At 64.8% G+C, this 57,671-nt stretch carries 37 protein-coding genes, 1 pseudogene and 2 CRISPR repeat arrays (2 of these 40 cut by a window edge); of the genes and pseudogenes, 11 read left to right on the top strand and 27 right to left on the bottom strand.

The window, feature by feature from the left end; all coding sequences use genetic code 11:
- The 7 genes from IEV64_RS16135 to IEV64_RS16105 form a co-directional block, all read right to left on the bottom strand.
- Positions 1-589: the 5' portion of a polysaccharide deacetylase family protein gene (locus IEV64_RS16135; protein WP_229722714.1), read on the bottom strand. It extends 416 nt beyond the left edge of the window; the window shows 589 of its 1,005 coding nt (coding positions 1-589); its start codon is at positions 587-589; its stop codon lies beyond the left edge, outside the window.
- The gene (wecB, locus tag IEV64_RS16130; RefSeq protein WP_188424445.1) at positions 582-1,667 is read right to left on the bottom strand and encodes a non-hydrolyzing UDP-N-acetylglucosamine 2-epimerase; all 1,086 of its coding nucleotides are present in this window, start codon (positions 1,665-1,667) and stop codon (positions 582-584) included. The genes IEV64_RS16135 and wecB overlap by 8 nt, the downstream gene beginning before the upstream one ends.
- Positions 1,664-3,100 carry a nucleotide sugar dehydrogenase gene (locus IEV64_RS16125; protein WP_188424443.1) on the bottom strand — a complete coding sequence of 479 codons (1,437 nt, stop codon included), beginning with the start codon at positions 3,098-3,100 and terminating at the stop codon, positions 1,664-1,666. The genes wecB and IEV64_RS16125 overlap by 4 nt, the downstream gene beginning before the upstream one ends.
- Positions 3,097-4,164, bottom strand: a complete 1,068-nt coding sequence (locus IEV64_RS16120; protein ID WP_188424442.1) for a Gfo/Idh/MocA family protein — start codon at positions 4,162-4,164, stop codon at positions 3,097-3,099. The genes IEV64_RS16125 and IEV64_RS16120 overlap by 4 nt, the downstream gene beginning before the upstream one ends.
- Positions 4,161-5,264, bottom strand: coding sequence for a DegT/DnrJ/EryC1/StrS family aminotransferase (locus IEV64_RS16115; protein ID WP_007276207.1), 1,104 nt, complete (start codon positions 5,262-5,264; stop codon positions 4,161-4,163). The genes IEV64_RS16120 and IEV64_RS16115 overlap by 4 nt, the downstream gene beginning before the upstream one ends.
- A complete protein-coding gene (locus IEV64_RS16110) occupies positions 5,261-5,836 on the bottom strand; it encodes an acyltransferase (RefSeq protein WP_007276206.1) in 576 nt (191 codons plus the stop codon). The genes IEV64_RS16115 and IEV64_RS16110 overlap by 4 nt, the downstream gene beginning before the upstream one ends.
- Before the next feature lie 182 nt (positions 5,837-6,018).
- Entirely contained in the window at positions 6,019-6,606 is a 588-nt protein-coding gene (locus IEV64_RS16105; RefSeq protein WP_004967751.1) for a metal-dependent hydrolase, read from the bottom strand.
- Between the two features lie 574 nt (positions 6,607-7,180).
- Here IEV64_RS16105 and IEV64_RS16100 point away from each other — a divergent pair.
- Entirely contained in the window at positions 7,181-8,260 is a 1,080-nt protein-coding gene (locus tag IEV64_RS16100; protein ID WP_188424441.1) for a DUF354 domain-containing protein, read from the top strand.
- A 181-nt stretch (positions 8,261-8,441) separates the two neighbouring features.
- Positions 8,442-9,500 (top strand): glycosyltransferase family 4 protein, encoded by a 1,059-nt coding sequence (locus IEV64_RS16095; RefSeq protein ID WP_007276204.1) that lies wholly within the window; start codon positions 8,442-8,444, stop codon positions 9,498-9,500.
- Positions 9,501-9,602: 102 nt separating this feature from the next.
- A CRISPR array of direct repeats spans positions 9,603-14,553; the repeat unit is 30 nt; unit sequence GCTTCAACCCAACAAGGGTTCGTCTGAAAC.
- A 100-nt stretch (positions 14,554-14,653) separates the two neighbouring features.
- Here the strand turns inward: IEV64_RS16095 and cas2 are convergent.
- From cas2 to IEV64_RS16050, 9 genes are all read right to left on the bottom strand, one after another.
- Complete coding sequence (gene cas2, locus IEV64_RS16090; RefSeq protein WP_188424440.1) at positions 14,654-14,914, bottom strand: CRISPR-associated endonuclease Cas2; 261 nt, start codon at positions 14,912-14,914, stop codon at positions 14,654-14,656.
- Position 14,915: 1 nt separating this feature from the next.
- Complete coding sequence (gene cas1b / locus IEV64_RS16085; RefSeq protein WP_188424439.1) at positions 14,916-15,908, bottom strand: type I-B CRISPR-associated endonuclease Cas1b; 993 nt, start codon at positions 15,906-15,908, stop codon at positions 14,916-14,918.
- A 2-nt stretch (positions 15,909-15,910) separates the two neighbouring features.
- The gene (gene cas4, locus IEV64_RS16080; protein WP_089781129.1) at positions 15,911-16,459 is read right to left on the bottom strand and encodes a CRISPR-associated protein Cas4; all 549 of its coding nucleotides are present in this window, start codon (positions 16,457-16,459) and stop codon (positions 15,911-15,913) included.
- On the bottom strand, positions 16,456-19,101 hold the full coding sequence (locus IEV64_RS16075; protein ID WP_188424438.1) for a CRISPR-associated endonuclease Cas3'': 2,646 nt from the start codon (positions 19,099-19,101) through the stop codon (positions 16,456-16,458). Before IEV64_RS16075 ends, cas4 begins: the two co-directional genes overlap by 4 nt.
- Positions 19,101-19,898: a type I-B CRISPR-associated protein Cas5b gene (cas5b, locus tag IEV64_RS16070; RefSeq protein WP_188424437.1), complete on the bottom strand. Its 798-nt coding sequence runs from the start codon at positions 19,896-19,898 to the stop codon at positions 19,101-19,103. Before cas5b ends, IEV64_RS16075 begins: the two co-directional genes overlap by 1 nt.
- A 1-nt stretch (position 19,899) precedes the next feature.
- Positions 19,900-20,979: a type I-B CRISPR-associated protein Cas7/Csh2 gene (cas7b, locus tag IEV64_RS16065; protein ID WP_188424435.1), complete on the bottom strand. Its 1,080-nt coding sequence runs from the start codon at positions 20,977-20,979 to the stop codon at positions 19,900-19,902.
- A 1-nt stretch (position 20,980) separates the two neighbouring features.
- On the bottom strand, positions 20,981-23,143 hold the full coding sequence (gene cas8b / locus IEV64_RS16060) for a type I-B CRISPR-associated protein Cas8b/Csh1 (protein WP_188424433.1): 2,163 nt from the start codon (positions 23,141-23,143) through the stop codon (positions 20,981-20,983).
- Positions 23,130-23,936: a CRISPR-associated endoribonuclease Cas6 gene (gene cas6, locus IEV64_RS16055; RefSeq protein ID WP_188424431.1), complete on the bottom strand. Its 807-nt coding sequence runs from the start codon at positions 23,934-23,936 to the stop codon at positions 23,130-23,132. Before cas6 ends, cas8b begins: the two co-directional genes overlap by 14 nt.
- Positions 23,937-24,095: 159 nt before the next feature.
- Positions 24,096-29,460: direct repeats of the CRISPR family, unit length 30 nt; unit sequence GCTTCAATCCCACAAGGGTTCGTCTGAAAC.
- A gap of 159 nt (positions 29,461-29,619) precedes the next feature.
- Positions 29,620-31,461, bottom strand: a complete 1,842-nt coding sequence (locus tag IEV64_RS16050) for an asparagine synthase-related protein (protein ID WP_188424429.1) — start codon at positions 31,459-31,461, stop codon at positions 29,620-29,622.
- A 302-nt stretch (positions 31,462-31,763) separates the two neighbouring features.
- Here IEV64_RS16050 and IEV64_RS16045 point away from each other — a divergent pair, with 302 nt between their 5' ends.
- From IEV64_RS16045 to IEV64_RS16035, 3 genes are all read left to right on the top strand, one after another.
- On the top strand, positions 31,764-33,566 hold the full coding sequence (locus tag IEV64_RS16045) for a hypothetical protein (RefSeq protein WP_188424427.1): 1,803 nt from the start codon (positions 31,764-31,766) through the stop codon (positions 33,564-33,566).
- 321 nt (positions 33,567-33,887) lie between these two features.
- A complete protein-coding gene (locus tag IEV64_RS16040) occupies positions 33,888-35,408 on the top strand; it encodes a lipopolysaccharide biosynthesis protein (RefSeq protein WP_188424425.1) in 1,521 nt (506 codons plus the stop codon).
- A gap of 455 nt (positions 35,409-35,863) precedes the next feature.
- Positions 35,864-38,263 carry a hypothetical protein gene (locus IEV64_RS16035; protein ID WP_188424423.1) on the top strand — a complete coding sequence of 800 codons (2,400 nt, stop codon included), beginning with the start codon at positions 35,864-35,866 and terminating at the stop codon, positions 38,261-38,263.
- A 193-nt stretch (positions 38,264-38,456) separates the two neighbouring features.
- Here the strand turns inward: IEV64_RS16035 and IEV64_RS16030 are convergent, their stop codons facing one another.
- The 3 genes from IEV64_RS16030 to IEV64_RS16020 all read right to left on the bottom strand — a co-directional run bounded on the left by IEV64_RS16030 (position 38,457) and on the right by IEV64_RS16020 (position 42,331).
- Positions 38,457-39,503, bottom strand: coding sequence for a DUF1616 domain-containing protein (locus IEV64_RS16030; protein WP_229722712.1), 1,047 nt, complete (start codon positions 39,501-39,503; stop codon positions 38,457-38,459).
- A 73-nt stretch (positions 39,504-39,576) separates the two neighbouring features.
- Positions 39,577-40,713 (bottom strand): glycosyltransferase family 2 protein, encoded by a 1,137-nt coding sequence (locus tag IEV64_RS16025; protein ID WP_188424421.1) that lies wholly within the window; start codon positions 40,711-40,713, stop codon positions 39,577-39,579.
- 355 nt (positions 40,714-41,068) lie between these two features.
- On the bottom strand, positions 41,069-42,331 hold the full coding sequence (locus tag IEV64_RS16020) for a polysaccharide deacetylase family protein (protein WP_188424610.1): 1,263 nt from the start codon (positions 42,329-42,331) through the stop codon (positions 41,069-41,071).
- A 395-nt stretch (positions 42,332-42,726) separates the two neighbouring features.
- Here IEV64_RS16020 and IEV64_RS16015 point away from each other — a divergent pair, with 395 nt between their 5' ends.
- The gene (locus IEV64_RS16015) at positions 42,727-44,160 is read left to right on the top strand and encodes a twin-arginine translocation signal domain-containing protein (RefSeq protein WP_007276441.1); all 1,434 of its coding nucleotides are present in this window, start codon (positions 42,727-42,729) and stop codon (positions 44,158-44,160) included.
- A 146-nt stretch (positions 44,161-44,306) separates the two neighbouring features.
- Positions 44,307-44,480: a hypothetical protein gene (locus IEV64_RS16010; protein WP_188424620.1), complete on the top strand. Its 174-nt coding sequence runs from the start codon at positions 44,307-44,309 to the stop codon at positions 44,478-44,480.
- A 28-nt stretch (positions 44,481-44,508) separates the two neighbouring features.
- Here the strand turns inward: IEV64_RS16010 and IEV64_RS20135 are convergent.
- The 3 genes and pseudogenes from IEV64_RS20135 to IEV64_RS16000 form a co-directional block, all read right to left on the bottom strand.
- A pseudogene (locus IEV64_RS20135) lies at positions 44,509-44,715 on the bottom strand (hypothetical protein); the annotation flags it as partial.
- A 201-nt stretch (positions 44,716-44,916) separates the two neighbouring features.
- Positions 44,917-46,215 (bottom strand): carboxylate--amine ligase, encoded by a 1,299-nt coding sequence (locus tag IEV64_RS16005; protein WP_188424420.1) that lies wholly within the window; start codon positions 46,213-46,215, stop codon positions 44,917-44,919.
- Positions 46,216-46,597: 382 nt separating this feature from the next.
- Complete coding sequence (locus IEV64_RS16000; protein WP_004978002.1) at positions 46,598-46,837, bottom strand: DUF7120 family protein; 240 nt, start codon at positions 46,835-46,837, stop codon at positions 46,598-46,600.
- 196 nt (positions 46,838-47,033) lie between these two features.
- Here IEV64_RS16000 and IEV64_RS15995 point away from each other — a divergent pair, with 196 nt between their 5' ends.
- Together IEV64_RS15995 and IEV64_RS15990 are read left to right on the top strand one after the other, a co-directional pair.
- The gene (locus IEV64_RS15995) at positions 47,034-47,648 is read left to right on the top strand and encodes a hypothetical protein (protein ID WP_007276438.1); all 615 of its coding nucleotides are present in this window, start codon (positions 47,034-47,036) and stop codon (positions 47,646-47,648) included.
- 58 nt (positions 47,649-47,706) lie between these two features.
- Complete coding sequence (locus IEV64_RS15990; RefSeq protein WP_188424418.1) at positions 47,707-48,429, top strand: hypothetical protein; 723 nt, start codon at positions 47,707-47,709, stop codon at positions 48,427-48,429.
- Positions 48,430-48,477: 48 nt separating this feature from the next.
- Here the strand turns inward: IEV64_RS15990 and IEV64_RS15985 are convergent, their stop codons facing one another.
- From IEV64_RS15985 to IEV64_RS15975, 3 genes are all read right to left on the bottom strand, one after another.
- A complete protein-coding gene (locus IEV64_RS15985; protein WP_188424416.1) occupies positions 48,478-50,259 on the bottom strand; it encodes an archaea-specific SMC-related protein in 1,782 nt (593 codons plus the stop codon).
- Positions 50,256-51,044: a rod-determining factor RdfA gene (rdfA, locus tag IEV64_RS15980; protein ID WP_188424414.1), complete on the bottom strand. Its 789-nt coding sequence runs from the start codon at positions 51,042-51,044 to the stop codon at positions 50,256-50,258. The genes IEV64_RS15985 and rdfA overlap by 4 nt, the downstream gene beginning before the upstream one ends.
- A 64-nt stretch (positions 51,045-51,108) precedes the next feature.
- Positions 51,109-51,951 carry a V-type ATP synthase subunit D gene (locus tag IEV64_RS15975; RefSeq protein WP_188424412.1) on the bottom strand — a complete coding sequence of 281 codons (843 nt, stop codon included), beginning with the start codon at positions 51,949-51,951 and terminating at the stop codon, positions 51,109-51,111.
- Between the two features lie 107 nt (positions 51,952-52,058).
- Here IEV64_RS15975 and IEV64_RS15970 point away from each other — a divergent pair, with 107 nt between their 5' ends.
- Together IEV64_RS15970 and IEV64_RS15965 are read left to right on the top strand one after the other, a co-directional pair.
- The gene (locus IEV64_RS15970; RefSeq protein ID WP_188424410.1) at positions 52,059-53,042 is read left to right on the top strand and encodes an ABC transporter ATP-binding protein; all 984 of its coding nucleotides are present in this window, start codon (positions 52,059-52,061) and stop codon (positions 53,040-53,042) included.
- Complete coding sequence (locus tag IEV64_RS15965; protein ID WP_188424408.1) at positions 53,039-53,908, top strand: ABC transporter permease; 870 nt, start codon at positions 53,039-53,041, stop codon at positions 53,906-53,908. The genes IEV64_RS15970 and IEV64_RS15965 overlap by 4 nt, the downstream gene beginning before the upstream one ends.
- A 6-nt stretch (positions 53,909-53,914) precedes the next feature.
- On the opposite strand, the gene IEV64_RS15960 is transcribed toward IEV64_RS15965, so the two are convergent.
- Both IEV64_RS15960 and secY read right to left on the bottom strand, forming a co-directional pair.
- Positions 53,915-56,350, bottom strand: coding sequence for an amino acid permease (locus IEV64_RS15960; RefSeq protein WP_007276431.1), 2,436 nt, complete (start codon positions 56,348-56,350; stop codon positions 53,915-53,917).
- Between the two features lie 123 nt (positions 56,351-56,473).
- Positions 56,474-57,671, bottom strand: the 3' portion of a protein-coding gene (secY, locus tag IEV64_RS15955) for a preprotein translocase subunit SecY (protein WP_188424406.1). 269 nt of this gene lie beyond the right edge of the window; only the last 1,198 of its 1,467 coding nucleotides appear in the window; its start codon lies beyond the right edge, outside the window; it ends in the stop codon at positions 56,474-56,476.

Below are 57,671 nucleotides of genomic sequence, written 5' to 3'. Positions count from 1 at the left end.
CGTCGTATTTTAAGCCGAGTTCGCGGTGGTAGCGCCACGTGTTCGGCCCGAGTTTGAGGTGGTGCTGGCGGCCGCCGACGACCTCGTGGCCGAGCACCGCTTCGAGTTCGCGCTTTTCGGTCCGGAGGCGGTCGAAGTCGTCGCACGACCGGAACGAGCCGTGGATGCCGACCTCCCAGCCGCCCCCGTCGAGGTCGCGGACGGCGTCGGCTATCGACGCCGAATCGAGGTCGTACCGGCCGAGGTGTTCGACCCAGTTCTTCGGTTCGAGCCAGTCCGAAAGCGACCCCGTTTCGAGGAGGCTCGGCTCGTTGAGGAAGTAGAACGACGAGCGGACGCCGAGGTCGCGTTCCAGCGCCATGATGTCCTCGAACTGCCAGTAGGGGTTCTCCCGCCGGAGGAGCGTCCGGAGGTGGTAGCCCGGATTCGACTTCGCCGCGTAGTACAGCCCCTGATACGTCTTGTACGGGCGGTCCACGTCGTGGGTCAGACAGACCGCGAAGCCGGGGCCGGATTCGCTCGGTTCCGCGCGGGTCACGCGGGGGTCACCTCGCGCGCCCGAATCGCCCTTCTCCTTCCGCTCACGCATACTCGTACTCCGAGAGCGCGGCGACGATTCGCTCGGCGGCGCTCCCGTCGCCGTACAGCGAGGGCTTCTCCGGGAGCGGGTCGTCGTCGGCCAGCGCCGCTCGAATCGCGGTCGCGTCCGCGCCGACGAGGGTGTTCCAGCCGGCGTCGACGGTCTCGGTCCACTCGGTCTCGTCGCGGAGCGTGAGACACCGGGTGTCGAGGTAGAACGCCTCCTTCTGGACGCCGCCGGAGTCGGTGGCGACGCGCTCCGCGCCGTCGAGCAGGCGGACGAAATCGAGGTAGCCGACCGGCTCCACGAGGACGACGTTCTCGGCGTCGGCGAGCCGCGACCAGAGGCCGCTTGCTTCGAGCGCCCCCTCGGTCCGCGGGTGGACCGGGAAGACGACCGGAAGCTCCGACGACGCCAGCCCCTCCACGATGCCTTCGAGGCGGCCGCGGTCGTCGGTGTTGGCGGCGCGGTGGACCGTCGCGAGGACGTACTCGCCGTCTCGGAGGTCGAGTCCGTCGAGTATCGTCGACCGCTCGCGGGCGGCCTCGCGGACCCGGAGGACGGCGTCGTACTGCACGTCGCCGGTCACGGAGACGCCGTCGCGGATGCCCTCGGCCGCCAGCGTCTCGGCGGCAGACTCGGAGGGCGCGAAAAGCAGGTCCGAGCAGTGGTCGGTGAGCACGCGGTTGACCTCTTCGGGCATCTCCCAGTTGTGGCTCCGCAGGCCGGCCTCGACGTGCGCCAGCGCGGGCTCGCGCTTCGCGGCCACGAGCGCCGCCGCGAGCGTGGAGTTCGTGTCGCCGTAGACGAGCACCACGTCGGGGGCCTCGTCGGCGACGACGGCGTCCAGCCGGGTCATCATCTCGGCGGTCTGGGCGGCGTGGCCGCCCGAGCCGACGCCGAGGTTGTAGTCCGGTTCCGGGATGTCGAGTTCGTCGAAGAACACGCCCGACATCGACTCGTCGTAGTGCTGGCCGGTGTGGACGAGCACCTCGTCGTGGTCGCGTCTGAGCGCGTCGGAGACGGGGAACGCCTTGATGAACTGCGGGCGCGCGCCGACGACCGAGAGCACCTTGAGGCGGCTCATCGGTTCGGCCCTCCGTGCGGCGCGTCGGCCGCCACCTCGGGGCCGGCGTCGGCGTCGGCGTCGGCCGACGACTCGCCCCGCGGTCCGCCGCCGATTTCGTACACGCGGTGGCCGATGTCGCCGAGGGTGCCGCGGCCGTCGACGACGACGAGGTCGTCGAAGGCGGCCCAGTCGATGTCGTCGAACTCCTCGTGCGGCGTGACGACCACGGCCGCGTCGATAGCGCGGGCCGGCAGGTCGGCGAGCGAGACGGGGGTCGCACCGAACGAGGCGACCACCTCGTCGGAGAGCATCGGGTCGACCGCGAGGACGGTCGCGCCGAGTTCGTTCAGCCGGTCGATGACGCCCGCGGCGGGCGTCGCGCGCGTCTCGGCGACGCCGGGGCGGTAGGTGACGCCGAGGACGGCGACGGTCGCGCCCCGAATCTCTCGGCCCGCCGCGGCCAACTCGTCGCGGAGCTTGTCGGCGGTGAACGCCGGCATGCTGTCGTTGACCTCGCGGGCGGTCAGGAGCAGGGGCGTCTCGGCCTCGACTCGGCTCGTGATGAAGTACGGGTACCACGGGATGCAGTGGCCGCCGACGCCCGGGCCGGGCGCGTGGATGTCGCAGTACGGCTGGGTGTTGGCCGCGTCGATGGCCTCGGCCACGTCGATGCCGAGGTCGTCGCGGAGCCGCGCGAGTTCGTTGGCGAGCGCGATGTTCACGTCGCGGTAGACGCCCTCGAACAGCTTCACGGCCTCCGCGGTCGTCGCGTCGCGCACGGGAATCACCTCGTTCGAGGTTAGCTCGCCGTAGACGAGCGCCGCGACGCGGGTGCTCTCGGCGTCGACGCCGCCGACGATTTTCGGGTGCGACTCGGTGATGTCGCGGAGCGCCCGGCCCGACGAGGTCCGTTCGGGGCAGAACGCCACGCCGAACTCGCCGGCCGAGAGGCCGCTTCGGTCCGCGAGGTACGGGACCACGAGGTCTTTGCTCGTCCCCGGCGGGACGGTGCACTCGACGACGACGAGGTCGCCGGGAGCGAGTCCCTGCGCGATGCTGTCGAGGACGGCCTCGAACGCCGCGAGGTCGGGCTCGCGGTCGTCGGTCAGCGGGGTCGGGACGATGATGACGTGAATCGCCGCGGATTCGGCCGCGGCGACGCCGTCGGTGGTCGCCCGGAGCGCGCCGCGTTCGGCTTGCTCGGCGACTAGTTCGGGCAGTCCCGGTTCCTTCGCCACGTGGCACTCGCCGTCGTTGACGCCGCGGACCACGTCCTCGCTGATGTCGACGCCGGTGACGTTGCCCGTCGCGCGGGCGTAGACGGCCGCCAGCGGGAGGCCCATCTTGCCGAGGCCGTACACCGCGACGGGCACCTCGCCGGCGCGCAGGGCCCGCGTCTGTTCGTCGGGCGAGCGGTCGGAGCCGTACAGCCCGGGTCGCTCGCGGCTCATTGCCGGCCCTCCGAGGAGTCCGTGGTCTCTGCGGTCTCCGCGGTCTCCGCGTTCTCAGCGGTCTCGACGCTCCGAACCGTCGATTCGGCGTCGGCCTCGATGCGCCGGGCGAGGTCGATGGCGCGCAGGCCGTCGGCCGGCGAGACGAGGACCGGGCCGCCGTCGGTGGCGGCGTCGACGAACGCCTGTAGCTCGCGCTTCAGCGGCTCGCCGGTGGAAATCATCGGCTGTTCCATGACCACCTCGTGGCGGTAGCGGACGCCCCCGTTGTCCCGGAGGTAGTCCGGCCGCGACTGGCGGAAAATCTGGACCGACTGGTTCAGGTAGTCGACCCGGATGAGTCGGTCGCGCGCGGTGATATCGAGCGTCCGCGTCTTCTGCTGGGTGAGCCGACTCGCCGTGAGCGAGGCGATGACGCCGTTCTCGAAGGTCAACTGCGCCGTCGCGTACTGCTCGTCGGGCGTGGCGGTCGCGGCCACGCGGTCGACCTCCGCGCCCACCAGCGACAGCACCACGTCGATGTCGTGAATCATGAGGTCCATGACGACGCCGTCGCCCATCTCGCGGTTCAGCGGCGGGCCGAGCCGGTTCGCGGTGATGGCGATGGGGTCGACGCCGTCGAGGAGGTCGGGCAGGGCGCGGACGGCCGGGTTGAACCGCTCGATGTGGCCCACTTGGAGCACAACGCCGCGCTCTGCGGCGAGCGCGGCCAACTCCGCGCCCGCGTCGAGGTCGTCGACGAAGGGCTTCTCGACGAGCGCGTGGACGCCGGCGTCGATGCACTGCCGGGCGACCGACGCGTGGTAGGGCGTCGGCACCGCGACCGTCACCACGTCCACGCGGTCGAGCAGGTCCTCGATGCCGTACGCGTCGGTGCCGAAGTCGGCGGCGACCTCTGCGGCGCGGTCTACGTCCGCGTCGGCGACGCCGACCAGTTCGACGCCGCGAAGCTCCGCGTAGACCCGCGCGTGGTTCGTTCCCATCGACCCGACGCCGATGACGCCTGCGCGGACCGGGCGCTCTCGGCCGCCGTCGGCACGGAGTCCGGCGGGTTCTCGGCTCACCTCGCCACCTCCGCGTAGTTGGCGACCGCAGTCCCGACGCGCTCCACGTCGGCCTCGCTGAGTCCGGGATGGACCGGGAGCGACAGCACCCGTTCCGCGGCTTCCTCAGCGACGGGGGCCGACACCGCGAGGTGTTCGTACGCGGGTTGCTCGTGGACGGGCTTCGGGTAGTAGACGCCCGTGGCGATGCCCTTCGCGTCGAGATACGACTTGAGGGCGTCGCGCTCGATACCGTCGCATGCGACGGTGTACTGGTGGAAGACGTGAGTTCGGTCCGGCGGCGTGTAGGGCGTCGTGACCGGCGAGTCTTCGAGGTACTCGGTGAGCGCGGCGGCGTTGGCCTGTCTCGCGCGAGTGAACTCGGGGAGGCGTTCGAGCTGGACCCGGCCGATGGCCGCGGCGATGCTCGTCATGCGGAAGTTGTGGCCGACCTCGGCGTGCTCGTAGCCGGAGACGCGGCCGTGGTCCACGAACCGGGCGGCGCGCTCGGCGACGTCCGCGCGGGTGGTCGTAATCATGCCGCCCTCGCTCGTGGTCATGTTCTTCGTCGGGTAGAACGAGAAGCACGCGGCGTCGCCGAGGGAGCCGACGCGCCGCCCCTCGACGTCCGCGCCGTGGGCCTGCGCGGCGTCCTCGACGAGCAGGAAGTCGTACTCCTCGGCGAGTTCCGCGAGTCGGGTCATGTCCGCCGGGAGGCCGTAGAGATGGACCGCGATGACCGCGTCCACCCGTTCGCCGGCTCTGAGTCGCGCTTCGAGCGCGTCGGGGTCGATGTTGTACGTCCGCGGGTCGATGTCGACGAAGTCCACCTCCGCGCCCGCGAAGGCGACGGCGTTGGCCGTCGCGATGAACGTGAAGGGCGTCGTCAGGACGCGGTCGCCGGGGCCGACGCCGAGCGCGTGGAGCGCGGCGTGGAGTGCCGTCGTCCCGTTCGAGGTGGCGACGCCGTGGTCGGCCCCGCAGTAGTCGGCGAACTCCCGTTCGAAGCCCCGAACCTCGGGGCCGTCGGCTATCATGCCGCTTTCGAGGACGGCGGCAACTCGGTCCCGTTCGGCCGCGCCGAGCTGGGGCGCGGCGATGGGGATGTGGTCTGAACTCATCGTCGTATCCTGTTTTCTCCCCGCAGTTGTTCCGGAAGGTCGCGGTGGACGGCGGGGACGCCCACGGCGAGGGTCCGCGGCGGCACGTCGTTCACGACGAGCGCGCCCGCGGCGACGAACGCGCCCTCGCCGACGGTCACGCCGGGGAGGAGCGTCGCGTTCGCGCCGATTGAGGCGTGGTTCTCGATTATCGGCCCGACCAGTTCCGCGTCGGTGCGGACCGGATAGGGGTCGTTCGTCATCACCACGCCCGGCCCGACGAACACGTCGTCGCCGATGCGGGTGTTGGTGGGGATGTAGACGTTCGTCTGGATGCTCACGCGCGACCCGATGGTCGTGGTGCCGTCGACGACCGTCTCGGTCCCGAGGAGCACCTGGTCGCCGATGGTCGTGTGCTCGCGGACGAGGACGTTGTGGCCGGTGACGAAGTCGTCGCCGATGGTCACGTCGTCGTAGACGATGGTGCCGGCGCGGATTCGCGCCCGGTCGCCGATGACCGGGTCGTCGCCGTCGCCGTAGCCGATGGTGACGCCGTCGTCGACGTGGGACTCGACGCCCACCTCGGCGCTCATCTGCTTCCACCTCGCGTCGGTCGCGCTCCGTCGGCCGTCCGTGTCGACTCGGCGGTCGGCCGGGTCGACTGGAAAATTTGGAATCTCATATCATGTCGGCGGGGAGTCTGCCTGCCTTAGCGAAATTCAGTCTCGGTGAGGGCTTTGTTATGGAGTGATTGCCGCCCGGATTCCGGTCGCAGTCACTTCGTAACGCCGCGGCGGATTCCGGTCACGGACCGCTTGAGAAGCCCCACGCCGGGCGCGCCGTCGCCGAGCCAGAGCCAGACGGCGCTCCCGAGCAACGCGAGTTCGAACGCGACCAGAATCCACGCCTCGGGCCGGCGGAGGAACACGACGAAGCGCCGCAGGTAGAACCACGTCTGGGCGAAGAAGCCGCCCATCGACGACTCGCTCCCGTGGGACAGCGGCCAGAGGAACGCCCGAATCACGTCGTAGTTCCCGAAGAAAAAGCCGTTGTACAGCAGGTCCGCGGGGATGTGCGAGAGGTAGCCGAGGGCGAACGCGACCCCGACCGTCGTCGCCCCGTAGCGCCGCGCGACGGCCACGACGACTATCGAGAACGGAACCGAGACGAGAATCGAGTGCGCCATCGAGATACCGCTCGGGAGGACGCCGAACGACCACGCCAGCGGCTTGTCGACGAGGTCGGGGAACTGCGTTCCGACGAGCACCGCCAGCGCGGCCCAGCCATCGAGTTTCCGGCCGGTCACCCGCGCCCACAGCGAGACGAGGATGTAGCCGACGGCGGCGTGTTCCCACGGGAACATCAGCGGTCGCTCCCGGTCGGTCGGCTCGTCGTTGCGGTCAGTCGAGCCATCGTTGCGGTCGGTCGAGCCGCCGTCGCGTGTCGGTGGCTCGTCGCTCCGGTCGAGTGACCCCGCGTCGTCGCGTCCGTGTCGGCGGGCCGTCGTCGCGGGGTGAGTGTGGGGATAGGCGTCTGGGACATCTGGTTTGTGGGGCGCGTCGCGGTCGGTCGTGGAGGGTGAGACGTCCTCCCGCGTCGGGTGCGGATGTTCTGTCCGCGTCGGGTGCGGAGGTAGGCGAAACGGCGCGCGAGCGCCCGGTCAGGGAACCCGAGTGCTCGAAACGGCGCGCGAGCGCCCGGTCAGGGAACCCGAGTGCTCGAAACGGCGCGCGAGCGCCCGGTCAGGGAACCCGAGTGCTCGAAACGGCGCGCGAGCGCCCGGTCAGGGAACCCGAGTGCTCGTCCGGGTTTTGTTATGGCGACCGTAACGGCTCCGGGGCGATTTTCGCGGCCGGGAACGGGCGTCGATTCGACCGAACGAGTCGGGTAGACGCCGTATAACTACTCTCGCGGGGCGCGTGGAATCGCCAGAGAGTATGCGATACCTGTTCTTCACCAACACGCCCGCGCACGTGCACCTCTACAAGTACGCCGTCAGAGAGCTTCAGGCGATGGGCCACGACGTGCTCGTCCTCGGCCGCGACTACGGCTGTACCAAAGACCTCCTCGAATACTACGACCTCCCGCACGAGATTTACGGCTCCTGCGGGACGACCAAGTACTCGCTTTTCAAGTCGCTCCCGTTCCACTACGTCAACATCTTCCGGGCCGTGCGGCGGTTCAAGCCCGACCTCATCTTCGGGATGGGCGGCTACGCGGCCCACGCGGGGGCCGTCTCGCGGACGCCCGTGGTCCTTCTCCTCGACTCCGAGCCGACCTCGCTGGACCACGTCGTCTCCCGACCGTTCGCCAAGGCGATTCTGACGCCCCACACCTTCGGGAAGGACCTCGCGGACAACCACTACCAGTTCCGCGGGTTCAAAGAGACGGCGTATCTCCACCCCGACGTGTACGAGCCCTCGGTCGATATCCGGGCCGAACTCGGTCTCGACCCCGACGAGCAGTTCGTCGTCGTCCGATTCAACGCGTTCGGCTCGCACCACGACGTGGGCCACGGCGGCTTTACCCCCGAGCGCCGCCGCGAACTCATCGAGATGCTGGGCGAGCGCGCGACCGTCTTCGTCCTCGACGAGAGCGAGGAGCGCCGCGACGGCGACCTCGACACCCGGCCGTTCGACTTCCACCCCGCGCTCGTCCACGACGTGCTCGCCGAGGCGAGCCTGCTCGTCGCCGACACCCAGACCATGGTGACCGAGGCGGCGCTCCTCGGGACGCCCGCCATCCGGTCGAACTCCTTCGTCGGCGACGACGACATGGGCAACTTTGTCGAACTCGAACGGCAGGGGCTCATCTCCAACCTCAAGTCGTTCGACGACGTGATGGCCCGCGCCGAGGAACTCCTCGCCGACGACGGCGCGAAGGCCCGCTGGGCCGACAAGCGCGACGCGTTCCTCGCGGACAAAGTCAACCTCACCGACGTCATCGTCCAGGTGGCGCTGAACTACGGCTCCGTCGAGACGGTCGACTCACTGACGCGACACACCGTGGCGGCATAGTCGATGCCGCTCGGCACTCCCCTCTCCCCCGAAGACGGTCAATCGACCCATAACTAACCGTCAAACCCTCCAATTTCGCGTATCGGCCGGCGCGCGCTCGCGCCCGCCTCGACGCGTCCCGCGACTCGGAAGCCGCGATTCCCCGGCCCGCGATTCCCGACCACGACCCGAAAACCAACCCATGAAGCCCAAGCAAACACTCCTCATCGTCGGCCCGAAAGGCACCGGCGGCATCGACCGATACATCACCGAACAGCGTCGCTACCTCGAAGACCGGATGGACGTGCGCGTCTACACGCGCTACACCGCGCCGAAGGGCGAGGGACTCGAACTCGCCGCGCGGATGCTCCTCTCGTCGCTCGTCGCAATCGCCCTGTTTCCCTTCCAGCGACGCCCGGACATCGTCCACGTCCACTCGTCGCACACCTACTCGTTCTACCGCGCGGCGTTCTTCGCCCTGTTCTCGAAGTACGTCTGGGGCGTCCCCGTCGTCTTCCACATCCACGGCTCGTCGTTCGACGACTTCCTCGCCACCGACTCGCGGGTCGTCCGCCGACTCCAGTCGCTCGTCTTCGACGCCGTCGACGACGTGGTCGTCCTCTCGGAGTACTGGCGCGGCCTCGTCTCCCGCCTCGCCGGCGAGGAGAAGGTCCACGTCATGGCCAACGCCGTCGAACCCGCGGAGTACGACCCGACGTACCCGACCGACCCCGTCCACCTCGTCTTCGTCTCGAACCTCATCGAGCGCAAGGGCATCCGCGAGTTCCTCGACGCCGTCGAGAGACTCGAATCGACGCCGGGGCTCGACTTCGAAGTGAGCATCGGCGGCCGCGGCCCCCACGCCGACCGCGCCGAGGCGGTCGCCGCCGCCCACGACAACGTCTCGTACCTCGGCTTCCTCTCCGAGGAAGACAAGCGCGACCTCCTCAGCCGCGGCACCGTGTTCGTCCTCCCGACCTACGCCGAGGGGCTTCCCATCGCCATGCTCGAAGGCATGGCCGGCGGAAACGCCATCGTGACCACCCCCGTCGGCAGTATCCCCGAGGTCATCACCGACGACCGCGGGATTCTCGTCACGCCCGGCGACGCCGAGGAACTGGCGCGGGCGCTCGCGCGACTCGTCTCCGACCCCGAGGAAGCCGTCCGCATGGGTCGGACGAACCGGGCGGCCATCGAAGAGCGCTACTCGTGGCAGTCGAACGCGGACGAGCTGGTGGCGATGTACGCCGAGGCGGCGTAGCGTCGGGGTCTGTTTCTTTCGCGTGGTTTTTTCGCCGCTGACCGTCGACCGCCCCGATTGTTTGAGTCGCGCTCGGTTCAAGCGGACGGTAGCTCAGCTGACGCTTCAATCCCACAAGGGTCCGTCTGAAACGACGTAGTCGTCCGACAGGTCCGGCTCCTCGAACGCGCTTCAAACCCACAAGGGTTCGTCTGAAACACGTGTGGTAGACTTTTCCGGATCGGTTGGTTGGATAGCTTCAACCCAACAAGGGTTCGTCTGAAACCATGGGCGCAGGACCTCCGCAACGACATCGACGAAATGCTTCAACCCAACAAGGGTTCGTCTGAAACAACCGACGAGCAGGGCATCCCGTACCGGATGCTCGGGCTTCAACCCAACAAGGGTTCGTCTGAAACGCCCGTGGCGGCCGCCGGTAGCTATTTTCAAAGCGGCTTCAACCCAACAAGGGTTCGTCTGAAACACTTCCGTCGACACCGAATACGTCGTCGATTGGCCGCTTCAACCCAACAAGGGTTCGTCTGAAACTTTTGGGCTTCCGCGACGTTCGACACCTTGGCTTCGTGCTTCAACCCAACAAGGGTTCGTCTGAAACTCGACACCGGCACCGCCCCGGACGTCCGACCGACCACGCTTCAACCCAACAAGGGTTCGTCTGAAACGCCTTCCTCATCATCGGCCTCGGTGTGTTCATGGAGCTTCAACCCAACAAGGGTTCGTCTGAAACTTTCCTCCCGGACCATAAGACGGTAAAATCGTGGGGCTTCAACCCAACAAGGGTTCGTCTGAAACTCGAGAAAAACGAGACCCATGCCGTCGCCGTCCGGCTTCAACCCAACAAGGGTTCGTCTGAAACGGTCCCGGAGGCTACCGTCCTCGGACTCCCGCTGGACGCTTCAACCCAACAAGGGTTCGTCTGAAACCGGGGGGCAGAGGTGGGCGTAGTAGCAGGATACTGGCTTCAACCCAACAAGGGTTCGTCTGAAACGCGGGCGGCGTCGAGGAGCAGGTAGCGATAGCGGCCGCTTCAACCCAACAAGGGTTCGTCTGAAACACTGCGTTTCGGTCTCGTTTCTTTGCATTGCCATAAGCTTCAACCCAACAAGGGTTCGTCTGAAACTGTGGTTGGACCGCTACGCCAACCAATGGTGGGCGGAGCTTCAACCCAACAAGGGTTCGTCTGAAACCACTGCGGCCGTACTTCAGCGACTACGACCACCTGCTTCAACCCAACAAGGGTTCGTCTGAAACTATGCGCGACGACCCGAAGACGGTCGTACGGTGCCGCGCTTCAACCCAACAAGGGTTCGTCTGAAACAACGAACTCCGTCGGAGGGCTGAGTCACGAGGTGAGCTTCAACCCAACAAGGGTTCGTCTGAAACACGGCGCTGGTGTCGACCCCGACGACGTTGTACAGGCTTCAACCCAACAAGGGTTCGTCTGAAACCCGAGATGTCTCGTGGCGGGCCATCATCATCCGATAGCTTCAACCCAACAAGGGTTCGTCTGAAACGTCAAAGCGTGACGCGCTCAAAGCAGACTGGGAGGCTTCAACCCAACAAGGGTTCGTCTGAAACGCGATGACCGATTCCGGGCGCGAGACGTTCCGTCGGCTTCAACCCAACAAGGGTTCGTCTGAAACCCCTTTTCAAGGACGCCACCGGCGCGCAGGAGGTGCTTCAACCCAACAAGGGTTCGTCTGAAACGATGATTTTGAAATGGTCGTCCGCGGAGACGACGCTTCAACCCAACAAGGGTTCGTCTGAAACGCGCGCGGTCGACGAGGTCGTCGGCCCACTCGGGCTTCAACCCAACAAGGGTTCGTCTGAAACGACGAGCCCGCCGGCCTGACGCTCACACTCACGCCCGCTTCAACCCAAACAAGGGTTCGTCTGAAACGCGCTGTCGGCGTCGTCCTTGATGTCGAGATAGAGGCTTCAACCCAACAAGGGTTCGTCTGAAACCCTCAGTCATGATATGTTATCACCAGTTGAGATGTTCGCTTCAACCCAACAAGGGTTCGTCTGAAACTGTGAAGAAAAACGCCCCGTCAATGTCACGAGTTCCGCTTCAACCCAACAAGGGTTCGTCTGAAACCGAGCTCAGGGATCGCGTAAGTCGCGGTCGTGAATGGCTTCAACCCAACAAGGGTTCGTCTGAAACGAGCTCGAGGGAACGCCGACCGTCCGGCTCCCCTCAAGCTTCAACCCAACAAGGGTTCGTCTGAAACTCGGACTACAAGACGCCATACGCGGCTCTCTCATGGCTTCAACCCAACAAGGGTTCGTCTGAAACCCGAGAAACAGCCCAGATGATAGTTTTAAAGTTTGCTTCAACCCAACAAGGGTTCGTCTGAAACACTCGGAAACGACTCACACCAGATATGAGCGAGGAGCTTCAACCCAACAAGGGTTCGTCTGAAACACCGTCCCGAGTCCGACGCAAGGCGACACAGAACAGAGCTTCAACCCAACAAGGGTTCGTCTGAAACACGGGCGTCACCGGCGCTCAGGGTGACTATCTCGGTGCTTCAACCCAACAAGGGTTCGTCTGAAACACAAGTACGTGGACGCTCGGCGGAATAACTTTAGCTTGCTTCAACCCAACAAGGGTTCGTCTGAAACGCAACCCCGACCGTGGGGTTGGCTCCATATTGTGCGCTTCAACCCAACAAGGGTTCGTCTGAAACCGTGATTTGTCGTTTCTTTGGCGTCAGGAGTTGTCGGCTTCAACCCAACAAGGGTTCGTCTGAAACCAGGCGAGCCGGTAGTCTTCGACGCGGCGGATATAACGCTTCAACCCAACAAGGGTTCGTCTGAAACCATGCCGGTCTTCCCATGGGAGCTGGTCATCACGGGCTTCAACCCAACAAGGGTTCGTCTGAAACACGACGCCGGTCGTGGCGGCGGTCGAGACGAGCAGGCTTCAACCCAACAAGGGTTCGTCTGAAACTGTTTTCGATGACGGCCTTCACCCCGTGGATTGTGCTTCAACCCAACAAGGGTTCGTCTGAAACTCGTCTCGGGGGCGAAGGCATCCATATTCGCGGCCGCTTCAACCCAACAAGGGTTCGTCTGAAACCGCTTACACTACTCCCGTCAAAGAGGACTTCACCACTCGCTTCAACCCAACAAGGGTTCGTCTGAAACCCGAGAGGGCATACAACTCCCCGAGTAACCCAGTTGCTTCAACCCAACAAGGGTTCGTCTGAAACGCCAACCACTAACGCGCGGATTCGCGACCACTTCGAGCTTCAACCCAACAAGGGTTCGTCTGAAACCCATTTAGCTCAGCGCTCCTTCGAGGGCCTTCATCGCTTCAACCCAACAAGGGTTCGTCTGAAACGCGTTGTCCATCATCACGGGCCGCCGCACGAATACGCTTCAACCCAACAAGGGTTCGTCTGAAACGAGGTCGCGCATGAGCGGCGGACGGAGCCAAGACCGGCTTCAACCCAACAAGGGTTCGTCTGAAACTCTACGATGGGAGCGGATGGGTTGACGCGACGGCTTCAACCCAACAAGGGTTCGTCTGAAACTCGTGTCTATCGCTTCGTAGTGCCGCGCCGAAAGGCTTCAACCCAACAAGGGTTCGTCTGAAACTGGCTTCGCATCGCTCTATGACGACATTCAAAAGAGCGCTTCAACCCAACAAGGGTTCGTCTGAAACTCTCTCCGGCCCACAATACCTGGACTCGTGGGTGCTTCAACCCAACAAGGGTTCGTCTGAAACGACGGCAGATGTGACAGTTGCCCCTCAAGATTCGAGCGGCTTCAACCCAACAAGGGTTCGTCTGAAACGCGACAAAACATATTACGACGACTATCACAAGCTCGCTTCAACCCAACAAGGGTTCGTCTGAAACAAAAGGTCCGCTGTGTAGTCGGAGCGGAGAGAGACGGCTTCAACCCAACAAGGGTTCGTCTGAAACCTGGGGTGCGCCAACACCCCAGCCACACTTTTCAGACGCTTCAACCCAACAAGGGTTCGTCTGAAACGCACGTCGGCGATGGCGTCGTCGGTCTCGAAGCCGCTTCAACCCAACAAGGGTTCGTCTGAAACCCGATGCGCCTCCTACCGGCAGAGGAGCCAACGCCAGCTTCAACCCAACAAGGGTTCGTCTGAAACACTTGTCGAACGCCGCGGGGGACTGGAGCGGGATGGTGCTTCAACCCAACAAGGGTTCGTCTGAAACCATCGAGCTCCGCGCCGAGGATGGTCCCGTCGATAGAGCTTCAACCCAACAAGGGTTCGTCTGAAACTCTTCCTTTGTAAAATCGTGAGCCATGGGACCGGAGTGCTTCAACCCAACAAGGGTTCGTCTGAAACGGTGTGGCGCGACGGCCAGTGGCAAGCGGTCGGCATCGCTTCAACCCAACAAGGGTTCGTCTGAAACGAGAGAGTCCCGGCGTCGGTGATGGCAATTCGAGTCGGCTTCAACCCAACAAGGGTTCGTCTGAAACCCGGCGCGAACTCGTCACGTCCGACGCCGACGAAGCCGCTTCAACCCAACAAGGGTTCGTCTGAAACCGGGTCGTCAAGATTCATCAGCCCGTCTTGCCACGAGTGCTTCAACCCAACAAGGGTTCGTCTGAAACTTGTAGTTCCATGTGGGGTCGGAGTTCGAGACCTCGCTTCAACCCAACAAGGGTTCGTCTGAAACGAGCCGTTCCCGGACGCGACCAAGTCCGCGAACATGCTTCAACCCAACAAGGGTTCGTCTGAAACCGGGTTCGCGACGACCGTCGTGTGTATCTTGGTCTGGCTTCAACCCAACAAGGGTTCGTCTGAAACCATACGCGTCATCAGCGTACTGACCGACGTTCGCCTGCTTCAACCCAACAAGGGTTCGTCTGAAACCAGGTCGACATCGCCGAGTTCGTAGTAGTTCACGCTTCAACCCAACAAGGGTTCGTCTGAAACACGACGCCACTGGTGGCCGCGGTCGCGACCAGCAGGCTTCAACCCAACAAGGGTTCGTCTGAAACGACGCTCACACACAAGGCGACGATTGAGCACTACGCTTCAACCCAACAAGGGTTCGTCTGAAACCATGCCCGATATCACGGACACAGACCTTCTGAAGGACGACTACGATAAAGAAGTTCCGTCGACCGTCAGTAATCCGAATTGACCGGGGGGTCGACGGAACTCAGAGAAAACGTTTCTCGTCGGTCGGATCGTCGCCGTACACCGAGCGGTTGAGCAGCGCGTCCGAGGACAGTTCGTAGATGATCGTGGATTCACCCGGCTTCAACAGGTCTTCGACCTCGTTTCGGAGCGTCGCTAAATCCCCTTCGGAGATCTCCCCTTCGAGGACGGAGTTTTGCACGTGCGTCAGATAGCGCCGCCCCAGTTTGAGCGCTTTGTGCGTCCGTTCGGCTTCGAGGTCGTACACCATCACGACGTACATCTCACCACCACCGTTCGAAGGGTTCGTACTCCTCTCCGGTTAGCAGATGCTTTTTCAGTTTGTACGCTTCGAGGCGAAGCAGGTACTGGTAGCTCACCTTGCGGTTGAGCTTCGGATGGTCGACGGTCCGCTCAAGCGTCTCTTCGAACGCTTTCGTGTACGTCTTCCGACCGCCTTCGTTGAGAAGGCAGGACCCGAGCTCGGTATCGAAATCGCTCGGCGTAATCTGGTTTCTGTTGATGAGGCGAAACAGCACGCGATCAGCGAGAACGGGTTTGAACAGGTCGGCGAGATCGAGCGATAGCGAGTAGCGACGCTCTCCGGGTTCGTGGAGATAGCTGATCGCCGGGTCGAGTGCAGTCGCGCGAATCGCCGTGACGCAGTTGGCGTAGACGAGCGCGTTGCCGAACGAAATCAGGCTGTTAATCTCGTTCGGTGGCGGGTTGTATTCCCGGCGCTCCAACCGGAAATCGTCGGGGAGAATCCGATTGAAACTCCGGTAGTACGCCTTTCTGGCAGTCGCTTCCACGCCCATGAGCTCGTCAATTGGACGTGTCTGGTCGACGCGCGCCGACGCGGCGTCCAAATCGGCGATTTCGGTCTCTAACTCTCGGTCTCGGTTGTTGTAGTAGACGACGTTCGTCCGCATATTATGAATGCTCGCTGAGACGATTGCCGCCGCGAGCCGTCGCCTGTGTTCCGTGTTCTCGTACGCCCGGACTTGCTCGACGACCGTTCGCCCGGAGGTCTGGCCACGCTTCGGCATCACCGAGCCCGCGTAGTAATCCTCCCAGCCGAAGACGTGGAGCGCGACCGTGCGCTGGTTGAGAAACGACATCAGCCGGGTGTTGAAGTCGATTTGTCCGTGCAGGAAGAACGCCTCCGCGTTCTCTATCGGGACGTAGTTCTTGTCGCCAGCGTCGGTGACGAGTCTCAGCGTGTCGTCGCTTCGTTCGAGTCGACCGTCGGAGAAGACGTGATAGTTCCTGTCCATTGTTAGCACCAACAGAAGTCGTGATACGCACACGAATCGCAGAAGGGCTTTCGCTCGGCCGGCGGCGGAGAGGGTCGGTGTACGAGGTCGTGAATCGCGCGAATCGACGATTCGACTTTTTTCACCCGTTCTTCGGTGAGTTCCACCGACTCTCGGCGGCGCTCTCGCGGGTGGGCGAGAACGCCCTCTCGATGCACGTCGGCGACTCTGTCGAGGTACCACAGATAGTACGACAGTTGCATTTCGGCGGGTTCGGTGAGCGCCGACGAGGGTTTGACTTCGACGACTCGGCCGTCGTCGAGCAAGTCCAGCGAGATCATTCCGAGGCGGAGGCTCTCCCGTTTGTCCTCGTACGCAGTCTCGTCGACCCGAGTTCCTCTCACGACGGTCGCGTTCTCGCGGTCGATTTCGAGGTTCCGACTCTCGAACCAGAGCTCCCGCTTGCAGACGTAGTAGTACTGCATCATCACCCCGGTTACGCGAAACGGTTCGTCGACGGGCGCTCCCCGCGCGGTTGCGAGCAGTCGGTCGACCGGGCCGTTCGTCGTCATAATATTCGGTTGTCGACGCTGCTTTCGGTGACCAGCCCGGTCGTCGAATCGAAGTAGCTGTGGTGCCGGGCGTCTCTCGTGTCGACCCACCGCGTCTCGGTGTCTTCGTGAAGACGCGCCAGGCCACTGAGCGCCTGTGCTTCCTGTGAATCACTCCGGTATATCGGGACAGACACGCTCGCTTCCTTCAGGCTGTCCACGAGTCGGCGCACCGTTTCGAACTCGTAGTTTTGCCACGCCGCTCTGACGGCTTCGACTCGCTTTCGCTCTTCGGTCGTCCGACAGACGACGACCTCCACGCTCCGCCGCTGTTCGATCAGCGACAACTCCGCGAGTTCGTCCGCTCTCGCATCGTTCACGTACTCGACGTACGCGTCTTTGCCGACGTTCTTCTCATCGTGGAGCCGCCGGTAGTACTCTTCGACGGCCGTTTTCGAAACAGTCGCTTCCGGAATCGTGCCTTCGGCCCCACCGATATCGTCGAGCGTTTCGGTCGCGACGGGAAGGAGCGCCAGTCCTCGGTTGTACACCGCTTCCGACGGCGTCTTCGCCTGTTCGTCGGGCGCTTCGAGCCACCAGACGACGACGTGACCGCGGTCCCGCTCGAACGAACGGTTGCAGCGTCCGGCGGCCTGGACGATGCTGTCTATCGGTGCGAGGTCCCTGTAGACGCGGTCGAAACTGATGTCGACGCCGGCTTCGACGAGCTGGGTCGAAACCACGACGAGCGAGCGACCTCGTTCGGTGAGCAGCTTCGCGGTCTCGATGAGTCGAAGCCGGTCGACCGGACGTAACCGTGTGGAGAGGTGGAGCACCGGGCGCCCCTCGGCGTCGGCGACGCGATCGGCGACTACCTCCGCCTCGGTGTCAGTACTATTCCGGTCGGCGCTTTCGAGCACATCGGCGTAGACCGAACCGACCGATATCGCGTCGGAGAGAGCATCGGTGACGTGCGTTGTCAGCGCTTGGGCGCTGTCGATGGTGTTGCACACCGCGAGCACCGACCCGTCCGCACTCGTCTCGTCGGCCACGGTCCCGCTGCCTCCGGCAGTCCCGTCGACTATCGCACTTGCCGCCTCCGGATACGATTTGGGTTCTTCCCGCGATTCGATGTATCGAGTCGCTGAATCGTCCAGTACGTACTGGACGCGTTCTGTCGCCTCGAAGTACGTCTCGGGTGTGGAGACCAGCTCGGTCGCGTCGTCGAACAACTGCGGTTGCGTGGCGGTCATGGCGATAACCGTTGCACCGTACTGTTCGGTGAGCATCCTCACGAGCCGCGGAACCAACTTCCACCAGTCCAACGGGAGACTCTGCGGTTCGTCCAACACGACGACGCTGTCCCGGAGTGCCGGGAGCTTCATCGACTGCCTGTTGGCCGGCCCGGCGAGGCTTTCGAGCAGTTGGACGAACGTCGTCACCGTCATTCCGGCGCGCCAACTTTCGGCCAGCATTCCGGCGACGTCGTCGTTCGCGTCCGCTTCGTCGGCGTTCTCGTCGCGTTCATCGACGATTGTCGCCTCCGAGAGATGGTGGTGCGCGGTCAGCAACCGCCCGGTCGTATCGACTTGATATATCTCTTCGACCTCGGCGACGACTTGGTCGATGATGCTCGTAAACGGGAGCGCGTACACCACGCGCTTCCCACCGAGTCGGTCGCGAACGCTGAGAGCCGCTGACAGGCCGGTGAGCGTCTTTCCCATCCCTGTCGGAAGCGTGATCGTCGCGACCCCACCGTCGGTGTCGGCGAACGATTCTACGTTCGACAGGACGGACGCCCTCGCTTCCGCTCGGAGGAAATTCAATCGCTCGCTTCGGCTCCCGTGTCGGTCGGAGTCGGCGGTTCGCTCTATCGACCCGATGTACTCGTCGAGCCGCTCGAACGTCGGCTTCTCTGCGTCGTAGGTCGCCGCGGACGCGTCGGCACCGCTCGCGGCCGCTGCGGCGCTCGTCTTATCGGCGAGGACCAGCGAACCCCAGCACTCTAATACGAGCCCGTAACAGCGCTCCGAGAGGGTTTCCCGGTTGATCGCCGTTGCGCTCGACCCCGTCGACTCCCTGACTTCCGTCAGGAGTTCCGCGAACGACCCGCGGAACGCCGACCACGACCCCTTCCCGTCGGTCGCGTTCTGAAACACCTCTCGGGCGAGTTCCGGCGCTTGCTCGTCGATGTCTTGGATCTGCTTCGCAATCGCCGCCTGCTGCAGTTCGGCACTGTTTTGGTTCCCTCTTGAAACGTTCTCGCGGCGGTTCGCCCGGCTGAAGACGTACGCCGCAACGTCGGGGAGTCGACCGTGGTGTTTTGCGACCGCGACGAAGCCGGCGAGGCAGGTCTCCGGCTCGAAATTCTGGACGCTGAGCGCGTAGTACGCGGCGAACGAACCGAGCGGTGCGTGGTAGCGATACTGCTCGTATCTCGGTTCTTTCGACCGCAACAGGTAGTCCTGAAAGTACGTCGTCGCCTTCCCGAAGTCGTGCACGTATGCGAGCGTCTCGACGACCGCTCGGAGCGGTTCGCCGGCCGGGGCCTTCGCGTCGGCCGGAACGACGTATCCGACACGTTCGGCGACATCCCCGAGATGGTCGACCAGCGGAACGCCGTCGTGAACGTCGTTCGGCGGGTGAGAGTACCGACCAGTCATCAGACGAACACCACGGTCCGGCCGTCGACCTCGGCGGCGTCGACGCCATCGATTACCAGCGGCTCCGCGTCAGGGTTGTACGCGTACGTCGTGAACTCCGTCGTCGTTCGGCCACCGGAGTCCGCTCGCATAAACGCGGGTGATTCTTCCACCTGACACCGCGTCCCCTCTCGAAGCACGACGTCGTCCACCGCGTTCGGAACGGCGGAGTCTACTTCGACCCGGTCGGGTCCGGAGACGGATTCCACGGCGAACTCCCCGTGATAGTCGATTTCCGCGTGGTGTTCCGACAGACCGAGGCTCGGAACGTAGTGTGACTTCCCGGCTTCCAGCATCTCCCGAAGCTCTCTGTACCGAGCCGTTTCCGCGAGCCACACGTCGACCCGGTAGGCGGGTTCGACGAGCACCTCGTAGTTGTGTTGTTGACGGAGCGCCGTCGGATTCGGTAGCTTCACGCTGATTTTCCCGCGGCCGTTGAGCGACTGTAGGTTTCCGCTCGCGGTCGACAGCGTGTTCATCGGCATGTTGAGCGTTCGAACCTCCCGAGCCGGCTCGATTGCGACCGCCGACGAACCGGCCGCGAACAGGTCGTAGTAGCCGTCGCGTTCGATTCCGAGCACGGCGGCGAGCAGTCCGGCCACCGTCGTCCGCGGGATGATTCGGTACGTCTGCTTGACGACGTTCCCCTCGACCCGCCGAAAGTGTCCCCACGGCCCGCTGACGGTGAACGACAGACAGCGGTCCGGGCGGCCGTCACCGCCGTCATCGGCCCACTCGTCCAACGATTCCTGTCCCATCTTATTCGGCGTCGCCGGTCGGAAGCGTCTCGGTGTGTTCCTCGTAGACGTCGAAGTCCTCGACGGCGTCGTCTCCCACGGCCTCGCGAAGCGCGTCGTACAGGAGTTCGGCACTGCCCACGTCTCCGTCGTACGAGACGTCGAGGACGTCGCTCGCGACGATTCGAATCCGGTTAATCCGGGCGCTCGCGGCCGCAAGTCGGTCGACGAACCCGTCGATTTCGAGGGTGAGGTCTCGAACCGTCCGGAGTTCCTCGTCCGGCTTTGAACGGTCGTCGTCGAGAACGAGGTCCCTGTCGAGACCGCCGAGGTGGAAACTCTCATCGGCGTACTCGACGCGGCAGTAGAGCCGCGGTTCTTGGCCGACTTTGCTTCGGCTTATGGTCTGATTCTTGATGGCCCGCCAACAGAGCGTGTCGAGTCGCTCGACGTCGCCGACGGTGAGGTTCGTGTCGGCGGCACCGTGTTCGTCGACGAGTCCGTGGAACCGGATGAGTCCGTACTGTATCCGGTGGTCGTCGAGGTCGAACCCTCCCTGCTGTTTGTTTTCCTGCGTGGCGATGACGCTCGTGAGGCTGTCGTACTCCTCGTTTTCGTTGACCGCGTGCATCGACTTCCCCGGTGAGAACTGCACGGGGCCGGTGAAGTGGTCGGGGAGGTGCTTTGCGTACACGTCGTCGGTGTCGACGGACATCGTCGCGCCGAAGTAACGCACGTCGACGCTGTTGTCGAGGAACTCGCCGAACACGTCGTTTCGGAACCGTTCGGACTCCTCGTCGTCGTCGAGGTCGTACTCGTCCGGTTCGACGTCTTTGAGCCGGTCTTCGAGGAGGTCTCCCCGCGTGTACTGGTTCCCCTCGCGTTGGACGTTCCTGATGTAGACGCCGTGGCCGTCGTCGTCCAACTGGTCGCGGAGATAGCGTTTCAGCCGAACGTCGGTGACGATGGCCTGTTGAGTCTGTGGGTCGATTCGAGGTCGATTAGAGCCGCTGAGGGGATTCCCGTTCGGGTTCGCGTCGACCGCGTCGTACAGGAATACGATTTCCGAGCGATTCGTGACGGCGTCGTTCGTGTCTGACATCTCAGTGTTCCTCGTCGGTGGTTCGTTCGTCGTTCGCGTCGCTGTTCTGTTGGTTCCAGTCCGGATGGTCGTTCATGCCGTAGGTCACGCCGAGGGCGTAGTAGAAGCGGAGGTCGTCGGTGTCGATCTCCCAGTCGTCGGGGTCGGGGTCGAGGACCGTCTCTCGGAGTCGTTCGACGATGTGTTCGGCTTTCGTCCCCGGGTAGCTCTTTCCTTTCTTCTTTTCTTGGCGCGTGTAGGTCAGGGTCTTGGCGACGGTCTCCTGCGTGACTTTCTTGATTCGCGCTCGCGTGATCGACTTGACCGGGTACTGGTCGACGAGCGTCGTGGACCGGTCCTCGGAGTACTCTTGGTAACTTCCGATGTCTCCGACGAGCGCACCGAGAAGGAACGCTCCCCGGCGCTCGCCGGTCACGGAGTCTTCCTCGTCGTCGTGCGCCGGCGAGAGCGCGGGCGTGTCGGTGATGAACGATTCGAGTTTCTGTTCGGCGGGGTGGCCCCCGTCGGCGATAAGGATCTCGTCTAGTGTTGGCATCGTCAATCTCTCGTAGGTCGGTTCGAGGGTGATCTGGGCTTTCGCGGGGTCGTTCGTCTTCAACAGTTCGAGCTCACCATCGGCGAGCGCACAGAGCTGTGCGAACTGGCTGGCGACCAGAAACGACGGAAACCCATCGAAATCGTCGTCTGACTCTCCGTCGATGATTCGGGTGACGTACTCTTCGAGCAGCACCTCGACGGCTATCGCGTCCCCGCTCAGTACGCTCACGAGCGCTTCGATTCGCGGGTCGTCCGCGTCCGCTTCGGCGTCGTCGCGCTCGGCGAACGTCTGATAGAAGTACCACCCCGTCGAAACCGCGTGGAGCTGCTCGTCGTTCACCGACAGCAGCCCCCACTTGTCGTTTTTCGGGAGCGGTGCCGTCCAGTCGGTGTCCGCGTTGAACGCGGACGCGTCTCCGACCAGTCGATTGTGGATAAACGCGAGCTCTTTCGGGTAGTGCAAGCGGCCGTTCAGCGTCTCGCCGAAGACGTCGTACCGAGACATCTGGTGCGGCATGACCGCAGAGACGTAGAATCGGAGTCGGGCGTCGTCCGTGTCGCCTTCACGCTCTCTCATGTACGCCCGTTCGACCGGAGTCATGTCGCCGTCTCCCTCGACTGCACTACACAGCATCTCGTAGAGGCGGTATACTCTCTCCGCCGTCTGCTGTCCGAAGAAATACGGCAGGTAGTACACCTTGGCACCGAACGTCCGATAGGTACACGCCTCGACGAACGCCTCGGCGTTCATCACCGTCACCGCGGTGTCCTCCGAGATCGGATGGGACCGCCACGCGTTTTCGATATCGAGTCCGGGAAACTTTTCGAGCTGCTTGCCGAGGAAGTAGTTCTGTGGGTCTTCGGCGGTTCCGACCGTCCGGGCAGTGTGCCCGGTCACGAGGTCGGTCGCGTCGCCCGACGAATCGTCCGCCTTGTTCTTCGTGACGAGCTTCGAGAGCTTGCGTTGGCGCATCGCCTCGTTGAACGCGGCGATGTCGCCGGGCCAACGATACGCGCCGTCTCGTTCGGTCTTCACTTGGACCGTCAACAGCGCGGTCGCGGATTCGCCGCCCAACGCTCGAACGACCGCTTCTTCGATGGCTTCGAGCGCGGCGTCGCGCTCCCCGAGTTCGGCGAGACGGTCGATAACCCACCCCTCCGGGTGGTCGCTTGCGGCGGCCGCAACGACGTCGTCGGTCGCCCATTTGGTGAGCCGTTCTTTGGCGTATCGCGCGAGCTTTTCGGGGTCGCTGTTTCGCCCGGCTTGGTGGGTGACGCTGTGGTCGATACCACGCGCGGCCGGATATTTCGAGTGCCCTACCTGCTGAATCAGATCGCTCGTGTATCGCGTCACCAGCACGGGTCCGAGACTGTCGTCGGCCAACCGTGGCTCGTCGCCCGAGAGATCGACGCGAACGGCGATCAGACTATCGTCCGTGTCTACGAGGTCTCGTGCCGCGTCTGGAGTGAGGTACGGGGCGTACTCTCCCCCGCCCGTCGTGGCGAGCGTGTAGAGTTTCCCGTAGAGGTACTGTAAATCGCGGAGCGAGCCGACCGGCGAATCCGGGAGTTCGTCGGCTAACTCGGTTTCGGGATAGCGGTCCCGGAACTCGTTAGGCGAAAGCATCGCGCTCCTCTCCTCTCGTCTCACCCGGGCGCGTCCGCTCTGTGACGTTCATAAACCCGAGACCGAGCGAATTTCGCTCACCGAGCCCGCAGTCGAGCGCGAGGTTGAGATGCCTCCGATGGTCGTCGTCGCGCACGGTGTACTCGAATTTCCACTTGCTCAGGACGTAGGTCATCTCCTGTCCCTCGGTCACGGTCAGCGGAATTGCGAACGTCTTCAATAGTTCGTAGCCGTCGAACAGGTCGCCCGAGACATCGCTCGGACCGGGGAGATGGTCGTGAGCGAACCGGTCGTGTTTCTGGTCGAGGTTCGCCTCCAACTGCTCTCGAAGCGGGGCCGTGGTGTGTTCCGGTCGCCAGAACGTCGCGGTATCGCCGCCGGGGTGGTCGATGCCGTACTCGTCGCACCGCCACGGCGGGATTCGAACGAGGAGTCCGGTTCCGGTTTCGAGCGTCCCTCTGGTCCCGGGTTCGCCCACGTCGGGTTCGAGTGACGTTACCTCGTCGACGTGAAACGGCATCTCACCGACGTTGAACTCTCGGTCATCGAGCAGATTCGCCGCCACGTTCGCGAGCAGCTCCTCGTCGGGAGACGCGACCAGTAACTTCCGATCGTCACCTTCCCGCATATCGCGGGGCGGAAACGGATTCGAGTAGGCGAACCCCGGCGGCTCGCCGGAGTCGTGTCGCTCTCCGTAGGGCGTCCCATCGAGCGCGTTCCAGATTCGCCCGCGAATCTTGTGATGGTAATCGTTCTGATACGCGGCGTCGGCACGCGCCGATAAGTGAGCCATAATCCGCACCGTTACTCGACACCTCCTTCTGCACTCATTGTTGTCTTTGTGATTGTTTGCTCCTCGACATAAAATTATGCCCGTAGTTTGACGGGTCGCGACTCACTGAAGTTCGTCTGAAACTCTGTTGACGCAGAGAGTTGTTGCTGATTCCCCGTCGCTTCAATCCCACAAGGGTTCGTCTGAAACGTGGACCTACGACGTGCCGGCGGACGCCGGGATGGGGCTTCAATCCCACAAGGGTTCGTCTGAAACGGTTACAACGAATCACTGGTGAAAAATTCAAACTCGCTTCAATCCCACAAGGGTTCGTCTGAAACCCTCGCGAGCGCCGCCGACGACTACCGCGAGACGGCTTCAATCCCACAAGGGTTCGTCTGAAACTGGACACCGAGATAGCGCGGTTGGAGGAGCGGGTCGAGCTTCAATCCCACAAGGGTTCGTCTGAAACACAATATCACCGGGTTCAATCACTCGGTTATGTCGTGCTTCAATCCCACAAGGGTTCGTCTGAAACACCATCCCCCGACTCGTCATCAAGGTCACGGGTGGCGCTTCAATCCCACAAGGGTTCGTCTGAAACCAACCTCGGTCGGCCGTTGCGACTGTCGTTGGTCAGCTTCAATCCCACAAGGGTTCGTCTGAAACCGCGTCTGGTCGAGTTCCATCTCCTGATAGAGGCCGCTTCAATCCCACAAGGGTTCGTCTGAAACCAGCGTCTACGCCTGCGAGCGTGACGCGACCGACGCTTCAATCCCACAAGGGTTCGTCTGAAACGGTATAGTGATTATATTTCCGAAGCGCCGGGATGGGCTTCAATCCCACAAGGGTTCGTCTGAAACGGTATAGTGATTATATTTCCGAAGCGCCGGGATGGGCTTCAATCCCACAAGGGTTCGTCTGAAACGTCGACCATTTCGGTGACCGTCATGCGGACAAGGCTTCAATCCCACAAGGGTTCGTCTGAAACCCGTCGTTAGCGACGCTCTACGCTCGCTTTGGCGACCGCTTCAATCCCACAAGGGTTCGTCTGAAACGCTCAGCAGGCATCTATATCCGAGCTAGACTCAGAGCTTCAATCCCACAAGGGTTCGTCTGAAACACGCCGTCGACGTCTGGCGCGACCGCGGCTTCATGTGGCTTCAATCCCACAAGGGTTCGTCTGAAACTCGAACAGGTCGCGGTCCGCGGTGAGGACGACGAGGCTTCAATCCCACAAGGGTTCGTCTGAAACGTTAGCGTCTGTCTTCCGCCCCGTTTGCGAAGACAAGCTTCAATCCCACAAGGGTTCGTCTGAAACTGGAAAGTCTACGACTCTCCCACGCCCTCGGTCGCTTCAATCCCACAAGGGTTCGTCTGAAACTTCTGATGCAAACGTGAGTTACGACGACGCGCTTGGCTTCAATCCCACAAGGGTTCGTCTGAAACATGCCTATGGCCCCGGCGACGGCCAAGGCCCCGGCGGCTTCAATCCCACAAGGGTTCGTCTGAAACGATGGAGTTGTCTCGGTTGAGAAGCTCCGCGTTGACCGCTTCAATCCCACAAGGGTTCGTCTGAAACTCTATCACCACGCTCGCCCGTGATGATGTTCGGTGCGCTTCAATCCCACAAGGGTTCGTCTGAAACCGAAGTCGAGTTCGTCGCCCGGACTCTCGAACCGGGTGCTTCAATCCCACAAGGGTTCGTCTGAAACTTTGCGGAACGCTACGGGCTGGACGCGCCCGCGGAGGCTTCAATCCCACAAGGGTTCGTCTGAAACCTCTTGAGTGACGAGTTGGGTGGAGCGTTGGACCGTGCTTCAATCCCACAAGGGTTCGTCTGAAACGCGCAGAAGACACAGACCCCGGAGATGGATATATCGGCTTCAATCCCACAAGGGTTCGTCTGAAACTCTCACAAGCGTCCCGCGCTTCTTTGGTGTGGTAATAGCTTCAATCCCACAAGGGTTCGTCTGAAACGATGGGGTGGCCTGAACGGTGACGGTCGGACCTGTGCTTCAATCCCACAAGGGTTCGTCTGAAACGAATCCAGCATCCGAGGCACCCGATGATGTAGACGCTTCAATCCCACAAGGGTTCGTCTGAAACCGACAGCGCCATCCGCCAGCACGTCCGCACTATTGAGCTTCAATCCCACAAGGGTTCGTCTGAAACAATCGAGCGAAACGTTGAAGGCGAAAACGTCCAAGGGCTTCAATCCCACAAGGGTTCGTCTGAAACGTGGGACGATGTAAACGAGGATGCAATTGACCATGCTTCAATCCCACAAGGGTTCGTCTGAAACACGTTATAGTGTCGGATGATACGCCAGAATGGTATAAGCTTCAATCCCACAAGGGTTCGTCTGAAACTCAGCGCCCGAGTACCGTTCTCGTTCTCCCCGAGATAGCTTCAATCCCACAAGGGTTCGTCTGAAACGACGTCAACGAAATTAACGACATATCATAGAAACATGCTTCAATCCCACAAGGGTTCGTCTGAAACTTAACCGCCCCAACAGGACGCCACTTGCCAAGTCTTCGCTTCAATCCCACAAGGGTTCGTCTGAAACCCGAGTACCCCGGCCCCTGGGACGCCGAGGAAGGCAAGCTTCAATCCCACAAGGGTTCGTCTGAAACGCAGGGACGGTCAACCCCGGCGACACACTCCGCGTGCTTCAATCCCACAAGGGTTCGTCTGAAACCGCCACCAATTATCGTCGCTCGCTTTTCGAGCAACGTGCTTCAATCCCACAAGGGTTCGTCTGAAACACGAGACACGTTTCGCATCATTGGGAACACGTAGCCGCTTCAATCCCACAAGGGTTCGTCTGAAACTTGTGTATCCATTGAAGTTCCCAAGGGTACGGACAGTGCTTCAATCCCACAAGGGTTCGTCTGAAACCGCAGTCATCGAGCGTGTTCGCTACACGCACTCGGGGCTTCAATCCCACAAGGGTTCGTCTGAAACTCGTCCAGGCCGTCGATGAGGTCGCGTTTGGCCCGGCTTCAATCCCACAAGGGTTCGTCTGAAACGCACATTATGTGGGCAATGTGGATTACCCCGCGTACGGCTTCAATCCCACAAGGGTTCGTCTGAAACCACAGGGTGCAATCGACAACCTCCCCCGTGTTGGAGGGCTTCAATCCCACAAGGGTTCGTCTGAAACAACGGTTGCTGCTTCGCTGGCCGAGGAGTACAACGAGCTTCAATCCCACAAGGGTTCGTCTGAAACGGGTCTGTCCGCTGCCACCGGTGCCAGGAGATGTGCTTCAATCCCACAAGGGTTCGTCTGAAACAACAAAGATAACGCTGTTATTACTAAATCTGGCAGTGCTTCAATCCCACAAGGGTTCGTCTGAAACTCTTCTTCCCGAGGTCAGTCAGATGGGTTTCGAGCTTCAATCCCACAAGGGTTCGTCTGAAACAGTACTCAATCGCTTCCCGTTTCGTCGGGAAACAATGCTTCAATCCCACAAGGGTTCGTCTGAAACAGTCCGCAATTCGTTTGTGAGACGATTCTTTACCGTTCGCTTCAATCCCACAAGGGTTCGTCTGAAACACGTTGCCCGGACTGTGGCGAGCAACTCATCCGGCACGCTTCAATCCCACAAGGGTTCGTCTGAAACACCCGCGAGTCGATAGCGACGAAATCCACCTGCGGCTTCAATCCCACAAGGGTTCGTCTGAAACGCGGATCGGTCGTTTGGTCCGAGGCTATCGGTTCGCTTCAATCCCACAAGGGTTCGTCTGAAACTACACATACTACAAACTGCACCGGGGGAGAGGAATGCTTCAATCCCACAAGGGTTCGTCTGAAACCGCGTCCAAATCACCGACTACCAAGGGGCCGAGAGCGCTTCAATCCCACAAGGGTTCGTCTGAAACCGTCTGGAAGCTCCATGCGCGATGTGTCGGACTCCGTGCTTCAATCCCACAAGGGTTCGTCTGAAACTCTTTCCTAAATTCCTGAGCCATGGGTGCGGGTGTCCGCTTCAATCCCACAAGGGTTCGTCTGAAACAGGTGTGGCACAATGCGATGAATCGGATTGAACGTGCTTCAATCCCACAAGGGTTCGTCTGAAACTCGTGGCCGCACCGGGGCGGACCGGACCCAAAACGTGCTTCAATCCCACAAGGGTTCGTCTGAAACCCGCGTCGTCTGTGACCTCGTCGCCCTCGGACGTGCTTCAATCCCACAAGGGTTCGTCTGAAACCATCACACCCGACAGTCCAGCCGTGAAGACGTGGGCGGCTTCAATCCCACAAGGGTTCGTCTGAAACGCCGATATACGTCGCCCGGTTCGGCGACGTGTGCGTGCTTCAATCCCACAAGGGTTCGTCTGAAACGCACCGCCGAGGAGATCCGTCGGGGAGTGCTGGCGCTTCAATCCCACAAGGGTTCGTCTGAAACGCGCCGAGCAACAGGCAACGGCCCGTCCGGGGACGAGCGGCTTCAATCCCACAAGGGTTCGTCTGAAACTCGCCCATCATATCGCAGGTTCGACTGATAGAGCGCTTCAATCCCACAAGGGTTCGTCTGAAACTTGAGTGCGAGTGTATCGATGACCGACTCCCATGCGCGCTTCAATCCCACAAGGGTTCGTCTGAAACCGCCAACGACTGGGGTGCCTTCCACGACCGGCTGCAAGCTTCAATCCCACAAGGGTTCGTCTGAAACCGGCACGTCGAGGCGCGAGGCCGCCACCGTCGCGTCGCTTCAATCCCACAAGGGTTCGTCTGAAACTGTCGAGGATGGGGACTTCCTTCTGCATGCGGACGAGGCTTCAATCCCACAAGGGTTCGTCTGAAACGACCCGGAGCGCGGGGTCGTCTACCATCTCGGTTGTGCTTCAATCCCACAAGGGTTCGTCTGAAACCCGCTGTGAATAGCCCCGCGAGTGGAATCCACATCGCGCTTCAATCCCACAAGGGTTCGTCTGAAACCGTCTTCGAGCACGTCGAGCGACGCGTCGATGGTCGCGCTTCAATCCCACAAGGGTTCGTCTGAAACGATTCGCGGCGCGCTCGACTACGTGCGCTTCGAAGCCGCTTCAATCCCACAAGGGTTCGTCTGAAACACGCGTGGGTCGTGTTCGTCCTGTTCGACGCGGACGGCTTCAATCCCACAAGGGTTCGTCTGAAACACTCCGTGCCGTCGACGTGGATTCGAAACCGTCGTGGGCTTCAATCCCACAAGGGTTCGTCTGAAACACCAGTAGCGCGGGGATAAGCCTTTGTGAGCGCCCACCGCTTCAATCCCACAAGGGTTCGTCTGAAACCGTTGTCCTGCGAGTTGCGCCAGTCGTTGCGGATGTCGCTTCAATCCCACAAGGGTTCGTCTGAAACCGAGGCGACCTTTGGCCGGGATACCTCGCGTGGGTGGCTTCAATCCCACAAGGGTTCGTCTGAAACTCATCCACATCCCGAGTGACGAACTCCTCGATGACGCTTCAATCCCACAAGGGTTCGTCTGAAACAAGTCCAAGCCGTCGCCGACGACGTCGCGGAACTCGCTTCAATCCCACAAGGGTTCGTCTGAAACCGTCCCGAAACCACGGGCGTGATGCTGCTTACGAACCGAATTCAAAAGAACGTTTCCGTCGACCCTCAATTCCCTCGTACCCCCCGGGGGGTCGACGGAAACGACTCTTTCCCCCTCACGACCAACGATTCGAAAAATCAACCGAGAGTCCCACCGGCCTCAGTCGGCCGGTTGTGGTGCGTCTTCGGCTTCCGCCACACTCGCGGTTCCGCGTTCGCCTTCGCGGTCGATGTACTTGCGGACCCAGAGTTCGCCGGTGATGATGCCGGAGATGGCGCTCATGTGTTCGGCTTCGCCCGTGCGTTCCTCGCGCTGGAGGCGGCGAATCTCGTCGGCGTCGAAGTACGGGCGCTCGCACGCGGAGTCGAGCAGGTCGTCGACCCGTTCGCGGAGCGCGCGGTTCGTCCGGTACCAGTCGCCGATGGTGGAGCGGCCGCCGTAGGTGTGGACGTCGCCGATGATGCGCTCGCGGATGCGGTCGACGGAGGTGCCGACGACGAAGCCGGCGGCGTGTTGCCACATCGGGCGCGCCGGCGGGACTTTCGTCCGCTCGTAGGGGATGGCCGCGAGTCGGCTGTCGAGGCGGCGGACCAGTTCGACTTTCGGGTAGGCCGTGCCGGCGGGAATCTTCCCGTCGGTGAACGGAATCGAGCCGACGCGGTGCGAAAGCGGCATCCGCGTCACGGCCCGGAGGAACGCGGTGTCGCTGAAGGGGACTCGGGTGCCGGCCTGACTCTCGGCGATGGGGTTGCTGGCGAAGTCGCACCGCGGGAAGTAGTTGCGGTAGTAGCAGTCCATCGCGGTGCTGTAGAGGTCAGGCTGGTCGCTCTTGCGCACTTCCTCGCGGTAGGTCGTCATCGGGTCGAACTCCGTCCGCAGGAGCCGGCGGGCGTCGTCGACGTCGATGCGGTGTTTCGCGCGGTAGAGCGCCGCCTCGGGCGACTTGCTTCCCTCGACGGCGGCTCGGCCGATGCCGTCGCCCATCATTCCGCCCTGTCCACAGCCCTCGATGAGCACGTCGGGCATGTCCTCGATGTTGAACACGTTCGCGAGGTTGACGAACGTCGAGAGGCCGACCATCCCGCTGGTCAGCTGGACCGACGCGTCGAGCGAGTCGACGAGCGCGTTCGAATCGACCGGCACGCGCCTGTTTTCGAGGCCGAGCACCGCCGAGACCTTCGCGGCGAGTTCGAGGTTGCTCCCGTTCGCGGGGTTCGAGTCGTAGGTGTAGGTGGTGAGGTCGTGGTAGCGGCTGAGCTCCCCGGCCATCGAGCGACTGTCGAGGCCGCCGGAGAGCCATAGGCCGATATCGCCGTCTATCGTGTCGGCCATGTCGGCGATGACGTCTCGGTAGGCCTCGGTGAGGTCGTCGAGGTAGGAGTCGTCGGGGCTCTGTTCGAACGTGTGGTGCCAGTACGACTCGATTTCGACGCCCGCGTCGGGCCGGTAGTCGAGCACGGTCCCAGAGGGGAGGAACTTCACGCCCTGTACGAGCGTCTTGTCGCCCCAGACGTGCCCGATCATGAGCAGGTCGCTGATGGCGCGTTCGTCGACCTGCGGGTCGTCGAGGAGGGTCGTCAGCGCGCCGACTTCGGTCCCGAAGGCGAACGGCTCGCCGTCGACGTAGAAGCACTGTCGCGTCCCGAGTTTGTCGCTGGCGAGCACGACGCGCTCCGCGTCGCCGTCGACGGCGACGACGATGAACGAGCCGTCGAGTTCGGAGAGGAGGGCGTGGGGGTCCTCGAACAGTCGGGCGAACAGCCCGTCTTTGTCGAGGCCGAGTTCGTCGAGGTTCGTCACCGCGCCGTATATCGCCCCCACGCGCGGGCCGTCTTCCCAGACGGTACAGCCCTTGGGGTCCCGCGCGCCGTGGTGGAGCACCGAGACGCCGAAGCGGCCGGTCGACCGCGTCGCCGACTCGTACCAGTCTTCGTGGTGGAGTTCGGCCGCGCAGGCGTCGAGCGTCGCCGCGTCGAGCGCGCCGCCGACGAAGCCGGTCATCGACGGCCCTCGCGTCCGGGTCGCTCGGCGGTCTGTGGCGTGTCTACTGTGAGTGACATCGTTGCCCGATATCCGCGCGCGTCGGGTTTTGTTATCACGCACCTATACGTTCGAAAAACGGGGTCGAGCGCCGCCGAACCGAACGGTATCTCGGCTTCACGGGGTCTCTGTGCCTGCCGGACCCCCGGTGTTCGTCCGCTCGGTGGCCGACGCTCGAAAAACACCGGGAAGAACGCCTATAACGCCGCTTGAGTCGATTACACGCTCAATAACAAACTACGCTACTCGCCTTCTCTCACGGGATGACGCAACGTGATTCGCGGCTCACGAGAACGCTCCTCCTCGTCGGATTTCTCGCGATAGCCGTCGGTATCCTCGTCGCTCGCGCGTCGCCGGCGCGCGCGTACGAGGTTTCGATTTACCAGTCGACCCCGGCGGTCTTCTGGGTCGGCGTGGCGGTGGCGGTACTGACCTCGCTGGTCGTGGTCGTTCGCGCCCCGAGCAGTCGGTTCGCGGCCGGCGGGGTGGCGCTGGCGGCCCTCGCAATCGCCGCGGTCTCCGCCCTCCCGCTCGTTCGGGAGTACCACTTCTACGGGTTCAACGACTCGCTGACGCACCTCGGCTGGGCGAAGTCGCTCGTCTCCGAGACGCTGACGCCGCTGGATATCGTCTACCCGAGCGGCCACGTGTCGGCGGGGATGTTCAGTGCCGCCCTCGGCGTCGAACTCACCACCGCGATGATGCTCGTGGTGTTTTTCGTCTCGGTCGTCTACCTCGTGTTCGTCCCGCTTCTCGTCTCGCTCGTCGTTTCCGACCGGCGGGCGGTCCTCATCGCCGTGTTCTCGGCGCTGTTGTTCCTGCCGGTGAACCTCAACGGCTTCAAGCTCATGTTCTTCCCCTACTCGCTGGCGTCGTTCTTCGGCCTGGTGCTTCTGTACCTCTTTTTCAGACACCAGTTCTCCGGCACCGACGCCGTCGAGAGCCGGTGGCGCGGCCACGTCACGCCCGTCTCCGTCCTGTTCGCCATCGGGACGGTCGCGCTGGTGTCGTACCACCTGCAGGTCGCCGTCAACTACCTCGTGTTGTTCGGCGTCGCCGCGGCCATCCAGCTCGTCCAGCGCTGGCGGACCCCCGACGCCGTCGCCGACCAGCGCCCGGTGTACGGGCTGACGCTCGTCTTCGCCGCGGCGTTCGTCTACTGGCTGACGCAGTACACCGTCGGCTTCTCGACCGGCGGCCTGTTCGTCGAGGGCGTGATCGGGATTCTCTCGGGGAGTTCCGAGGCCGGGACGGCCATCTCCCAGCGCACCGGTTCCGTCACCGCCGTCGGCGGCGGTATCTTCGACGTGTTCGTGAAGCTGTTCCTCGTGAACGCGGTGTACGCCCTGATAACCCTCGGCGTCCTCTTCGGCGTCGTCTTCGGGCGGCTCCCGCGGCTGTCCGCTCAGGGCCGGACTATCCTGCGGACGCTGACGTTCAGTCTCGTCGTGTTGGTGCCGTACTTCTTCGCGCACCTCCTCGGCGTCATCTCGGAGACGAACTTCTTTTTCCGCCACGTCGGCTTCGCGATGATTCTCGCGACCGTCGTCGGGAGCGTCGGGCTGTTCTACGCCTTCGAGTGGCTCTCGGGGACGGAGTACTGGTCGAAGTACGGGGCGGCCGTCAAGACGGGCGCGCCCGTCGCGTCGGCGCTCGTCATCGGGCTCACGCTCATGGTGATGTTCCCGTCGCCGTACATCTACCTGCCGTCGAACCACGTCCCCGCCCAGCAGATGGGGGCGTACGACACCGCCTTCGGGATGTCGGACGAGGACGTTCGGTACGTGGGCATCCGCGGGAACCCCGACCGCTTCGTCGATGCGCTCCCCGACAGCCCCACGCCGGCGCTCGGCTTCACGACGCCGGACGAGGCGCTCATCGACCTGCCGAGTTACTACGACGGCCCGCGGTATCTGATGGTCTCGAAGACCGACCACGACCGCGAGGTAATCGCCTACCGCGAGCTCCGCTACTCCGAGGCGAACCTCACGGCGGTCCGGGACCAACCGAACGTGAACCGCGTCATGTCGAACGGCGCGGCCGACCTCTACTACGTGTCCGGGTAGGGGCGTCGGGGCACGGGGTTCGATTTTCACGCCGACATTAGAACCGCTACCGCCGGTGCCGCCGCTGTTCCTTTCCGACCGTCGGCCTGCAGGCCGACGGTCGCTGACCCGCCGCACGGGTTCGGACACCACGGCGCTCGGCAGGTCGCTCCGCCTCGTCAAACAGCGCCTAATCCGGGCGACCACGGGAATCGCGGCCCCACGGAATCCAGTAGTGAGTCAATAATTAATCGCCTCCTGAGCCGATGTGTAGCCGAGTGTTACCGTTCGTGAATACGCAGGGTCGTCACCGCCGAGACGGCGGCCCGAGAGGTGGCTTCGATGAGAGATAAGATTCGCTCGGTCGTCCGGACGATTCGCCGCCGGTTCGTCCCCGGCGACGACGACGGCGACCTCGCAGAGCGGACGGTGAAAAGCGGGATGTGGGTGTCGGCGATGAACGTCCTCGACCGGGTGCTGAAGGTCGTCATGTTCATCGTCCTCGCGCGACTGCTCGGCCCCGAGGCCATCGGGCTGATGGGCATCGCGCTCCTGACCATCTCGGCGCTGTTGAGCCTGACGAACCTCGGCATCGACGCCGCGCTCATCCAGCGCGTCGACGACGACGTCGACGAGTACCTGAACACGACGTTCACGCTCGAACTCCTCCGCGGGCTGGTGATGAGTTCGATTCTCTACGTCGCCGCCCCGTCGCTCGCTTCGCTGTTCGGCGAGCCCGCCGCGCGGGACCTCATCCGCGCCATCGCGCTGGTCCCGATTTTCCTCGCGCTTCGGAACCCCGCGATGGTCTACTTCAAGAAGGACCTCGCGTTCCACAAGGAGTTCGCCTACCGTGTCAGCGGGACGACCGCCTACGTCGTGGTCGCGCTCGGCTACGCCGCGGTCAGCCCGACGGTCTGGGCGCTCATCTTCGGCTACCTCGCCGACGCGGGCGTCCGGTCGATTGTGACTTACTTCCTGCACCCGTACCGCCCGCGCCCCGCGCTGAACCGCGCGTACGCCGCCGAACTCATCGGGTACGGGAAGTGGGTCACGGGGTCGTCCATCGTCGAGTTCCTCTACGGGCAGGGCGACGACGCGGTCGTCGGCTGGCTCCTGACGGCGACCTCCCTCGGCTACTACCAGCTCGCCTACCGCATCTCCAACGCGCCGGCGACCGAAATCGCCGTCGTCGTCTCCAGCGTGATGTTCTCGACGTACTCGAAGCTCCAGGAGGACCGACGCGCCCTCCGCGAGGCGTTCTTCAGCACCTTCCGGCTCACGGCGTTCGTCGCCCTGCCGATGTCGGTCGGCATCTACCTCGTCGCGCCCGCCTTCGTCGGCGCGTTCCTCGGCGAGGACTGGCTCCCGATGGTCCTCGCCATGCAGATTCTCGTCGCCTACGGGCTGTTTCGGACGCTCTTCGCGACGTTCAATCCCGTCTGGCGCGCCGTCGGCCGCCCCGACGTACAGACCAAACTCGGCTTCCTGAGGGTCGCCCTGCTCGCCATCGCCATCGTCCCCGCGACGAGCGCCTACGGCATCGAGGGGACCGCGCTCGCGGTCACGGGCATCCTCGCGTTCCCGATGGTCCCGCTCTACGCGCGCGAGATGAAGCGGACGCTCGACACGACCTACCGGCGGTTCCTCCGCGAACTCTCGTACCCCGTCGCGGCCAGCGGCGCGATGGCGCTGGCGGTCCTCGCGGCGCAGAACCGCGTCGGGTCGCCGCTCGTCGAGTTCGCGCTCCTCGTCGCCATCGGGGTCGTCGCCTACGTCGTCAGCGCCGCGTCGCTCATGACGCTTTTCGACTGGCGGGTCAAACAGAACCTCCGTGAACTCGTCTCGGTGATGTCGAAGTAAGACGGGCGCTCGGCCCGTCCGACGGGGCCGGCGAGTGGTCGATTCGACTGACTCTTATTGCTAGCTGAACCTTCGCCGTGAACCAAATCTATCAGAACCTCGTCAGAAAATGTGGGCGCGGTGAAACGAACGCCCTCGCAAGATTCGGTGGGGGCGTAATTACCAGTTCATATATCGATTATCTGCCGAGCAGAGACGTTTCACGGGATAAATTCAACTCACCGCGGGATACCGATTTGTCCCGTATTGTCCCGATTAAGCGGTTGTTTTCTGGGCTCAAACTGCCGCTATACTACTATTTGGTTGATGTTATTTTGCTCGAATATAAGGTGTGTCTTTGGAATGCAACTGGTAACCAACTGGCCAGCATCCGAATCAACCCCGTAAGTAATCGTAGCCAATTCGATTATACCTTGCAATAATGATTATCACCTTAACGAGGGCTTTCCTGAGATATGGTACGACTAAACGATGGAGACGACGACGAATCCCCCGCGGATTCAGACTCCATCCTCGAATCGCAACTCAACAGGCGGAACTACCTCAAACTCGGTGCAATGGCCGCATCGACTGCCCTCTCTGCCGGCGTCGCGTCGGCTGCGTCTGGACCAGAGGAGCGCTTCGGTATCCAATGGGACCGCGTCGTCAACGCGGTGGACGACCTTGGAATGGACCCCAACGGAAACGAACCGATAGACAACCAACTCGATTCCGCGTACGAGAGCGGGACGCTCATCGAATTCCCTCCGGGTGAGTATCTCGCCACCGAGACGCAGTACTGGAACGACGACGTCTCCCGCTTCGGGATGGTCGGCACCGGCAGTTCCCACAAGGACGTGCAGTTCGTCTTCCCGTCGGGCAACAACGGCGAGAAGTACCGGTTCCTCGAAATCACAAGCGGGGACCATCACGTCCTGAAGAACTTCTCCATCCAGCAGACCGACGACGCCACCACCACGGCGGACATCTGGATGATAAACGACGACGGCGGCCTCATCGAGGACGTCGAGTGGCTCGGTCGCACCCCCACCGACAACGACGCTCGCCGCCAGCTCCTCGCGTACGACTGTTCCTCCGTCGACGGCGTCAACGTCGCCCGTCGCGTCTACATGCGTGAGGGTGCCGAGCTTCCGGGCTACCCCGACGGCGTCGCGGGCATCCGCGTGCAGGGCGGCTCCGTCGGCGAGATTCGCCTCGTCGACTGCCACATCGAACAGCGCGGCTCGTCGTCGTTCCGCGCGACCCACACCCGCGGCGTCCTCCGCGTCGAGGGCGGGCTGTTCAAGAACAACGACAACACGAACATGCGCATCTCCGCGGGTGACCACCCCGAAAAGACCTCGTGGATCAAGGGCGCGACCGTCATCATGGACTCGGACAACCTCAACGAGCACGCCCACGACGGCGACAGCCTCGACAGTCCCGAGGGGCTCCGCATCGACTCCACCGGCAACGGGTACGCGGGCGTCCTCATCGAGGACTGCGACTTCATCTTCAAGTCCTGTCCCACCTCGCGCGGCGTCGTCTCGTCGCCGACGTGGGGCGGCCACGGCGGCTTCACCCTGCGAAACTGCCGCATCCAGAACGACACGTCGGTCCAGACGATTCACGCCGACTCCGTCGACACCGACACCGCGGACAAGCCGTGGGGCGTGAACCTCGAAAACGTCTCCATCACGGGGAGCGCGCGGTCCCAGCCGTCCGGCGCGGCGGTCTGCATCGACAACGACCGCAACGGCTCGACCGTCCAGAACAGCTGTATCCACTTCCCGAACGGCGACGTGGACGGCGTCCTCGTCAACGACGCCACGAACTGTGAGATTCTGGACTCGAACATCAACGTCACCGGGCAGGCGACGGTGTTCAGCGGGGCCGACGTGGACACGAGCAACATCACGAGCTCCGACTCCTGTCCGCTCCCGAGCGCCGACAGCAGTACCGGCGGCGACTCGTCGAGCACGGACTCCACGACGGATTCGACGACGGACTCGACGACCGACTCCACGACCGAGCCCCTCCCGAACGAGATCCGCCTCGTCGGCACGGGCACGACGACCCAGTACGAGTTCACGGTGACGGACTCACTGCAGGCGTCGGACGGCACCATCGAGGAGTGGGACGACATCGCAAGCGGCACCGCGACCGGCTGGATTACGACCGAGGGCGTCGAGGACGCCTACACGTTCTCCGGCGACGTCGACTCGTTCTCGTTCCTCGAAGGCGAGTCCGAGATTTACGTCAACGGCGAGCAGGTGACCGAGAGCACGGTCACGGACGCGACGACCGATTCGTCGACCGATTCGAGCACGGACGGCTCGACGGATTCGACGACGGACTCGACGACCGACTCCACCGACAGCCAGAACGAACTGCGCCTCGTCGGCACCGGCGTCGAGACGCAGTACGAAGTCGCCGTCAGCGGCACGCTCGAAGCCTCGGGCGACACCGTCGAACAGTGGGACGACGTGTCCGAAAGCTCCGCGACGGGCTGGGTAACCACCGACGGCGTCGAGGACACGTACGCGTTCACGGGCACGATTACGTCGCTGTCGTTCCTCGAAGGCGAGGCCGAGGTCTACGTCAACGGCACGCGGGTCGACCCCGCGGTGTTCTCCCTGCCGAACACCCTCGTGGTCGAGGGCGACGGCGCGGAGACGACGTACGAATTCATGGTCTCCGGCGACATCCTGAACGACCCGCTCGTCGGGGCGACGGAGAGCGACGACAGCCTCACCAACGGCAAGGCGAAGGGGTCGGTCACGGACGGTATCGACGCCTTCCGGTTCTCGGGCGACATCAAGAAGATGAACCTGGTCGGCGACGCGGCGCTGACGTTCGAGGACAACGACGGCTGAGGCGACGGCAGGAACACGGCACGACAGCACAGCACGGACACAGAAACTACACGCGGCGTGCCGCCCGCGCGGCGACGCCGCAGACGACAGAGGCACCCGTTTTCGCATTTCGACGCGGTTTTTTGAGGTTCCACGCGACAGCCGAGCGGCCGCCGCGTTCCGCGACGGCGTGACGGTCGCTCGCGGGACCGAGTTACGCCGCGTCGTCGCCGGCGTCCGCGCCGCCGGTCGGCTCTTCGGTCACGGTGACCCAGACGTACGCCGAGCGGTACGCCGTGTCGGTGCTCGGCTCCGCCGGCGCGTCGCCCTCGTACAGGAAGTACGTGAGTCGGAGGTCCTCGCCGGTCAGCGTCGGGGCGAAGCTGTGGCGGGTCCGCCACGTCTCGCCGTCTTCGACGGTCTCCGTCCGCGACCCGAGCGCCTGTCGCTCCACGACCGTCGTCTCGCCGTTCACCCGCTCGACGCGCTGGAGTTCGGCCACGAGCGTGTAGCTCGTCGCCTCGCCCTCGTCGTTCTCGACGGAGACGAACAGCGTGCTCTGTTCGCCGACCGTCAGCGCCTCGGGGTAGTCGGCGGCGGCGAACTCGCCGCCGGCGTCCCGCGTGAGAAGCGACAGGCTCGAATACGACTCGCCCGTTCCCGGCGCGACGAGCGCGTAGCTCAGGCTCGCGACGGCCAAGACGATGGCGGCGGCGAGCGCGACGTTCAGAAGCGAATCGACCCGCGAGGGCTGGTCGAACGACCGGACAACGTCGGCGTACCAGCGCCGAATCGGGACGTGGAACCGCTCCGCTTCGGGGAGTCGCCGCCGCCGGACTTCGCCGACTGCGAGGCCGCCGACGATGACCGCCGACAGCGCGGCGATGACGGGCGCGGGGGCCAGTCCGACGCCGGCCCAGAGGAGCGACAGCCCGACGACTGGGAGCAACGCGACGCTCATTCCGAAGGCGAGCGCGAGGCGCTCCACGAGGCCGAGGTTCGGTTGCCACTCGAACCGACCGAACGACGGTCCTTCGACGGCTCCACCCGACGACCCGGCGGGGAACAGCGCGAGCAACAGCGCGTAGCCGGGCAGAAACAGCAGTACGGGGAGTCCGACGAGGGCTTGGACGGTCGAAACGACGTCGAGAACCGCGACGAGGCTACTCGCGACGACGATGACCAGCGCGAAGGGCACGTCCAGCGAGAGCTCGCCGAGCGCCCGGTTTAACCGTCCTTTGCTGTGTGATGTGGACCCCATTACTGGATAGATGACGCGACTAGGCTGTTGTTATTGATATCCTCACACCCACGCTTTCGCGGGTACGAGGTGACTAACTCCCTGCCACATCGCGCTCTGTGACGCCGTCGGACGCGCGTTCTCCGCGCTCGTCGCCCTCGCCGGCACCGCCGCCGCCGCGAGCCGGCCGCGCGTCGCTCGGTGCGCCCCGCTCGAACGACGCAGACGGCTCCGCCTCGACCCGTAACCGTTCGTTCTCGCGGCTGTCGAGGAGCATCGCGCCCCCGAGCGACCCGACCCCAGTGAGGGCCGAAGCGAGGGACCCGGCGAGCGACCGCCGATTCGCGCGGTTCTTCGACGCGACCCCACCGACCAACCGGAGCGCGCCGGCGAGGAGACCCACGACGCCGAGCGCGTAGAGGGCGGCCACCGGGTGGACGCCGCCGTCGAGGTACCGCACGCGGAGCCGCCAGAGGAAGTCCCTGAGCAGGAGGAACGACAGCCCGGGGACGAACGTCGAGTACCTGATGCCGCTTTCCTCGTCGCCGTAGCGGGCGCGCATCGGCACGGTTGCCACCCGCTTTCCCGCGACGTTCAGGTTCACGAGCAGGTCGTTCAGGAAGCCGTACTGGTCGTACAGCCGGTCGAACTCCAGCTCCGAGAGTGCGTCCGCCGAGACGGCCGTGTAGCCGTTCTGCGGGTCGCGGATGTGCCAGTAGCCGCTGGCGATGCGCGTCAGCCCGGACAACAGGAGGTTGCCGAACAGCCGCCACGGCGGCATCCCCCGGCGGGTGTCCCGCGCCGCGAGTCGGTCGCCGACGGCGTAGTCGGCGTCCCCGTCGACGACGGGGTCGATGATGGCGGGCATGATGTCCGGGTCCATCTGGCCGTCGCCGTCCATCACGACGACGACGTCCATCCCGTCCGCGAGCGCGCGCTCGTAGCCGGTCTTGACGGCCGCGCCGCGTCCGCGATTGACCGCGTGCCGAATCGGGACGACGCGCCCGTCGAGCGACGCGCCGCCGTCGGCCGCGGCGACGACGGGCGCGGCCACTCGCTCGTTCGCGCGGGCGGCGTGTCGCCGAATCACCTCCCACGTCCCGTCGGTCGAGCGGTCGTCGACGACGTACGCGCGGTCGACGAACGCGGGGAGCGTGTCGATGACGCCGCCGACGAACCGCGCCTCGTCGTACGCGGGCACGACGACGCCCACGGCGTTACCGCGATACATCGCCCCTCGCGCGCGACCCCTGTGTTGTACGCCGTGCGTCGGCCGGCCGGCCGCCGTGGGACGGCGCTCCCGGCGGCGACGAATTGAGTCGGAGAGTGCGTAGGAACATTGATACTTCGATCCGCTGATTGGGCCGTTCGGGTCTTTGTTAGTCGTCAGCAACACGTATGAAAACGCGAATTTCAGGCGTTTCGGACGGTTAGAACGGGTGTCTAACGTTCTTCGGAACGTGACTAACAGAATCTAAATAACGTTCGAAATGATTGTCTAGAAAAATGTTATATCGACGTACTCGGGTCGGCGCTCCGAGCGGGTTTCTGTGCGACCGCGTTTCCGTACCGGGCGAGTCGCCCCGTCAGACGGAGTCTCGAATCGACTCCCAGTAGCTGGACGCCGTGACCACGTCCAACCCGAGTTCGTCCACGTAGTCCATCGTCTCGGCGAACGCCGCCGGGCTGACGGAGCGTCCCTCCCCGGTCACGTCGTGGTACATGAGCACCGCGAGCTGGTTGTACTGCGCGGCGAAATCGAGCGCCCGCTTCGCCTTCTGCACGTCGTCGCCGTCGGTTCGGCCGACGATTTGCGGGTCGGATATCGCGCCGGTCGGCCCCCCGACCGTCACGAACCCGAGGTAGTGGTAGTCGCTCGCGGCGGCGAGCGCCGACTCGTTGTACCGGCCGTACGGCCAGATGATGAAGTCGGCCCCGCGTTCGAACCCGTTTTCGACGAGCCACGCCTTCGACTCCCTGATGCTCGCGCGCTGGTCGGCTGGCGAGAGGTCGCGGAACGAGTCCGACCGCTGGGGGTGACTCACCATGTCCCAGCCGGAGTCGACCATCTCGTCCATCCCCGACCGCGGGATGCGGTGGCTCGACCCCACGGTCCACGGGATGACGCCGACGACGCCGGGGAAGCCGTGGGACTCCAGTATCGGATACGCCGTGTCGTACTGGCTCCGGGTGTTGTCGTCGAACGTAATCATCACCTTGCCCGCGTCGGCGCGCGGCGTGGCCCGGAGGGAGTCGACGTAGAACCGCGCCGTCGTGCCGCCGCCGGTGTACAGCTGGATGCTTATCTCGGTGACGTTGGACAGGTCCGGCGACCCGGTGACGCGCCGCGGGCCGAGGTCGAGGCGTTGCCAGCCGGCCGCCCAGACGTGGCGGCCGAGAAGTAACGTGTTGTCGTAGTCGGGCGCGGCGAGGCGAACCGTGATGCCCTCGGTGTCGGGCGTTTCGAGGTTGACGGCCAGCGACAGGTCCGCATCGGAGAGGTCGATGCCGCCGTCGAACGTCCGGTAAATCCACACCCGCTCGTCGGCGGGCGTCGCTTCGAGGCGGAGCGACTGCGAGCCGCAGTAGACGACGTCTTCTTCGACGGCGTACCGCCCCGCGAACGTCCCCCAGAGCCGCTCGTCCTCGAAGTCGTCGACGAGCCAGCCCGCGTCTCTGAACCGCTCTCGACTGTTGAACGCGACCGCCAGCGGGTCGCCCGCCGCGTCGACGCTGGGGTCGTCGTAGCTGAACCGCGGGGTCGGAGCCGGAGTCGGCGGCTCGCTCGTCGGCGGTGCCGAAGGCGTGCCGGCCGGTTCCCCACCCCTCGCGACGCACCCGCTGAGCACGGCGGCGCTCAGCCCGAGATATGAACGCCGTGACAAATCCATACGAATAACTGTCGCCACGAGTGGATAGTAATGCGACTCGTAATTTCAGTAGTCTCGGACTGAAACCGTCGAGAACCGCGAATACGCCGATTCTGACCGGTCTTTCCGAACGTCCCCTTCCCGGTTTCGCCGCCGCCGACGAGCCTTGATTCCCCGCCCCTCGCGGCGTTAGCCGCGGTTACACACCGTTTACCAATCACCTTCCCGGTCCAACTGACGGGAAACATGTGTAATCGACGGTGGTCCCTCTCTCTCCCACCTTCACCTCGCTCCCCGTGGCGATGTGACGCCGACGCTCGACGGATGCCCGACAGCTACCGGGAACGCCCCGACCGCGCGGAGGTCCCCCGCCGGTGAAGCGCAGAACCTACCTGCGGACGCTCGGTGCCGTCGGCGTCGGTGCCGCGCTCGCCGGCTGTAACACGCCGGACGAGGAGACGCCGACCGAGACGCCGACGCCGACCGAGTCGACGCCCACGCCCGAACCGGAACTCACCGTCCTCGACGCGGTCGGCGACCTCGGGATGGACCCGACGGGCCAAGAGCCGGTCGACGACATCCTCGACCGGACGTACGGCGACGACACGGCCATCGAGTTCCCGCCGGGCGACTACCTCATCACCCGCGAGCACGACTGGGACCGCGGCGTCTCGAACTTCCGGCTCGTCGGCCTCGGCGACTCGCACAAGGACGTGCAGTTCGTCTTCCCCCCGGCGGACCCCGGCGAGCAGTTCCGGATGCTCCGCATCACGAGCGGGACGGACCACGTCCTGCAGAACTTCTCTATCCAGCAGACCGACGACGACACCACGAGCGCCGATATCTGGCTCGCCAACGACGACGGCGCGCTCATCGAGGACGTCGAGTGGCTCGGCCGCACCCCCACCGACAACCACGCCCGCGACCAACTGCTCCTCTTCGACTGCACCTCGGTCGACGGCGTCAACGTCATCCGCCGCGTCTACATGCGCGAGGGCGCGGCGCTCCCCGGCTATCCGAACGGCGTCGCCGGGATTCGCATCACCGAGCGGTCCGTCGGCGAGGTCAGGATGATAGACTGCCACATCGAACAGCGCGGCTCGTCGTCGTTCCGCGCGACCCACACCCGCGGCGTCCTCCGCGTCGAGGGCGGGCTGTTCAAGAACAACGACAACACGAACATGCGCATCTCCGCGGGCGACCACCCCACGAAGACCTCGTGGATCAAGGGCGCGACCGTCATCGTCGACGCCGATAACCTCAACGAACACGCCCGCGAGGGGGACCGACTCGACAGCCCCGAGGGGCTCCGCATCGACTCCACCGGCCACGGGTACACGGGCGTCCTCATCGAGGACTGCGACTTCGTCTACCGGTCGAGTCCGTCCTCGCCGGGCATCATCACCGTCCCGACCTACGGGAGCCACGGCGGCTTCACGATGCGCAACTGCCGCATCGTCAACGACACCGGCGTCCAGACCATCTACGCGGGGCCGGTCGACACCGACATCGCGCGAGAGCCGTGGGGGATGATTCTCGAAAACGTCACCATCTCGGGGGCGTGCGAGAGCCAGCCCTACGGCTCGGCGGTCGTCATCGACGAGAACCGAAACGGCTCCCGAATCGTCGATAGCTGTATCTACCTGCCGAACGGCCGGGTCGGCGGCGTGCTCGTCAACCGCGCGTCGAACTGCTCGGTCGAAAACACCAGCATCAACGTCAGCGGCCCGCCGACCCGGAGTCGGAACGCCGAGCTCGTCCTCGAAGACGTGTCCTACACCGCGACCTGCGCGTTCCGCGACGAGTGAGTGGTTCGGTCGGCGACGGCGCTGTCCGAACCCTCAGCCGTCGGCACTCCGTCGTGGCCGAGCTGGCAAGCGCGCGCAGACAGGTCGGTATGACGCCGGTCAGAACGGTAGCAAACCTCAACCAGTCGTCTATTCTACTAGCGAATATGGCCACATCGGTGAAAATAGACGACGAGACGAAGTCCCGTCTCGAACGGTTACAGACCGAGATTCGGCTCAAGACCGGGAAGCGAGTGACCCAGCAGGAGATCTTGGCGCGGCTCGTCGAGAACGCCGTCGAGTCCAAGGCGGACCTCATCGACGACGTGCTGTACGGATGAGCGTCTTCGTCGACACCGGCGCGTTCAGAAATACGCCTTTCCTGATTACGAACAGTAGCAAGACTATCGGCACCAGAGTCAGCGCCAGGCCCACGACGCCTCTCGCGTAGTTCCCTTCTACGAGTCCCCGCGGCCACCCCCTTCCGAGATGAAACATGAACAGGAGCGGGACAACTAAAACCGCGTTGCGGAGCGAAACGCCCGCCCCTTCAGTAGTGGACTCAGATGACGACATTTCGTGGTACTCGCGCTCGTTCTTCTATCGGCATCTCCCGTTAATACGCATTCTACTCTCTCAATCGGTTCAGACGATTCCGACCGGAATAAAATCACCGCGGTGCTGATTGCATTCTCTCCGTCAGCACACCACTTCGGCACACGCGCGATATCTCAATAGCCCCCGCTGAAAGCGGTGACGCCACGACCGCCGGCCGACTCAGCGACCCCTGAAGTTGAGCCCCGGCGTCAGCGTGATGCCGGTCCTCGGCTCTTCCGATTCGTCACCGCCGCCGTCGCGGTCGCCGGTCGATTCCGCCTCGGCCTCGTCGCCCCCGCGGTTGAACACCGCGTGGTGCACGTAGCGGGCGAAGGGGACCGGGTCGTCGAGGCGCGCGAGGTCGAATCTCGGCTCGCGGTAGATGGACGACGCGACCTCCCAGACGGTCTTGACGAACGACGGGCGCTCGACGAGCGGCGAGTCGTCGCGGCGGACGCTCATCACGTAGCCGAGTTCGCCCCAGAGGTAGTGGGTGCCGACGCCGAGTTCGTAGCCCGGTTCGATGCGGTGTTTCTGCCCGGTCGCCTGCAACCAGTAGTAGTACGGGAAGTCGGCCCCGGCCCGGACGGTCGAGGGGAGCGACTGCCACATCCGGGGGTTGATTTCGATGAGTTTGAACTCGCCCGTCTCGGCGTCTTTGAGGTACTCGATACACGCGAGGCCGTGCCAGTCGATGTGGCCGAGGAGCTTCCGCGCGACGGCTTCGAGTTCGGGGTCGTACACCGAGGTCCGGTAGACGCCGCCGCCGCCGGTGTAGGAGTTCCCGCGAATCTGGAGGTGCTGGAACGTCGCCAGCGGTTCGCCGTGGTCGTACAGCGCCGCGAACATGTACTTGTCCTCGGTCGGGACGTAGTCCTGTACGATGGGGTCGTGTTTCATCTCGGCGTATATCTCGTCGGCGTCGGGGCGGTCGCCGGGCCGGACGTGGCGGACGCTCTTGACGATGTCGTACTCGTGGGGGTCGTAGCTGTCGACGTACTCGCCGGCGACGACGTTGTACCGCGGCTTGATAATCGAGGGCTTGTCGAACGCCGCAATCTCGCTGAACAGGCGGGTCCGCGGCATGGGGACGCCGGCCTCGACGGCGGCCTCGTAGAGGAGCTTTCGGTCGTGGACCCGGCGGAGCGTCTCGAAGTCGGGGACGACGAGGTCGACGTACTGCTCGAACTCGTCGAGGTACTTCGAGAAGACGTAGCCGTCCTCCGGCCGCGTCGGGATGATGGTCTTCACGTCCGGTCGGGCGGCGATGCCGACGAGGGCGTCCTTGTAGGCCACGAGGTCGTCTTTCGGCGCGGGGATGCGGACGAGTTCGTCGCAGAACCGAGACGAGGCCGCCGGCGTGTCGTCGTGTTCGGAGGCCATGACCGTGTGGACGCCCCGCTCGCCGAGCGACCGGACGCAGGTGTAGTTGCCCGATGGAACGAGTACTGATTCTCGGGCGTGCGCGCGTTTGGACATGCCTGAACCGTCGCGCGGTGGCGGAATTAGTATGGGTTCGCTAACGGACTCAGGGTCGGTGACGGGAGGCGGTTCCGACCGCTCGACTCGGCGGCCGAAGTGCGGTCGGCCGCCCGCGTCAGGGCGGGACCGCGCCGCCGCGCGCGAGCGCCGTCGGCGACTGAACTGTGGATTCCCACGCGCCCGACCGGATTCGATTCGTGAAAGTCGAGTAATCAGACGGTTTCGGGTCGGTTATCCACAGCATACCGGGGAGTTGGCGAAACCGTCGCCCCGGTCGGCCGACCTGTCGAGTCGGCGAGGCGGGAGCTCTCGACCGAAGAACAGTTCGGCGCGGTGCCGAGCGAGGCGACGCCTCGGGCGGCGCGGGCTGACCGCCGCCTCAGAGCACGTCGTCGTCGAGGCCGCCGGGGTCGCCGGCGGTGTCGAAGAGGTTGTTCTGGGCGCTCTGGACGAAGTCGGACTGGACGCCGTCCTCGTCGTCGACGGGGGCACCGTAGGCGTCCATTCCCATCGAGAGGAGCTCCTCGACGGCCTGTTCTTCGCTGATGAACTCTTCGTCGACGAGCTGTTCGAACTCGACGAGCAGTTCGTCCGGGAGATTGACTTCTACGACGGGCATAGAGACGCGTTCGTGCTCGACGTACTTGAGCGACCGGGTGTGAGTAATCGGGTGTTTCGGTCGCAATCGGTCACCGCGACTGACACTCCGCGCCGCGCGCCGGTCACAACCGCGTGTCTTATCAGTTCTCCGTCGGACCCTCAATGCGACGAGCGGCGGGGCGTCGATTTCCGACGTCCCGGACCGAGGGACCGACGTGACACGCGATACAGATTCCACGACCGACGAGGCCTCCGCTCCCGCCGAGAGCGACGCGCTCGGCTGGCTTCCGGAGCGCGTCGAACTGCCGAGCGACGAGTGGGTCATCTACCCGCTCGGCGAGCCGCGCCCGGCGAACTTCGCGCTCCGCTTCGAGAAGGCCGTCCCCGCGGTGCTCGTCGGTATCGACTCCGGCGACTCGCCGGGCGTGCACGTCCTCCCGCATCCGGACGGCCTCTCCGTGTCGGCCCGGTTCGGCGGCGTCGTCGACGACTCGGTCCGCGAGTTCGAGCCGCCGTCGTCCGACGCCGAGCGCGAGGCGGTCGCCGCGTGGGCCCAGACGTGGGTCGACCGCGTCGACGACCGGGCCGAGCGGGCGCGCATCCGGACGGCCTGCGCGCCGGTTCCGAACGCCGGCGACCGCGTCTCGCGGGCGCTGTTCGAGCACTTCGGGAGCGCGGACGCCGTCGCGGCCGCGGTGCTCGAACGGAACACCGCCGCGCTCAGGCGCGCGTCGGGCGTCGCCGAGCAGACCGCGGCCGACCTCGTCGTCCACTACGGCACCGACGCGGAGTGGGAGCACTACCGCCGCCACCGCGACGCCGCCCCGTGACTCAAACCGCGATTTGACTCTCGCGTAGGGTTATTCCCGTCCGCGACGACTACTGGGTATGTCCCTGACACGACGCACCGTCCTCGGTTCGACCGCCCTCCTCTCGTTCGGCCTCCTCGCCGGCTGTGTCGGCAACGGAGGGTCGGACGACGGCGCGACGACTGACGACGAACAGACGGACACGCCGACTGACGACCCCACGACCGACGAGCCGACGGACACGACAGACGACCTTCCGGACGGAAACGGCACCGACGACGGAACCGGCGGCACTCGTCCGTCCGGCGGCCCCGGAATCTCGCTCGTCGGCGTCGACGACGCCCCCGACGTGCCGGTCGAACACGACGTCGAGATAACCGAGGACCTCGCGACCGACGAGCACCCGCCGCAGGTCCGAATCACGCTGACGAACACCGGCGACGAGACGGTCGAGGTCGGCGAGGGCAGAACGGTCTTCTTCCAGTACGTCTCGGACACGACGAACGACCTCATCTTCCTCCCCGCGGACGGAGAGTACCCCGCCGAGGCGGGCTGTTGGCGGCTCGAAGACCACATCGCCGTGACCGAGGAGTACCGGATTCTCTCGCTCGAACCCGGCGAGTCGCGGTCGGAACTGGTGGACCTCTACGGCGTCGCCCAGTCCGAGGGCGACGAAGCGAGCTGTCTCCCGGTCGGCGAGTTTCGCTTCGAGGCGGCCTTCGCCGTCGGCGACCTCTCGGGGGCTTCCGACGGAGACGACAGACAGGAGGCGGCGTGGGGCTTTTCGCTCACGCTTGAGTGACCGGCCGCGGGAACCGCCTCACGCCTGCCGACGCCGTCGATGCGGGCCTCACTCGGCTCGCCGTGCGGCCGAGTCCGAGACGACCGACCAGTCCGCGGGGTCGATGTCGTGTCCCTCGACGGCGCCGTGTTCGGGATACGCCGTCGTGACGAGATACGTCGCCCTCCCGGAGAGGTAGTCGGTCAGTCGCCCGAGGTTCTCGTCGGCGATGCCGCCGAGGCGGTCCACGAGCATGACCGGCACGCGTTCCGCCACGTCGAACGCCTCGTAGCCCGCGAGCGCCGTCGCCAGTCCGAGGAGTTCGACCTCGCCCTCGCTGAGCGCGTCGAGCGACGCCTCGCGGCCGTCGCGGGCGACGACCAGTTCGAACTCGCTCGTCAGTCGCGCGCTCTCGAACCCCGTCTCGAACAGCGGGACGATGTCCCGAATCGCGTCGTCGAACGCGTCTCGTGTCTCCTTCTTTATCTCTTGTTTCCGCCGCCGGAGGCGGGTTATCTCTTCGGTGAGCGACTGACGCTGTGAACGCAGTGATTCGAGCTCCTCGGACTTCGATTCGGCCGATTCGAGTTCCGACTTCGCGTCGTCGAGGCGCGCCTTTGCGTACTTCAGGTCGCTTTCGATATCGGTCACCTGTTCGGCATCCGATTCGATTCGCTCGCGGAGGTCGTCGATTCGCTCGGCGAGTTCGTCGTCGCGTTCGCGCGCGTCGTCGAGGCGGCGTTCGAGGTCCGACCGGCGCTCGCGGAGCTCCCGAACGTCGGTCTGAAGCTCCCGTTCGCGTCGGCGTCGCTTCTCGCGCGATTCGACGCGCTCCGTGAGTTCCTCGACGCGTTCGCGGTTCGCCTCGGCCGCCTCGGTGCGGCGGTCGATTCGCTCGGCGAGGTCGTCGAGCCGCGCCGTCACCGACGAGGCGTCCGTCTCGGCACCGCAGACCCAACACGTGAGGTCGTCGTCGACGAGGCCGTGGGTCACGTCGGTCAGCAGTTCGGCCCGGTCTTCGGCCACGACGCGGCGGTTCGCGTCGTAGACGTCCCGAAGGAGTTCGATATCGCGTTCCTGCTGGCGGAGCTCCCGCTTCGCCGCGTCGAGCTCGCGCGCCAGCTCATCGTCGTCTTCCACGTCGAGTCCGTCGAGCTCCTCGCGACTCGATTCGAGTCGCTCTCGGACCCGCTCGGCGGTCGATTCGAGCCGGTCGATGCGGCTCTGGACGCGGGAGCGCTCCGCGCGGGCGTCGCTGAGCGCCTCGCGCGTCTCGTCGCCGCCGGCGGCGTCCGCGGACGCCGCGCGCTTCGCTTCCAACTCCTCGACCTCGGCTTCGAGTTCCGACACCCGACCGGCCAGCGTCGGCAGGCGTTCTGCCGCGTCTTCGGCCTCCGAAAGCGCCTCGTCCACGCGGTCGCGCTCGCGGCGCGCCTCGGCGATGTTCGCGTCGATGTCCTCGAAATCGAGCGGGCGCGTCAGGAGGGGTTCGAGGTCGTCGCCCTCGCGGACGGCCCGCCGAATCTCGTTTTCCTCGCCGAGGAACGCGAACAGGTCGGCGCAGACGCGGTCGACCTCGTCGGACAGGTACGGCTCGCCGGTCGTCCGGACGTGCCGTCCGTCCCGGGTCAACTCGACGGTGTACTCCCTTTCGTCCGTCGAAAGCGAGACGCGCCCCTCGGCCGCGCCCTCGGTCAGCGGCGACGCCGTCCCGAAGGCGGTCGCTATCGCGGCGAGGAAGCTCGACTTCCCCTGCCAGTTGCTCGCGCGGACCGCGTTCAACCCGGGTTCGAGCGTCGCGCTCCCGCGTCGAATCCCGGCGACGTTCTCCACGTCGAGCCGCCAGCTCATGCCATTCCGGCGGCCGCGACGAGTTCGAGCGCCGCTCCGGAGAACTCGCCGAGCGCGAGGCCGGCGCTGGAGAGCGCGCCGATGGGGAGCACCGCCCGGAGCCGCCCGCCCGAGTCGGCCCCGCCGTCGGGCGCGACGCCGGTCTCGCGGACGGCCTCCTCAGCCATCTCGTCGGCACCGGCGTGGTGCTCCTGACAGACGAACCCGCGGTCGAGCGCGTCTTCGAGCGGGACCCGCGTCGGGCACTCCGCGCAGGACACCTTCACCTGCACGTCGACGCCGGCGTCTCCGGCTCCGGCGAGCCGCCCTTTCTTCCCCAGCGACGCGAGCGCCGACTCGGCCTTCTGTCTGACCGTCTCGCGCGCGATGTCGACGCTGTTTCGCTCCCAGTCCGAGGACGCCTCGACGGTCGGCTTCTCGCCGTCGAGACAGTCGTTGAGGTGGCGTCGCATCGTGCTCCACGACGCCATCGCGCCCGTCAGCTCGTCGGCGTCGATGCCGTCCGTCGCGAGGTCGGCGGCCACGTCCCCGTAGTCGAGCTCGTCGTCGCCGACGAGGGCCTCGTACTCCGCGTCGAGGCGCACGTCGGTCACGTCGCGACCGTTCCGCTCGTAGACGCGCGCGAGCAGTCGCTTGTTGAACCACGCCGTGAGCGACTTGTACCCTTCGCTTTCGCCGCCGTCGGCCCCGGTCCACCGCGCCAGCAGATAGTCGTCGACGGAGTCGTACCTGCCGGTCGGCGCGGCGAGCCCGTACCGTTCGATTGCCACGTCGACCTTGCACATTGTCTCGTTGCACGAAACTGGTGGCGCGACGGTAATAAGACTACGCTTGGCGGGCAACCTCGTCTCATTCCCGGCCGCTGTCGTCTGTCTGTTGCGTCTCCACTCGCCGCTCGCCTTCCTGCTGTTCTGCTTCCTGTCGCTCTGCTTCCCGCCGTTCCGCTTCCTGTCGCTCTGCTTCCCGCCGTTCCGCTTCCTGTCGCTCTGCTTCCTGCCGTTCCGCTTCCTGCTGTTCTGCTTCTCGTCGCTCTGCCTCCCGTCGCTCGGCTTGCCGTCGCTCGTTGCGCTGTTTGGTCCGGAACTGTCGGAAGCGCTCTTCCTGTTCGCGTTCGTCGAGGTACCGCCGTATATGCCGTTTTTCCACCTCCAAATCCGGGATGAGCCGCTGGGAGAGGTAGTTGACGCGGAGCCGAAGCCGTCGAATCTCCGCGAGGAGTCGCAGGAGGACCGCCCGCATCTCCGCCAGCCTGACGACGTCCTCCACGACCGACTCGTAGGACCCGACGAGCTCGTCGTCGAGCGCGCTCGTGCCGAGGACGCCGTACCCCCGCCCGTCGAGCGACCGCCGCGCCGACGTGCTCAGAAAGAACGGGACGGTCAGCCCGACGAGCTTCGTCTCGGAGACGATGAGCTCCGTGTGAGAGCTCCGCGCCTCCGAGAGCGCGCGAAGCGCGATTTCGCCCTCCCGCTCTGCGCCCCAGACGTGGAGCTCAGCCGCGTCGCGGAACGCCTCGTCGGTCTCGCGGCGCAGTTCCGTCCACCGGTCTAACAGGTCGAGAAGGACGAAAACGAGACTGTCGCGTCGGCGTTCGAGGATGCGTTCTCCCTTCCGCGCGAGCGATAACTCGTCGGTCACCGAGAGTAACTCGCGGCGCGTCGGGGCCGTCCGCCGGTGTCGCCGATTCGGCATTGTATACGCTACGGTCGCCCCGACGGTTGATATACTTGTGTCACCGACACGTCCCAGCCGATTTGACAAGGACTAAGCCGTTGTCAATATCGACTCGAACACGAGCTATGTCTGGACACACGGCCGCCGAGTCGACGCGCCCGGCGGTCACGGCGACAGCCGTGAGGAAGCAGTACGGCGACACCGTCGCGGTTCGGGACGTGTCGCTCGACGTTCACGAGGGCGAGGTGTTCGGTCTCATCGGCCCGAACGGGGCCGGGAAATCGACGCTCCTCGGCCTGCTGACGGGGACGCGAATCCCGACCGAGGGTTCGGTTCGGGTGTTCGGCGAGTCGCCGACCGCGGTCGACCGCTCGCGGATGAGCGTGCTCCCGCAGGAGTTCTCGCCCCACCGGCGACTCTCGGGCCGCGAGCTCGTCTCTTACTACGCCGGGCTCTACCCGGACCCGCTGTCGGTCGACGAGGTACTCGACCGGGTCGGTCTCGACGCCGAGGACGCGGCGACGGCCTACACCGACCTCTCGGGGGGTCAACAGCGCCGCGTCTGCGTCGGCGCGGCGCTCGTCAACGACCCCGAACTCCTGTTTCTGGACGAGCCGACCACCGGCATCGACCCCGCGGGCCGCCGCGACGTGTGGGACCTCGTCGACTCGCTGGCCGACGGCGGGACCGCCGTCGTGCTCACGACGCACTACATGGCCGAAGCCGAGCACCTCGCCGACCGCGTCGGGCTCCTCACTGACGGCGAACTCGTCCGCGTCGGTCCGCCCCGGAACCTCGTCCAGCGCTTCGGCGGCGAGACCCGACTCGCGGTCCGGACCGAGCGCCCCCGCGCGCTCGACCTCGACGCGACGCCCCTCGACGGCCGGCGGTACGGCGACTACGAGTACCGCTTTTTCGACGCCGGTCCCGACGACCTGACCGCGATGCTCGACCACCTCGACGCGGCCGACATCGCCTACGAGGAGGTGAGTCTCGTCCGCCCGACGCTGGAGGACGTGTACCTCAACCTCGCCAGCGAGCGCGGCCACGACTGCATCGCCAGCGCAGGTCCGGCGGGCCTCGCCGGGAACGCCGAGGTGACGCGATGACGGCCGCGGAGACGGGCGGAACGGACGAGACGGCCGCGGCGGCTGAGACGGCCGCGGCGGTCGAGACGAGAGAGACGGCCGACGGCAGTCAGACCCGCGGGTTCGCCGAGGCGGCCCGCCGGGTCCGCGCGGAGGCCGTCGCCGAGACGCGCGCGTTCCTCCGGCGGCGGACGGCCGTCTTCTTCACGTTCTTCTTTCCCGTCTTCATCGTCCTCATCTTCGGCGTCCTCGTCAAGACCGGCGCGACCGGCGGCCTGTTCTCCCGCCCGGACGCGTACTACCTGCCCGCGTATCTCGGCGTCGTCGTCGTGCTGACGCCCCTGTCGCGGGTCGGGAGCACCGTCGCGCGAAACCGGGCGTCCCGACGCTTCGAGAAGCTGGCGACGACGCCGCTGTCGCGTCTGGAGTGGCTCTCCGCGCACGCGGCCGTGAACGTCGCGCTCATCGGCCTCGCGGGCGTCCTGCTCGTCGGCGTCCTCGCCGCCGTCGGCGACCTCGGCGCGGCCCCCTCGCTCGGCGGCGACGCGCTGGTCGTCGCCTTTCTCGTCGTCGGTATCGCCCTGTTCTGCGGGCTCGGCTCGCTCATCGGCTCGCTCGCGGACTCCGAAGACGGCGTCATCGCCGCCAGCAACGCCGTCGGCATCCCGATGGTCCTCCTCGCGGACACGTTCGTCCCCGCGTCCAGACTCCCCGCGGCGCTCCGCCCGGTGGTCGACGCGCTCCCGCTCACCTACTTCGCGCGCGGCGTGCGCGCCGCCGTCGCCGGCGGCCAGTTCCCGACCGCGCTCTCCGACCTCGCTATCCTCTGTGGCTTCGCCGTCGCGCTGTTCGCGCTCTCGGCGCGACTGCTCCCGTGGCGCGAGTGAGGCCGCTCACTCGCCGTCGCCGTTCCGGATGTGATAGTCGTCGCGGCGGCGCTTGAACCACCGCGTCACCCACGAGATGACGCCGAGGTCGCGCTTCGCCATGATGACCGTGCTCGCGGCGTCGCGGCCGACCGTCTCCGGAATCGCGCCGAAGACGAGCTGTTGGAGCAGGCCCTCTCTGGTCGCCCCGATGACCGTCAGGTCGAACTCCTCGGTCGCGGCGACGATGGTCGCCGCCACGTCCTCGCCCTCCCGGACCGACGTCGTCACCAACTCGTCGTCGCCGACCGCGGCGGCCGTCGAATTCACCCGGCGCTGGGCGTCCTCGCGGGCGCTCTCGTCGGCGTCGGGCGCGACGACGTTCATCACGTGGACCGTGGCGTCGTTGGTCCGCGCGATGGCGCGGCACACCTCCGCGGCGAGTTCGGCGTGCGGGCCGCCCGCGGTCGGCAGGAGAATCGAGTCCACCTCGCCGTCGGTCGGGCCGATGCGCTCGACGAGCACGTCGCAGGGGGCCTTGGTCACGACCTCGTCGACGTTGCTCCCGAGGATGTAGTCGCGGCGGCGACCCCGGCCGCGCCAGCCCATCAACACCACGTCGCTGTCGTGTTCCTCGATGGTGTTGAGGATGGCCGTCCCGGCGTCGTGGCCCAGCCTGACCGTCCCGCTGACGGGCACGTCGGCGTCGGTCGCCAGCTCCATCACGGCGGCGATGGTCCCGCGCTTCTCGTCGACGAACCGCCGCCCCTCCGAAATCGGCGTCTGCGACGGCACCTCGACGGCGCTCATCACGAGAATCTCGGCGTCGCGGTCGCGCGCCACGTCGATGGCGGTCCGCATCAACTGCGCCGCGTTGTCGGGGTTGGCGATCGGGACGAGCACCTGCGACTCGCGCCGCTCGGGGGCGCGTTCGGTCACGACGGTCGGGGTCTCTTCTTCGAGCTTCTCGGCCTCTTTGCCCTCGGAGTAGCCGTAGTACACGACGAGTCCGAGCGCCATCCAGACGGCCGTGGTCACGAGCGCGACGAAGCCCTCTGACCCCGCGCCGAGCCCCGGCGTCAGACCGAGTTCGAGGAGCAAAAACGGCGTCAGGATGAACTGGAGGACGATGCCGATGAGCGGGGGCCACGGCATGTACGGAATCTCGTACGTCCGCGGGAGGTCGGGGTGGGTCGCCCGCATCTTGACGACGGTCCAGTTCACCTGGATGAACAGGAAGATGAACATGATGTCGGCGGCGGCCGCGACGCTCTCGATGGGGAGCAACACGGCCATGAGACCGATGAGGACCGCCGAGAGGCCGATTGCCCAGTGGGGCGTCCGCTTGTCGCCGTGGATGCGCCCGAAGAAGCCCGGGAGGACGCGGTCCCGGCCCATGGCGAACGACACCCGCGAGGAGGAGTAGATGGTCGCGTTGAGCGCGCTCATCGTCGCCGCGAGCCCGGCGAACAGAAGCAGTGGGACGCCGTACGGGACGAACTGCCCGGCGGCCTCGATGATGCCGAGTTCGCCGAGGTTCCCGAGGACCTGCCACGTCGGCGCGGCGGTCGTGAGTCCCGCGCGACTCGCGAGTTCGGCGGTCACGTCGATACCGCCGATGGCCGCGAAGGCGACGAGGACGTAGATGGGAACCACGATTGCCATCGAGTAGAACACCGCCTTCGGGACGTTGGTGCCGGGGTCGACGACCTCCTCGCCCGACTGGACGATTATCTCGTAGCCCTCGAAGGCGATGTAGGTAAAGCCCATCGCGCCGATGACGCCGACGAGGCCGTTGGGCGCGAACGACGGACTGTCGAGGAACGTCGCCGTCCAGTTCGGCTCGCGCACCGTCGCGAGGATGCCGAAGGCCACGAAGACGCCGAGGATGAGAATCTTGATGGTCGTGACGACGACGCCCGCCTTCCCCGTCTCCTCGGCCCCGCGGTAGTTGATGTAGGCGAACGCGAGCACCATCACGACCGCGAGCAGTTTCTCCACGAGCAGGCGGTCGAGCAGGCCGAACAGGGCGAACCCGTCGGGCAGGCCGGCGAACACCACGAAGAACTCGGTGAGGAAGACGCCGAACGTCACGGCGTAGAGCGCGCACGCGACGGCGTGGGCGAACCAGCTCATCCACCCGGCGTAGAAGCCGTTTGGGTCGACCAGCGCCTCCTTCACCCAGAGGTAGCCGCCGCCCGCCTCGGGGAACGCCGCCCCGAGTTCGGCGTAGGAGACGGCGGTGAACATCGCCACCAATCCGTTGAGTATGAACGCCACCGTGAGCGCCGGGCCGGCCAGCCCAGCCGCGAATCCGGTCAGCGCGAAGACGCCCGCGCCGATCATCGCGCCGACGCCGATAAACGTGATATCGGCGAGGCTCATGTCGCGCGAGAGTTCCGTTTCCACCGACTCTTCACCGGGTGCGTCGCCGCCCCCGGCGGTCGATTGCGTGTCGGCCATCAGTTGGACTCTCGAAGGGCGGGCAGAAAAACCCCGATGGGTGACGGCCCGGATTCGAGCCGCCGTCGTCGGGTTCTCACCCGCAGAATGCGGGTCTTTCTCGGCCGGGTTCGGCTCGGCGCGCTACCCGCCGAACATCGTCCGCATCATGGGGTGCATCTCCATGAGCTGTTCTTCGGCGATTTCCTCGTACAGCTTGTACGTGATAGAGACCGTGAGGAGGAGCGAGGTCCCCGAGACGCCGCCGATGGTGCCGAGCATGTTCGCCATGACGGCGAGCAGGCCGACGAGGACGCCGCCGACGACCGTCACCTGCGGGATGTACCGCTCCATGACCCGCTCTATCACCTGCGGGTTGCGGCGGAAGCCGGGAATCTGCATCCCGGAGTTCTGAATCTGCCGCGCGGTCGCCTCCGGACCCATGTCGGCGGTCTCGACCCAGAAGATGGAGAAGATGGCCCCGCCGACGAGCATCAGCGTCAGGTCGATGGCGACGCGGACGAGAATCTGCCACGGCTCTTGGGACGCCGACCCGAGCCACCACATCCACTGGCTGGGCGCGTGAATCGGGTTCAGGTAGTAGAACAGGCCGCCGGTGACCTGCCCGCTCGTGTACTGGCCGAGCCACGCTGGCATGCCGACCCACTGGCTGTTGAGGATGCGCCCGAGGAACTGGACGTTCGCCTGCAGGGCGCGGACGAAAATCATCGGCAGGACGCTCGCGTAGATGAGCTTCACGGGGAAGCGACCGCGAGCGCCCTTGACGCGGGCGTGCGAGAGGGGAATCTCGACGCGGACGCTCTCGGCGTAGACGACGATGCCGAAGATGAGCACCGTCGTGATGAGCGGGACGATGCCGCCCACGCCGAACAGGAGCGCCTGTATCCCGCTCGCCGTCGCGAGCGACGGGACCGTCTCGGTCCCGGCGAGGACGTGGACCCACTCGGAGACGATGCCGGTCGTCGACGCGCCGAAGGCGGGGTCGGCGAAGAGGCCGCCGACGAGACGCTGGCTGACGCCGGCGATGATGAACAGGCCGACGCCGGAGCCGACGCCCCACTTGCTGACGACCTCGTCCATGAACAGCACGAGCGCGCCGCCGGCGAATATCTGCGCGAAGATGAGCCACTTCACGCCGACCGCTCCGACGCCGAGGGCGCTCGCGACCGCCGGGTCGGCCGGGAGGTAGCCCCCGGCGAAGACGATGGGGAGGCCTTGGAGGGCGATCATCCCGAAGACGAGCAGTTTCTGGAGGCCCTGATAGAGGATTTGGTCGCCCGGGTCGTCCGTGTCGAGGCCGAGCAAGTCCCCGCCCTGTAGC

The organism is Haloferax sulfurifontis (assembly GCF_014635105.1).
GTDB classification, from domain to species: domain Archaea; phylum Halobacteriota; class Halobacteria; order Halobacteriales; family Haloferacaceae; genus Haloferax; species Haloferax denitrificans.
This window is presented reverse-complemented; position numbering and strand designations above follow the sequence as displayed.

Bases quoted from the DNA above. Each gene is read 5' to 3' on its own strand.
- wecB (WP_188424445.1), bottom strand. From the start codon at position 1,667: ATGAGCCGCCTCAAGGTGCTCTCGGTCGTCGGCGCGCGCCCGCAGTTC.
- IEV64_RS16125 (WP_188424443.1), bottom strand. From the start codon at position 3,100: ATGAGCCGCGAGCGACCCGGGCTGTACGGCTCCGACCGCTCGCCCGAC.
- IEV64_RS16115 (WP_007276207.1), bottom strand. From the start codon at position 5,264: ATGAGTTCAGACCACATCCCCATCGCCGCGCCCCAGCTCGGCGCGGCC.
- IEV64_RS16110 (WP_007276206.1), bottom strand. From the start codon at position 5,836: ATGAGCGCCGAGGTGGGCGTCGAGTCCCACGTCGACGACGGCGTCACC.
- IEV64_RS16105 (WP_004967751.1), bottom strand. From the start codon at position 6,606: ATGTTCCCGTGGGAACACGCCGCCGTCGGCTACATCCTCGTCTCGCTG.
- IEV64_RS16100 (WP_188424441.1), top strand. From the start codon at position 7,181: ATGCGATACCTGTTCTTCACCAACACGCCCGCGCACGTGCACCTCTAC.
- IEV64_RS16095 (WP_007276204.1), top strand. From the start codon at position 8,442: ATGAAGCCCAAGCAAACACTCCTCATCGTCGGCCCGAAAGGCACCGGC.
- cas2 (WP_188424440.1), bottom strand. From the start codon at position 14,914: ATGTACGTCGTGATGGTGTACGACCTCGAAGCCGAACGGACGCACAAA.
- cas1b (WP_188424439.1), bottom strand. From the start codon at position 15,908: ATGGACAGGAACTATCACGTCTTCTCCGACGGTCGACTCGAACGAAGC.
- cas4 (WP_089781129.1), bottom strand. From the start codon at position 16,459: ATGACGACGAACGGCCCGGTCGACCGACTGCTCGCAACCGCGCGGGGA.
- IEV64_RS16075 (WP_188424438.1), bottom strand. From the start codon at position 19,101: ATGACTGGTCGGTACTCTCACCCGCCGAACGACGTTCACGACGGCGTT.
- cas5b (WP_188424437.1), bottom strand. From the start codon at position 19,898: ATGGGACAGGAATCGTTGGACGAGTGGGCCGATGACGGCGGTGACGGC.
- cas7b (WP_188424435.1), bottom strand. From the start codon at position 20,979: ATGTCAGACACGAACGACGCCGTCACGAATCGCTCGGAAATCGTATTC.
- cas8b (WP_188424433.1), bottom strand. From the start codon at position 23,143: ATGCTTTCGCCTAACGAGTTCCGGGACCGCTATCCCGAAACCGAGTTA.
- cas6 (WP_188424431.1), bottom strand. From the start codon at position 23,936: ATGGCTCACTTATCGGCGCGTGCCGACGCCGCGTATCAGAACGATTAC.
- IEV64_RS16050 (WP_188424429.1), bottom strand. From the start codon at position 31,461: ATGACCGGCTTCGTCGGCGGCGCGCTCGACGCGGCGACGCTCGACGCC.
- IEV64_RS16045 (WP_188424427.1), top strand. From the start codon at position 31,764: ATGACGCAACGTGATTCGCGGCTCACGAGAACGCTCCTCCTCGTCGGA.
- IEV64_RS16040 (WP_188424425.1), top strand. From the start codon at position 33,888: ATGAGAGATAAGATTCGCTCGGTCGTCCGGACGATTCGCCGCCGGTTC.
- IEV64_RS16035 (WP_188424423.1), top strand. From the start codon at position 35,864: ATGGTACGACTAAACGATGGAGACGACGACGAATCCCCCGCGGATTCA.
- IEV64_RS16030 (WP_229722712.1), bottom strand. From the start codon at position 39,503: ATGGGGTCCACATCACACAGCAAAGGACGGTTAAACCGGGCGCTCGGC.
- IEV64_RS16025 (WP_188424421.1), bottom strand. From the start codon at position 40,713: ATGTATCGCGGTAACGCCGTGGGCGTCGTCGTGCCCGCGTACGACGAG.
- IEV64_RS16010 (WP_188424620.1), top strand. From the start codon at position 44,307: ATGGCCACATCGGTGAAAATAGACGACGAGACGAAGTCCCGTCTCGAA.
- IEV64_RS16005 (WP_188424420.1), bottom strand. From the start codon at position 46,215: ATGTCCAAACGCGCGCACGCCCGAGAATCAGTACTCGTTCCATCGGGC.
- IEV64_RS16000 (WP_004978002.1), bottom strand. From the start codon at position 46,837: ATGCCCGTCGTAGAAGTCAATCTCCCGGACGAACTGCTCGTCGAGTTC.
- IEV64_RS15990 (WP_188424418.1), top strand. From the start codon at position 47,707: ATGTCCCTGACACGACGCACCGTCCTCGGTTCGACCGCCCTCCTCTCG.
- IEV64_RS15985 (WP_188424416.1), bottom strand. From the start codon at position 50,259: ATGAGCTGGCGGCTCGACGTGGAGAACGTCGCCGGGATTCGACGCGGG.
- rdfA (WP_188424414.1), bottom strand. From the start codon at position 51,044: ATGTGCAAGGTCGACGTGGCAATCGAACGGTACGGGCTCGCCGCGCCG.
- IEV64_RS15975 (WP_188424412.1), bottom strand. From the start codon at position 51,951: ATGCCGAATCGGCGACACCGGCGGACGGCCCCGACGCGCCGCGAGTTA.
- IEV64_RS15970 (WP_188424410.1), top strand. From the start codon at position 52,059: ATGTCTGGACACACGGCCGCCGAGTCGACGCGCCCGGCGGTCACGGCG.
- IEV64_RS15965 (WP_188424408.1), top strand. From the start codon at position 53,039: ATGACGGCCGCGGAGACGGGCGGAACGGACGAGACGGCCGCGGCGGCT.
- IEV64_RS15960 (WP_007276431.1), bottom strand. From the start codon at position 56,350: ATGGCCGACACGCAATCGACCGCCGGGGGCGGCGACGCACCCGGTGAA.